This window comes from Bradyrhizobium rifense, assembly GCF_008123425.1.
GTDB lineage: Bacteria > Pseudomonadota > Alphaproteobacteria > Rhizobiales > Xanthobacteraceae > Bradyrhizobium > Bradyrhizobium rifense.
Window position 1 is genome coordinate 1 of record NZ_VSSS01000059.1, and the last position, 55,741, is coordinate 55,741.

Annotated in this window: 57 protein-coding genes (1 of these 57 cut by a window edge); 23 read left to right on the forward strand and 34 right to left on the reverse strand. The window is 64.1% G+C overall.

Annotated elements, in window-relative coordinates:
• Nucleotides 1–305: 305 nt before the first annotated feature.
• The 12 genes from FXB40_RS34680 to cysG all read right to left on the reverse strand — a co-directional run bounded on the left by FXB40_RS34680 (nt 306) and on the right by cysG (nt 11,523).
• Nucleotides 306–1,094, reverse strand: a complete 789-nt coding sequence (locus FXB40_RS34680; RefSeq protein WP_148776781.1) for a 3-hydroxybutyrate dehydrogenase — start codon at nt 1,092–1,094, stop codon at nt 306–308.
• A 1-nt stretch (nt 1,095) separates the two neighbouring features.
• Nucleotides 1,096–2,271, reverse strand: a complete 1,176-nt coding sequence (locus tag FXB40_RS34685; protein WP_148776782.1) for a DUF3734 domain-containing protein — start codon at nt 2,269–2,271, stop codon at nt 1,096–1,098.
• A 78-nt stretch (nt 2,272–2,349) separates the two neighbouring features.
• The gene (locus FXB40_RS34690; RefSeq protein ID WP_148776783.1) at nt 2,350–2,853 is read right to left on the reverse strand and encodes a CAP domain-containing protein; all 504 of its coding nucleotides are present in this window, start codon (nt 2,851–2,853) and stop codon (nt 2,350–2,352) included.
• An 88-nt stretch (nt 2,854–2,941) separates the two neighbouring features.
• Nucleotides 2,942–3,979 (reverse strand): sulfate/molybdate ABC transporter ATP-binding protein, encoded by a 1,038-nt coding sequence (locus FXB40_RS34695; RefSeq protein WP_148776784.1) that lies wholly within the window; start codon nt 3,977–3,979, stop codon nt 2,942–2,944.
• Nucleotides 3,969–4,880, reverse strand: a complete 912-nt coding sequence (cysW, locus tag FXB40_RS34700) for a sulfate ABC transporter permease subunit CysW (RefSeq protein WP_148776785.1) — start codon at nt 4,878–4,880, stop codon at nt 3,969–3,971. The genes FXB40_RS34695 and cysW overlap by 11 nt, the downstream gene beginning before the upstream one ends.
• Nucleotides 4,881–4,890: 10 nt before the next feature.
• The gene (cysT, locus tag FXB40_RS34705) at nt 4,891–5,727 is read right to left on the reverse strand and encodes a sulfate ABC transporter permease subunit CysT (protein WP_187437349.1); all 837 of its coding nucleotides are present in this window, start codon (nt 5,725–5,727) and stop codon (nt 4,891–4,893) included.
• A gap of 36 nt (nt 5,728–5,763) precedes the next feature.
• Nucleotides 5,764–6,765 carry a sulfate ABC transporter substrate-binding protein gene (locus FXB40_RS34710; protein WP_148776787.1) on the reverse strand — a complete coding sequence of 334 codons (1,002 nt, stop codon included), beginning with the start codon at nt 6,763–6,765 and terminating at the stop codon, nt 5,764–5,766.
• 112 nt (nt 6,766–6,877) lie between these two features.
• Nucleotides 6,878–7,609: a phosphoadenylyl-sulfate reductase gene (locus tag FXB40_RS34715; RefSeq protein WP_148776788.1), complete on the reverse strand. Its 732-nt coding sequence runs from the start codon at nt 7,607–7,609 to the stop codon at nt 6,878–6,880.
• The gene (locus FXB40_RS34720) at nt 7,606–8,121 is read right to left on the reverse strand and encodes a DUF934 domain-containing protein (RefSeq protein ID WP_148776789.1); all 516 of its coding nucleotides are present in this window, start codon (nt 8,119–8,121) and stop codon (nt 7,606–7,608) included. Before FXB40_RS34720 ends, FXB40_RS34715 begins: the two co-directional genes overlap by 4 nt.
• On the reverse strand, nt 8,108–9,763 hold the full coding sequence (locus tag FXB40_RS34725) for a nitrite/sulfite reductase (RefSeq protein WP_148776790.1): 1,656 nt from the start codon (nt 9,761–9,763) through the stop codon (nt 8,108–8,110). The genes FXB40_RS34720 and FXB40_RS34725 overlap by 14 nt, the downstream gene beginning before the upstream one ends.
• 30 nt (nt 9,764–9,793) lie before the next feature.
• The gene (locus FXB40_RS34730) at nt 9,794–10,102 is read right to left on the reverse strand and encodes a DUF2849 domain-containing protein (RefSeq protein WP_148776791.1); all 309 of its coding nucleotides are present in this window, start codon (nt 10,100–10,102) and stop codon (nt 9,794–9,796) included.
• Nucleotides 10,099–11,523: a siroheme synthase CysG gene (gene cysG / locus FXB40_RS34735; protein WP_148776792.1), complete on the reverse strand. Its 1,425-nt coding sequence runs from the start codon at nt 11,521–11,523 to the stop codon at nt 10,099–10,101. The genes FXB40_RS34730 and cysG overlap by 4 nt, the downstream gene beginning before the upstream one ends.
• Before the next feature lie 236 nt (nt 11,524–11,759).
• Here cysG and cysD point away from each other — a divergent pair, with 236 nt between their 5' ends.
• The 3 genes from cysD (at nt 11,760) to FXB40_RS34750 (ending at nt 16,948) form a co-directional block, all read left to right on the forward strand.
• Nucleotides 11,760–12,554, forward strand: a complete 795-nt coding sequence (gene cysD / locus FXB40_RS34740; RefSeq protein ID WP_148776848.1) for a sulfate adenylyltransferase subunit CysD — start codon at nt 11,760–11,762, stop codon at nt 12,552–12,554.
• A gap of 19 nt (nt 12,555–12,573) precedes the next feature.
• Complete coding sequence (gene cysC, locus FXB40_RS34745; RefSeq protein ID WP_148776793.1) at nt 12,574–14,490, forward strand: adenylyl-sulfate kinase; 1,917 nt, start codon at nt 12,574–12,576, stop codon at nt 14,488–14,490.
• Nucleotides 14,491–14,782: 292 nt separating this feature from the next.
• Complete coding sequence (locus FXB40_RS34750) at nt 14,783–16,948, forward strand: malate synthase G (RefSeq protein WP_148776794.1); 2,166 nt, start codon at nt 14,783–14,785, stop codon at nt 16,946–16,948.
• Nucleotides 16,949–17,035: 87 nt separating this feature from the next.
• Here the strand turns inward: FXB40_RS34750 and FXB40_RS34755 are convergent, their stop codons facing one another.
• The gene (locus FXB40_RS34755) at nt 17,036–17,191 is read right to left on the reverse strand and encodes a Thivi_2564 family membrane protein (protein ID WP_084292245.1); all 156 of its coding nucleotides are present in this window, start codon (nt 17,189–17,191) and stop codon (nt 17,036–17,038) included.
• 273 nt (nt 17,192–17,464) lie between these two features.
• Here FXB40_RS34755 and FXB40_RS34760 point away from each other — a divergent pair, with 273 nt between their 5' ends.
• On the forward strand, nt 17,465–19,558 hold the full coding sequence (locus tag FXB40_RS34760) for a methyl-accepting chemotaxis protein (RefSeq protein WP_148776795.1): 2,094 nt from the start codon (nt 17,465–17,467) through the stop codon (nt 19,556–19,558).
• A 169-nt stretch (nt 19,559–19,727) separates the two neighbouring features.
• Nucleotides 19,728–21,821, forward strand: coding sequence for a methyl-accepting chemotaxis protein (locus FXB40_RS34765; RefSeq protein WP_148776796.1), 2,094 nt, complete (start codon nt 19,728–19,730; stop codon nt 21,819–21,821).
• Nucleotides 21,822–21,834: 13 nt separating this feature from the next.
• Here the strand turns inward: FXB40_RS34765 and FXB40_RS34770 are convergent, their stop codons facing one another.
• Both FXB40_RS34770 and FXB40_RS34775 read right to left on the reverse strand, forming a co-directional pair.
• Nucleotides 21,835–22,488 carry a DUF2865 domain-containing protein gene (locus FXB40_RS34770; RefSeq protein WP_148776797.1) on the reverse strand — a complete coding sequence of 218 codons (654 nt, stop codon included), beginning with the start codon at nt 22,486–22,488 and terminating at the stop codon, nt 21,835–21,837.
• A gap of 18 nt (nt 22,489–22,506) precedes the next feature.
• Entirely contained in the window at nt 22,507–23,277 is a 771-nt protein-coding gene (locus tag FXB40_RS34775) for a L,D-transpeptidase (protein WP_148776798.1), read from the reverse strand.
• A gap of 209 nt (nt 23,278–23,486) precedes the next feature.
• On the opposite strand from FXB40_RS34775, the gene FXB40_RS34780 reads away from it, so the two are divergent.
• The 5 genes from FXB40_RS34780 (at nt 23,487) to FXB40_RS34800 (ending at nt 27,665) form a co-directional block, all read left to right on the forward strand.
• Nucleotides 23,487–24,599: an AI-2E family transporter gene (locus FXB40_RS34780; protein WP_148776799.1), complete on the forward strand. Its 1,113-nt coding sequence runs from the start codon at nt 23,487–23,489 to the stop codon at nt 24,597–24,599.
• Between the two features lie 76 nt (nt 24,600–24,675).
• Nucleotides 24,676–25,047: an ElaB/YgaM/YqjD family protein gene (locus FXB40_RS34785; RefSeq protein WP_187437351.1), complete on the forward strand. Its 372-nt coding sequence runs from the start codon at nt 24,676–24,678 to the stop codon at nt 25,045–25,047.
• A gap of 90 nt (nt 25,048–25,137) precedes the next feature.
• Nucleotides 25,138–25,590 (forward strand): hypothetical protein, encoded by a 453-nt coding sequence (locus tag FXB40_RS34790; protein WP_148776801.1) that lies wholly within the window; start codon nt 25,138–25,140, stop codon nt 25,588–25,590.
• 189 nt (nt 25,591–25,779) lie between these two features.
• A complete protein-coding gene (locus tag FXB40_RS34795; RefSeq protein WP_148776802.1) occupies nt 25,780–26,922 on the forward strand; it encodes an OpgC domain-containing protein in 1,143 nt (380 codons plus the stop codon).
• A 134-nt stretch (nt 26,923–27,056) separates the two neighbouring features.
• On the forward strand, nt 27,057–27,665 hold the full coding sequence (locus tag FXB40_RS34800; RefSeq protein ID WP_187437352.1) for a TetR/AcrR family transcriptional regulator: 609 nt from the start codon (nt 27,057–27,059) through the stop codon (nt 27,663–27,665).
• Here FXB40_RS34800 and FXB40_RS34805 read toward each other — a convergent pair.
• The 15 genes from FXB40_RS34805 to urtA form a co-directional block, all read right to left on the reverse strand.
• Nucleotides 27,662–29,320: a CHASE domain-containing protein gene (locus tag FXB40_RS34805; RefSeq protein WP_148776804.1), complete on the reverse strand. Its 1,659-nt coding sequence runs from the start codon at nt 29,318–29,320 to the stop codon at nt 27,662–27,664. The genes FXB40_RS34800 and FXB40_RS34805 overlap by 4 nt on opposite strands.
• Before the next feature lie 300 nt (nt 29,321–29,620).
• The gene (gene ureG / locus FXB40_RS34810) at nt 29,621–30,244 is read right to left on the reverse strand and encodes an urease accessory protein UreG (protein WP_148776805.1); all 624 of its coding nucleotides are present in this window, start codon (nt 30,242–30,244) and stop codon (nt 29,621–29,623) included.
• Between the two features lie 38 nt (nt 30,245–30,282).
• On the reverse strand, nt 30,283–31,011 hold the full coding sequence (locus FXB40_RS34815; protein ID WP_148776806.1) for an urease accessory protein UreF: 729 nt from the start codon (nt 31,009–31,011) through the stop codon (nt 30,283–30,285).
• Complete coding sequence (ureE, locus tag FXB40_RS34820) at nt 30,992–31,621, reverse strand: urease accessory protein UreE (RefSeq protein WP_148776807.1); 630 nt, start codon at nt 31,619–31,621, stop codon at nt 30,992–30,994. The genes FXB40_RS34815 and ureE overlap by 20 nt, the downstream gene beginning before the upstream one ends.
• Nucleotides 31,622–31,627: 6 nt before the next feature.
• Nucleotides 31,628–31,927 (reverse strand): putative quinol monooxygenase, encoded by a 300-nt coding sequence (locus tag FXB40_RS34825; RefSeq protein WP_148776808.1) that lies wholly within the window; start codon nt 31,925–31,927, stop codon nt 31,628–31,630.
• Between the two features lie 136 nt (nt 31,928–32,063).
• Complete coding sequence (gene ureC / locus FXB40_RS34830; protein WP_148776809.1) at nt 32,064–33,779, reverse strand: urease subunit alpha; 1,716 nt, start codon at nt 33,777–33,779, stop codon at nt 32,064–32,066.
• 37 nt (nt 33,780–33,816) lie between these two features.
• Complete coding sequence (locus FXB40_RS34835) at nt 33,817–34,356, reverse strand: HD domain-containing protein (RefSeq protein WP_148776810.1); 540 nt, start codon at nt 34,354–34,356, stop codon at nt 33,817–33,819.
• Nucleotides 34,357–34,359: 3 nt separating this feature from the next.
• Nucleotides 34,360–34,665, reverse strand: coding sequence for an urease subunit beta (locus FXB40_RS34840; protein WP_148776811.1), 306 nt, complete (start codon nt 34,663–34,665; stop codon nt 34,360–34,362).
• A 10-nt stretch (nt 34,666–34,675) separates the two neighbouring features.
• The gene (locus FXB40_RS34845) at nt 34,676–34,978 is read right to left on the reverse strand and encodes an urease subunit gamma (RefSeq protein WP_007605424.1); all 303 of its coding nucleotides are present in this window, start codon (nt 34,976–34,978) and stop codon (nt 34,676–34,678) included.
• Nucleotides 34,979–35,018: 40 nt separating this feature from the next.
• Nucleotides 35,019–35,861: an urease accessory protein UreD gene (locus FXB40_RS34850; protein ID WP_148776812.1), complete on the reverse strand. Its 843-nt coding sequence runs from the start codon at nt 35,859–35,861 to the stop codon at nt 35,019–35,021.
• A gap of 51 nt (nt 35,862–35,912) precedes the next feature.
• Nucleotides 35,913–36,608, reverse strand: a complete 696-nt coding sequence (gene urtE / locus FXB40_RS34855) for an urea ABC transporter ATP-binding subunit UrtE (RefSeq protein ID WP_148776813.1) — start codon at nt 36,606–36,608, stop codon at nt 35,913–35,915.
• Nucleotides 36,609–36,611: 3 nt separating this feature from the next.
• Nucleotides 36,612–37,373, reverse strand: coding sequence for an urea ABC transporter ATP-binding protein UrtD (gene urtD / locus FXB40_RS34860; RefSeq protein WP_148776814.1), 762 nt, complete (start codon nt 37,371–37,373; stop codon nt 36,612–36,614).
• A 5-nt stretch (nt 37,374–37,378) separates the two neighbouring features.
• The gene (gene urtC, locus FXB40_RS34865; protein WP_148776815.1) at nt 37,379–38,542 is read right to left on the reverse strand and encodes an urea ABC transporter permease subunit UrtC; all 1,164 of its coding nucleotides are present in this window, start codon (nt 38,540–38,542) and stop codon (nt 37,379–37,381) included.
• Nucleotides 38,539–40,149, reverse strand: a complete 1,611-nt coding sequence (urtB, locus tag FXB40_RS34870) for an urea ABC transporter permease subunit UrtB (protein WP_148776816.1) — start codon at nt 40,147–40,149, stop codon at nt 38,539–38,541. Before urtB ends, urtC begins: the two co-directional genes overlap by 4 nt.
• An 82-nt stretch (nt 40,150–40,231) precedes the next feature.
• Nucleotides 40,232–41,554, reverse strand: coding sequence for an urea ABC transporter substrate-binding protein (urtA, locus tag FXB40_RS34875; protein ID WP_148776817.1), 1,323 nt, complete (start codon nt 41,552–41,554; stop codon nt 40,232–40,234).
• Between the two features lie 504 nt (nt 41,555–42,058).
• Between urtA and FXB40_RS34880 the strand changes: the two genes are divergently transcribed.
• From FXB40_RS34880 to FXB40_RS34890, 3 genes are all read left to right on the forward strand, one after another.
• Nucleotides 42,059–43,615 carry a DEAD/DEAH box helicase gene (locus FXB40_RS34880; RefSeq protein ID WP_187437353.1) on the forward strand — a complete coding sequence of 519 codons (1,557 nt, stop codon included), beginning with the start codon at nt 42,059–42,061 and terminating at the stop codon, nt 43,613–43,615.
• 23 nt (nt 43,616–43,638) lie between these two features.
• Nucleotides 43,639–43,926, forward strand: coding sequence for a translation initiation factor IF-1 (gene infA / locus FXB40_RS34885; protein ID WP_008131890.1), 288 nt, complete (start codon nt 43,639–43,641; stop codon nt 43,924–43,926).
• Nucleotides 43,927–44,190: 264 nt separating this feature from the next.
• Nucleotides 44,191–44,403, forward strand: coding sequence for a cold-shock protein (locus FXB40_RS34890; protein WP_148776819.1), 213 nt, complete (start codon nt 44,191–44,193; stop codon nt 44,401–44,403).
• 122 nt (nt 44,404–44,525) lie between these two features.
• On the opposite strand, the gene FXB40_RS34895 is transcribed toward FXB40_RS34890, so the two are convergent.
• From FXB40_RS34895 to FXB40_RS34910, 4 genes are all read right to left on the reverse strand, one after another.
• Entirely contained in the window at nt 44,526–45,149 is a 624-nt protein-coding gene (locus FXB40_RS34895; RefSeq protein WP_148776849.1) for a TadE/TadG family type IV pilus assembly protein, read from the reverse strand.
• Between the two features lie 23 nt (nt 45,150–45,172).
• Complete coding sequence (locus tag FXB40_RS34900) at nt 45,173–45,751, reverse strand: TadE/TadG family type IV pilus assembly protein (RefSeq protein ID WP_148776820.1); 579 nt, start codon at nt 45,749–45,751, stop codon at nt 45,173–45,175.
• A 216-nt stretch (nt 45,752–45,967) separates the two neighbouring features.
• The gene (locus FXB40_RS34905) at nt 45,968–46,465 is read right to left on the reverse strand and encodes a pilus assembly protein N-terminal domain-containing protein (protein WP_148776821.1); all 498 of its coding nucleotides are present in this window, start codon (nt 46,463–46,465) and stop codon (nt 45,968–45,970) included.
• Nucleotides 46,466–46,623: 158 nt separating this feature from the next.
• Entirely contained in the window at nt 46,624–47,451 is an 828-nt protein-coding gene (locus FXB40_RS34910; protein WP_148776822.1) for a sterol desaturase family protein, read from the reverse strand.
• 257 nt (nt 47,452–47,708) lie between these two features.
• Here FXB40_RS34910 and FXB40_RS34915 point away from each other — a divergent pair, with 257 nt between their 5' ends.
• The 10 genes from FXB40_RS34915 to FXB40_RS34955 form a co-directional block, all read left to right on the forward strand.
• Nucleotides 47,709–47,873 carry a Flp family type IVb pilin gene (locus tag FXB40_RS34915; protein WP_148776823.1) on the forward strand — a complete coding sequence of 55 codons (165 nt, stop codon included), beginning with the start codon at nt 47,709–47,711 and terminating at the stop codon, nt 47,871–47,873.
• Nucleotides 47,874–47,950: 77 nt separating this feature from the next.
• Complete coding sequence (locus FXB40_RS48295) at nt 47,951–48,091, forward strand: hypothetical protein (protein ID WP_187437358.1); 141 nt, start codon at nt 47,951–47,953, stop codon at nt 48,089–48,091.
• Between the two features lie 122 nt (nt 48,092–48,213).
• Nucleotides 48,214–48,738 carry an A24 family peptidase gene (locus FXB40_RS34920; protein WP_148776824.1) on the forward strand — a complete coding sequence of 175 codons (525 nt, stop codon included), beginning with the start codon at nt 48,214–48,216 and terminating at the stop codon, nt 48,736–48,738.
• 127 nt (nt 48,739–48,865) lie between these two features.
• Nucleotides 48,866–49,663, forward strand: a complete 798-nt coding sequence (gene cpaB / locus FXB40_RS34925; RefSeq protein WP_187437354.1) for a Flp pilus assembly protein CpaB — start codon at nt 48,866–48,868, stop codon at nt 49,661–49,663.
• Between the two features lie 11 nt (nt 49,664–49,674).
• Nucleotides 49,675–51,150, forward strand: a complete 1,476-nt coding sequence (locus FXB40_RS34930; protein ID WP_187437355.1) for a type II and III secretion system protein family protein — start codon at nt 49,675–49,677, stop codon at nt 51,148–51,150.
• Nucleotides 51,151–51,170: 20 nt separating this feature from the next.
• On the forward strand, nt 51,171–51,905 hold the full coding sequence (locus tag FXB40_RS34935; protein ID WP_148776827.1) for a CpaD family pilus assembly protein: 735 nt from the start codon (nt 51,171–51,173) through the stop codon (nt 51,903–51,905).
• Nucleotides 51,902–53,167, forward strand: a complete 1,266-nt coding sequence (locus FXB40_RS34940) for a CpaE/TadZ family protein (protein ID WP_148776828.1) — start codon at nt 51,902–51,904, stop codon at nt 53,165–53,167. The genes FXB40_RS34935 and FXB40_RS34940 overlap by 4 nt, the downstream gene beginning before the upstream one ends.
• A 21-nt stretch (nt 53,168–53,188) precedes the next feature.
• On the forward strand, nt 53,189–54,652 hold the full coding sequence (locus FXB40_RS34945) for a TadA family conjugal transfer-associated ATPase (protein ID WP_148776829.1): 1,464 nt from the start codon (nt 53,189–53,191) through the stop codon (nt 54,650–54,652).
• Between the two features lie 16 nt (nt 54,653–54,668).
• Nucleotides 54,669–55,646 (forward strand): type II secretion system F family protein, encoded by a 978-nt coding sequence (locus FXB40_RS34950; RefSeq protein WP_148776830.1) that lies wholly within the window; start codon nt 54,669–54,671, stop codon nt 55,644–55,646.
• A gap of 9 nt (nt 55,647–55,655) precedes the next feature.
• Nucleotides 55,656–55,741 carry the beginning of a type II secretion system F family protein gene (locus tag FXB40_RS34955; RefSeq protein ID WP_148776831.1) on the forward strand. 889 nt of this gene lie beyond the right edge of the window, so 86 of the gene's 975 nt are visible here — the first part of the coding sequence; it begins with the start codon at nt 55,656–55,658; the stop codon falls past the right edge of the window.

Sequence of the window (55,741 nt, forward strand, 5' to 3'; positions counted from 1 at the left end):
TCGACCGCTCGCAATTCGACCTGATCGCGCACAGGCTCGCGCAGCCGGGGGGCGCCTCGCGGCACTGCTTCGGTCTGTGGCGCCGGCTGTTCCGGCAATTCGCCAAAAAGTCCGTCGTCAGACATCATTCTCTCCAGCAAATCAATCTGCTTAGAGAATCATATCCGCCTGACGCTCGATACGAAAAAGAGTCACAGTCTCGTAGGGTGGGCAAAGCGAAAGCGTGCCCACCACTTTTTTCGATCGGAGAAAGATGGTGGGCACGGCGCTGACGCGCCTTTGCCCACCCTACTGCATCGCCGCCGTTACTCCGCGGTCCAGCCGCCGTCGATCGACAGGTTCGTACCCGTGATCTGCGCGGCATCGTCACCGCACAGGAACAGCGCCAGTGCTGCGACCTGCTCGGAGGTCACGAACTCCTTGGTCGGCTGGGCGTCGAGCAACACGTCGTTGATGACCTGCTCGCGGGTGAGGTTGCGGGCCTTCATCGTATCCGGGATCTGCTTCTCGACCAGTGGCGTCCAGACATAGCCAGGGCTGATGCAGTTGCAGGTGATCTTGTTGGTCGCGACTTCCAGCGCCACGGTCTTGGTCAGGCCGGCGATGCCGTGCTTGGCCGAAACGTAAGCCGACTTGAAGGGCGAAGCGACCAGCGAGTGCGCCGACGCGGTGTTGATGATGCGGCCCCAGCCCTTCTTCTTCATGCCGGGGACGGCGGCGCGAATGGCATGGAAGGCCGAGGACAGGTTGATCGCGATGATCTGGTCCCACTTCTCGATCGGGAATTCCTCGATCGGCGAGACGAACTGGATGCCGGCATTGTTGACGAGGATGTCGACCGAGCCGAACGACTTCTCGCCGAGCGCAATCATCCCGGCGATCTCGGCCGGCTTGGTCATGTCGGCCGGCGAATAGACCGCCTTCACGCCGAAATCGGACTCGATCTTGGCGCGCTCCTTCTCGATGTCCTCCGGCGAGCCGAATCCGTTGATGACGACATTGGCGCCGGCAGCCGCAAAGGCGCGCGCATAGGCGAGCCCGATGCCGCTGGTCGAACCGGTCACGACGGCGTTCTTGCCTGACAGAGTACCCATATTATTCGCTCCTTTTTGGCGGGGGCGCGGTGAAGTCCCCCGTGAGATCGTAGGTCACCATGGTCTCGCCGGACTGCGGCTTCTCGAGCCAGTCCTTGTGGCGCATCGACAGATGCACGTCGCGCACGCCGCTTTCCCAATGCTCGACCATCGCGACATGCGAGAAGTCATAGTCCTTGGACGAGGATTCGTAGTTCTTGCTGCGATAGATCAGGTGCACCACGGTGACCGTGCTTTCGCGCGAGACTTTTGCGAGGAATTCGACGGACGGGTCGTTCTTCAGATAGTCCGGCAATTTGCCGATGAGGTCGCGCACCGCCCTGCGGGCGTTGTGGATCTGCTTGTTCTTGTCGGTGTTCATCCGCGTGCGGCTGGAGAAGCGGATGTCCTTTTCGCGCTCTGTCGCCTCGAGCAGCGAATTCGGCAAGTCACCGCGGGCGCTGAACAGGTCGACCTGGAAGATCAGCATGTCGCGATCGACCTCGGCATCGAGCACGAAGTCGAGCGGCGTGTTGGAGGCGATGCCGCCGTCCCAATAATGCTCGCCCTCGATCACGACCGAGGGAAAGCCCGGCGGCAGCGCGCCGGAGGCCATGACGTGCTCGGGGCCGATTTTCTTGCCGAGCTTCTTGAACTCGTAATTGTCGAAATATTTGAAGTTGCCGGAGGTGACGCCGACGGCGCCGACCGACAGGCGGGTCTTGAGGTCATTGATGCGGTCGAAATCGACCAGACGCTCCAGCGTCTTCTTCAGCGGCGCGGTGTCGTAATAGCTTTCGGCCTGCGGGCTGCCCGGCGGCCACAGCGGCGCGGGCGGGATGCGCGGTGTGAAGAAGCCGGGCACGCCGAACGTCGCGATCAACGCGGCGCTGGTGGAATTGAACAGCTCGCGGCTGTGGTCGCTCTTGCCGATCGGCTTCCACGGCACCGGCGCGGAAACCATCTCCCAGAATTCCTTGAGCCGCTTGACGCGCGTGTGGCCCTCATTGCCGGCGATGATGGCGGCATTGACCGCGCCGATCGAGATGCCGGCAACCCATTCCGGTTCGAAGTCGAAATGGCATAGCGCCTGATAGGCGCCGGCTTGATAGGAGCCAAGTGCACCGCCGCCCTGGAGAACCAGGACACGCTGCGCCTTCGCGGGGACTGTTGCGACTTCCGGGCTATGATCTGTCATTCAGGAACATTAGCAGAAGGCGAGCCACCGTGGCGACAGTCTGCCGCGGCGTCAATGCATCCCGGGATCAAGTCTGGCTTATCGGGGATCGGTCGACGCCAGGATCATGGTCCAGAACACCTTGTATTTGGTGCCTGGAGCATAGCTCGCCGCTATGCCCAATTTTGTGACACCGCCCTTGAGCATGTTGGCGCGGTGCGGAGGAGAGTCGCGCCAGCCGGAAAACGCTTCCGCCAGCGTATGATAGCCGGCCGAGATGTTCTCGACCGCCACGGTCGCGGGATAGCCGCCGGCGGCAAGACGCTTGGCGAGCGGCGCGCGGACATCATGGTCCATCTTGTTGGCGGTAGCCATGGCATTGGACTGGGATTCGGCGAGCCGCATCAGATCGGGGTCGACGATGACGGTGCCGAGGCCGTTGTTCTGGCGGTACTGCGAGATCATGATCGCGGCCGCCGGCGCATCGAGCTTGGCGCCCGGGACCGACATGTCGGCATACATCGTCGGCTGCTGGACCGGCGCTTCGTTGCCTGCACAGCCGGCGAGCAGCAAAAGAAAGAGAATTGCGGCCGCGGCGCGCATGAATCAGGCCCCCAATGAGGGGCCGTTGTTGCATACCAACCGTGGCTGAAAGGTGAATTTTGAGGAAAATTCGACCCGACGGGGCGGCTCAGGCGCCCGCAAATATGCGGTAGCGGCGGGGCTCGAGGCCGATCGTGTCGCCGGCGCGCAGTTCCCGGTCGCGCGGGGCGTCGATCTCGATGGTCTCGCCGCCGGACAATGCGACCTCGGCCCGCTGCACGGGACCGAAATTCCGGACGTGCTGCACGGCGCCCTCGAAGGCGCCCGAGCCGGGCGGGCCGACCAGCATGTCGTGTCGCCGTACAAACAGTTTTGACGCGCCAGGCGCAAGCCCGTCTGCCGCAAGCCGCAGCGGGCGATCGCCGAGCCTGATGACGCCGCCCTCGACCTGGACCGGCAGCTCGATGGATTCGCCGATGAAGCCGTGGACGAACGCGGTCGCGGGCGTCTCATAGACGTCGTCGGGCGAACCGATCTGCTCGATCCTGCCCTTGTCCATCACGACGACACGGTTGGCGACTTCCAGCGCCTCTTCCTGATCGTGGGTGACGAAGATCGAGGTGACGTTGATCTCGTGATGCAGCGAGCGCAGCCATTTGCGCAGCTCTTTGCGCACCTTCGCATCGAGCGCGCCGAAGGGCTCGTCGAGCAGCAGGATGCGCGGCTCGATCGCGAGCGCGCGGGCCAGCGCGATGCGCTGGCGCTGGCCGCCGGAGAGCTGGCTTGGATAGCGGTCGGCGAGCCAGTCGAGTTGCACGAGATCCAGCAGCTCCTTGACCCGGGCGCGGATCGTCGCCTCGTCTTTCCGGACCGCGCGCGGCTGCACGCGCAGGCCGAAGGCGACGTTCTCGAACACGCTCATGTGGCGGAACAGCGCGTAGTGCTGGAACACGAAGCCGACATGGCGTTCGCGCGCGCCCTGCGCCAGCGCGTCCTCGCCGTTGAAGGCGACCTCGCCGGAATCAGGCCAGTCCAGGCCGGCGATGATCCGCAGCAGCGTGGTCTTGCCGGAGCCGGAGGGGCCTAGCAGCGCGAGCAGCTCGCCGTCATTGACCTTGAGGTCGACGCCGTCGAGCGCTGCAAAGCTGCCGAACCTCTTGACGAGATTTTTGACTTCAATGGTCATTGACGTCGTGTCCTTCGTCGAGATGACGTTCGAGAATGGTCTTGGCGATCAGCGTGATCAGCGCCAGCATTGCGAGCAGCGAGGCGATCGCGAACGCGGCGACGAACTGGTACTCGTTGTAGAGAATCTCGACCAGCAGCGGCATCGTGTTGGTCTCACCGCGGATGTGGCCGGAGACGACGGAGACCGCACCGAACTCGCCCATCGCGCGCGCGTTACACAGCAGAACGCCATAGAGCACGCCCCATTTGATGTTGGGCAGCGTGACGCGGAAGAAGGTTTGCAGGCCGGAGGCGCCGAGTGAGATCGCGGCCTCCTCCTCCTGCGTGCCCTGCTCCTGCATCAAGGGGATCAGCGCCCGCGCCACGAAGGGGAAGGTCACGAAGGTGGTGGCGAGCGCGATGCCGGGCACCGCGAACAGGATCTGGATGTCGTGATCCCTGAGCCAGCCGCCGAAATAGCCTTGCGCGCCGAACAACAGCACGAAGACGAGGCCCGAGATCACCGGGCTGACCGAGAACGGCAGGTCGATCAGCGTGATCAGGAAAGTCTTGCCTGTGAATTCGAATTTGGCGATGGCCCAGGACGCGACCAGGCCGAACACGAGATTGAGGCTGACCGAAATCGCCGCGACCACAAGCGTCAGCTTGATTGCGGACAGTGCCTCCGGGTCAGTGAGCGCGGTGAGATAGGCCAAGATGCCTTTCGAGAAGGCCTGCGCGAACACCACCACCAGCGGCAGCACGACGAAGACGGACAGAAACAATATCGCGAGAGTGATGATGGCGATCCGTACCGCCCGCGGCTCGGTGCGAAGGGTATCCCGCGCGGCGGCCGCATGCACGCGCGACTTTGCGTCGGACGCCGGGAACTGGACGGAATCTGCGATCTGCATCGTCATCGTCGCAACCTCACCGCGCCGGAATCCGGCTCTGCGCCCAGCGCTGGAGCCGGTTGACAGCAAAGATGATGACGAACGACACGACGAGCATGACAACCGCGATCGCCGTCGCATCGGCGTAACGGTATTCTGACAGCCGGATCACGATCAGCAGCGGCGCGATCTCGGAGACGTTGGGCAGATTGCCGGCGATGAAGATCACCGAGCCGTATTCGCCGACCGCGCGCGCAAAGGCGAGCGCGAGACCGGTGAGCAGCGCCGGCGCAAGCGAGGGCAGGATCACGCGGATGATGGTCTGCCAGCGGCTGGCGCCGAGGCTGCCGGCGGCCTCCTCGATCTCGACATCGAGATCCTGCAGCACCGGCTGCACGGTGCGGACCACAAAGGGGATGCCGATGAAGATCATGGCGACGAAGATGCCGAGCGGCGTGAACGCGACCTTGATGCCGAGCGCGGCAAGCGGCGCCCCCAGCCAGCCCTTCTCGGCAAACAACGAGGTCAGCGCGACGCCGGCAACGGCCGTCGGCAATGCGAAGGGAATATCAACGATGGCGTCGAACAGCCGCCGGCCCGGGAAACGGTAGCGCACCAGCGCCCAGACGATGACGCTGCCCATCACCAGGTTGACGCAGGCCGCCGCGAAGGCAAGTCCGAAGGAAACACGGAGCGCGTTCAGGGTACGGCGGCTGGAGAGGATGTTCCAGAATTGCTCGGGGCTTAGCTCGAGCGACTTCAGGAACAGCCCGGCGAGCGGAATCAGGATGATGACGGACAGCCAGGTCAGCGTCAGTCCCATCGTGAGACCGAAGCCCGGCAACGTCCGGCGTCGTGCTGCGATTACGCTCACCAGGCCCCCTGTTAAAACCCCTCCGACAGCGCCCGATCAGTTCTTGTAGATCTGATCGAAGACGCCGCCGTCGGCAAAATGTTCCTTCTGCGCCTTGGTCCAGCCGCCGAACAGTTCGTCGATCGTGAACAGCTCGACCTTCGCGAAGGAGTTTTCATACTTTTTTGCGATCTCGGCATCGCGTGGACGGTAGAAATTGCGCGCAGCGATCTCCTGCCCTTCCTTGGTGTACCAGTACTGGAGATAAGCATCCGCGACATTGCGCGTGCCTTTTTTATCGGCAACCTTGTCGACGATCGCGACTGGCGGCTCGGCGAGGATCGACAGCGGCGGCGCCACGATCTCGAATTTCTCCGGACCGAATTCCTTCAGCGCAAGGTAGGCCTCGTTCTCCCAGGCAAGCAGCACGTCGCCGACGCCGCGCTCGACGAAAGTCACGGTCGCACCGCGCGCGCCGGTGTCGAGCACCGGAACCTGCTGATAGAGCTTGCCGACGAACTCCTTGGCCTTGTCAGCCGAGCCGTACTTCTTCTGCGCAAAGCCCCAGGCCGCCAGGTAATTCCAGCGCGCACCGCCCGAGGTCTTCGGGTTCGGCGTGATCACGGCGACGCCCGGCTTGAGCAGATCGTCCCAGTCCTTGATGCCCTTCGGATTGCCCTTGCGCACCAGGAACACGATGGTCGACGTGTAGGGTGATGAATTCTGCGGCAGGCGCTTCTGCCAATCGGCTGCCGTGAGGCCCTTGCCGGCGATGGCGTCGATGTCGTAGGCGAGCGCGAGCGTCACCACGTCGGCCTGTAATCCGTCGATCACGCTGCGCGCCTGCGAGCCGCTGCCGCCATGCGACTGCTTGATCTCGACGCTCTTGCCGGTTTCCTTCTGATAGGCGTTCGCGAACGCCTTGTTGAAATCGACATAGAGCTCGCGCGTCGGATCGTACGACACGTTCAGCAGATTGATATCAGCGGCGAGAGCCGAGCTAGCCCAGAGGAGGCCTGCCGCGAGCGGAACGATACGGCGGATCATGTCCATCTCCATTTACCTCGACGACTTCAGCGTCATCGATGGCATGCGGGCATAACTCAGGGCGAAACGGGCTTAAGTCAACGGAACCGGATTTTCTTGTTCGCAGCCGGGCAGCTTGCCTGTGCTACGAAATCTTCATCGTGTGGATGCCGCATTCTGTCTTGGCGCGGCCGCGCCAACGACCCGCGCGCTCGTCCTCGCCCTCGGTCGTTCTGCTCGTGCAAGGCATACACCCAACCGACATGAAACCCGACGCTTGAAGCGGATGCTGCGGCAATTTGGCACGCGCGTAGATGTCCTTGATCTCCTCGCGCGAGACATTGGCGAAAGGATTGAACTTCAGCCGCGCGCCATCCACCTCGACGACCGGAATGTCGGCGCGCACGCCGCCCTGAAAGCGTTTGCGGCCATTGACCCACGCCGAAAACGGCCTCAGCGCCCGCGCCAGCGGCTCGACCTTGCGGATGCGGCAACAGGCATCGGGATTGGAGAACCAGAGCTCCTGATCGGGATCGTCCCGCTTCAGATCCTCCTCCAGCGGCTTGATCGAACGAACATCTCTCAAGCCAAGCTTGGCGATCAGCGTGTCGCGATAGGCTAGTGTCTCTTCGAACAGCCAGCCGGTATCGAGGAAGATCACCGGAATCGCCGGATCGACATCTGCCATCACCTTCAACAGCGCGGCCGACTCCGTCCCGAACGATGACACCACGGCAAGGTGATCGCGGCCGACGGTCTTCAGCGCCGCGGCAATGATTTCGGCCGGAGTGGCGTCGCGCAAAGCACGGTCGAGCTCGTCCGCGATCGGCAACACCGACGTGGATTGGGATGCAAATTGAGTAGCCATCGCGTTCACGTGCCGACACCCTCGGAGTGACGTAGCTGCATGCGCCGATGCAGCGCCGTGATCCGGCCGTCGCCGGTCGGCTGGTAGAACACCGAATAGCGCTTCGCGGTCTGCATGAAGGCTTCCGCATCAGCCTGCTTCTTGACCTCGAAGGAATCGAAGCCGGCGCGCAGCATGAACACGAATTGATCACGCAGCACCTGGCCGGTGGCGCGCAGATCGCCGCGATAGCCGTAGCGCTCGCGCAGCAGTCGCGCCTGACTATAGGCGCGTCCGTCACGGAAGCTCGGGAACACCAGCGCAACGGTGGCGAGCTTGCCGAGATACGGCACGAGGTCGGCAATGTCGCGGTTGTTCGGCCAGATCACGCCGATCTTGCCCGCACGCTTGAGCAGCGCGTCGGCTTCGCCCAGGAAGCGCTCGGCCGGCACCAGGATGTCGCCGCTCTCGGGCAGCGGCGTGTCGACGGCCAGCTTGACAAAACTGTCGTCGGCGATTTTTCCGCCGTTAACGAGTGGCATAGACGCGCTCCTTGAAGGGTTCGACGCCGAGGCGCTTCACCGTGTCGACGAACAGCTCCTCCGGCCGCTCGCGCAGCGCCAGATAGGCCTCCACGATGTCTTCGACGACGTCAGCGACCTCGTCGAACTTGACGCCGGGGCCGATCAGATTGCCGAGCGCGGCGCTCTCGTCGGCGCGGCCGCCGATGGTGATCTGGTAGACCTCCTCGCCGTTCTTCTCGACGCCGAGAATGCCGATATGGCCGACATGGTGATGACCGCAGGCATTGATGCAGCCGGAGATGTTGATGTGCAGCCGCCCGATCAGATTGGCGAGCTCGTGGTTGGCGAAGCGCCGCGTCAGCTCCTGCGCGATCGGGATCGAGCGCGCATTCGCCAGCGAGCAATAGTCGAGGCCCGGACAGGCGATGATGTCGGTGATCAGATTGACGTTCGGCGTGGCAAGGCCAAGCTTGTCGAGCGCCTTCCACAACGCCGGCAGGTCGCGTTTGGCGACGTGCGGCAGCGCCAGGTTCTGCTCGTGACCGACGCGGATCTCGCCGAACGAATATTTATCGGCGAGATCGGCCAGCGCATCCATCTGCTCGGCCGTGGCATCGCCCGGAGGCGCGCCGATCGGCTTCAGCGAGATCGTGACGATGGAATAGCCCGGGTTCTTGTGCGCGGCGACCGAGTTCTTGCGCCACGCCTCGAAATCGGGGTCGGCCGCGGCCTGGCGCAGCTCGTCCGGCATGTGCGGCAGCTTCTCATAAGCCGGATAGATGAAGCGCGAGCGGATATCCTCGATCACCTCGTTGTCGATCTGGAGCGAGGAATAGCGGATGTGCTGCCATTCCTCCTCGACCTCGCGGGAGAATTTCTCGATGCCGAGCTCGTGCACCAGGATCTTGATGCGCGCCTTGTAGATGTTGTCGCGGCGGCCGTACTGGTTGTAGACGCGCAGGATCGCCTCGATGTAGCTCAGGAGATCGCGGCCATGGACGAAGTGCTTGATGGTCTTGCCGATGAACGGCGTGCGGCCGAGACCGCCGCCGACCAGCACCTCGAAGCCGGTCTCGCCCTTCTCGTTCTTGATCAGGCGCAGGCCGATGTCGTGCACCTTGATCGCAGCGCGGTCGTGGTCCGACGCGGTGATCGCGATCTTGAACTTGCGCGGCAGGAACGAGAATTCCGGATGCAGCGTGGTGTGCTGGCGGATCAGCTCCGACCAGATGCGGGGATCCTCGATCTCGCCGGGCGCGACGCCGGCCCACTGGTCCGAGGTGACGTTGCGCATGTTGTTGCCGGAGGTCTGCATCGCATGGATGCCGACCTCGGCGAGATCGGCGAGCGCATCCGGCAGGTCCGACAGCTTGATCCAGTTGAACTGGATGTTCTGGCGCGTGGTGAAATGACCGTAGCCGCGGTCGTATTTGCGCGCGACATGGGCCAGCTGCCGCAGCTGGTTCGACGCCAGCGTTCCGTAGGGAATCGCGACGCGGAACATGTAGGCGTGCAGTTGCAGATAGACGCCGTTCTGCAAGCGCAGCATCTTGAATTCGTCTTCGGTGAGCTCGCCCGAGAGACGGCGCTGCACCTGGTCGCGGAATTCCGAGACGCGCTCGTTGACCAGCGTGCGATCGATTTCGTCGTAAGCATACATGATTGAAGTGCCTTACAGCTCGACCCGCGGTTAAACCGGCAAGTCGATCGTCACGCCATCGCGGCGGATCTGCTCGCGCAGATTGCCCGGCAGGATTTTGCCGGCTTCGTCGACTTGCACCGGCGCGATATAGGGGCCGATCGCGCCGACGTCATCGGCCACGGCCTCGGCGAGCAACGCTTTCGCCTCATCCGAGTTTCGCACGATCGCGGCATCGGTCAGTTCCACCGACCACCCCTTGGCGGCGGTGCGATAGACGACGACGCCGTCCCAGGTGCGGTTGGCGGTCACGACGGAAGAACCGTTGATTTTGAGTTTCTGTTGGAGAGGAGAGGTCATTCGGCAGCATCCAGGAGGTCAGAGATGATTTGTTTGGGTGTTTGGCGGCGAAGCGAGCCGGCATGCCGGACCACGTCGCCGATGATGAGGATGGCGGGACCGCCATTGGTCCGCCGCACCAGCTCGGGCAGGTCGCGCAGCGTGCCGATCGCGCCCTGCGCATCAGGCCGCGTGACGCGGGCAAATACGCCGACCGGCGTCTCCGGCGAGCGGCCGGCGGCAAACAGGCCGGCGCGAATGGCGGGCGCAGCGGTCATGCCCATGTAGACCACGACGGTCATTTTGGTATCGGTCAGCGTCGACCAATCCACCGTCTCCGCGTCGCGCGCCTTGTGCGCGGTGAGGAAGGTGATGCGGGTCGCTTCGTGACGGTAGGTGAGCGGCACCTCGAAATCGGCGGCGCCGCCGAGACCCGCCGTGATGCCGGGAATGATGGAATAGGCGACACCCGCCGCGCGCAACGCTTCGACTTCTTCGCCGCCGCGGCCGAACACGAAGGGATCGCCGCCCTTCAGCCGCACGACACGCTGGCCGGATTGAGCAGCCTCGATCATGCGCTTGTTGATGGCATCCTGGCCGATGCCGGGCTTGCCGACCCGACGGCCAACACCAACGCGCGTGGTGTCGCGGCGGATACGATCGAGAATTTCCGGCGAGACCAGCTCGTCATGAAAGACGATGTCGGCATCCTGCAACGCGCGCAGCGCCTTGATGGTGAGGAGATCGGGATCGCCGGGGCCGGCGCCGACCAGCGCGACCGAGCCTTCCGGCTTGTCGGCGCGCGCGAACGCGGACGGATCGGAAATCTGCTTGAGCGCTGTGTCAGCCTCGCCCTTGCGGCCGGCCAAGACGGCGGCGCCGATCGGGCCGTCGATGACGCGCTCCCAGAAGCGGCGGCGCAGCGGGAACTCGGCAATGCGCTCGTTGATGGACTTGCGAAAGCCGCCGATGAACTCGGCGAGCTCGCCGATACGCGCGGGCAGCAGCGCCTCGATCTTCTCGCGCACGCGCCGCGCCACCACCGGCGAGGTCCCGCCGGTACCGACTGCGACCACGACATCGCCGCGATCGACGATGGCCGGGAAGATGAAGCTGGAATGTTCGAGGTCGTCCATGACGTTGACCGGCAGACCAAGCGACTTCGCCCGCGCCGACATCGCCACGCCGACATCGCCGGCACCTGCGCAGACGATGGCGATTGCACCTGCAAGATCGGCCGTGAGCGGATCGCTCGTCACGATCTCGATACGCGCCGCGTCATCGGAGCTCGGACCCAGATCCTGATTGCCGTCGATCGCATGCACGCGGATGCGCGCACGGGCAGCAGTGAGCACGCGCAGTTTTGCGCGCAAAAGCTCACCCGCGCCGATGAGGACCACCGGACCGGCCTTGAGATCGAGGAACACCGGCAAGAACCGCATGCGATACTCGCTTCCCCCACATCTGGGGTTGACTGGAATTATTTTCTATATATGTGTCGTTTCTGACGCGCAAAGAGAAAATTTTTTCTTCTCTTCTGCAGCGCAACTATAGAATTTTCGCCTCCAAACGCAAAGTGGCAGAGATGCATCTTCTCAAGGACAATTCCGGTGCAGATGGACGGGACTCCCAGGCTCCCGTTTCCCAGCAAATTCCGGTCGAGCTGACCGCCCCCAGCATGGACCATCTCGACCAGCTGGAAGCGCAGAGCATCTACATCTTCCGCGAGGCCTTTGCCCGTTTGAAGAAGATCGCCCTGCTGTGGTCGCTCGGCAAGGACTCCAACGTCATGATCTGGCTGGCGCGCAAGGCGTTCTTCGGCCGCCTGCCGTTCCCGGCCCTCCATGTCGACACCGGCAAGAAGTTTCCGGAGATGTATCGCTTCCGCGATCATTACGGCAAGGAGTGGGAGCTCGATTTGCGCGTCGAGCCGTGCCCGCCCATCGATGCCGTCGACCCAACGTTGCCGCCGGCCGCCCGTTCCGCCGCGCGCAAGACCGAAGGCCTGAAGATGGCACTCGGCAAATACGGCTTTGACGGCCTGATCGCCGGCATTCGCCGCGACGAGGAAGCCACCCGCGCCAAGGAGCGCGTGTTCTCGCCGCGCGGCCTCGAAGGCAATTGGGACGTGCGCGACCAGCCGCCGGAGTTCTGGGATCATTTCAACGCGTCGCCGCCGCAAGGCGCGCATTTGCGCATCCACCCGATCCTGCATTGGACCGAAGCCGACATCTGGGCCTACACCAAGCGCGAGAACATCCCGATCATCCCGCTGTATCTCGCCAAGGACGGCAAGCGCTATCGCTCGCTGGGCGATCAGGACATCACCAATCCGGTCGCATCGACCGCGAAGAACATCGACGAGATCCTGGCCGAGCTCGAGCAGACCAAGGTGCCGGAACGCGCCGGCCGCGCGCTCGACCACGAGACCGAGGACGCTTTCGAGCGCCTGCGCGTCGCCGGCTATCTCTGATCAAGGACGCGAGCGTCGTATGAACATGATCGTCACCCCCGCTTCGCCTGCGACCCCGAATGGCACCACGCGTCCGCAAGTGCGCATCGTCATCGTCGGCCATGTCGACCACGGCAAGTCGACGCTGGTTGGCCGCCTGCTGCACGAGACCGGCAGCCTGCCCGACGGCAAGCTCGAGATGCTCAAGGCCGTCAGCGCGCGGCGCGGCATGCCGTTCGAATGGTCGTTCCTGCTCGATGCGCTGCAGACCGAGCGCGACCAGGGCATCACCATCGACACCACCCAGATCCGCTTCCGCACCAATTCGCGCGATATCGTGCTGATCGACGCGCCCGGCCATGCCGAATTCCTGCGCAACATGATCACCGGCGCCTCGCAGGCCGACGGCGCGGTGCTGATCATCGACGCGCTCGAAGGCGTGCGCGACCAGACCCGCCGTCACGGCTATCTGCTGCATCTGCTCGGCGTGAAGCAGGTCGCGGTCGTCGTCAACAAGATGGACCGCGTCGATTTCTCGGACCTGCGCTTCAAGGAAATCAGCGACGAAATCTCCGCGCATCTGCAAGGCCTCGGCGTGACGCCCACGGCGGTGATCCCGATCTCCGCCCGCGATGGCGACGGCGTCGCCGAGCGCACCGACCGGATCGGCTGGTACAAGGGTCCGACCGTGGTCGAGGCGCTTGATCGGCTCGAGCCGGCGCGGCCGCTGGAAGCGCTGGCGCTGCGCCTGCCGGTGCAGGCGATCTACAAGTTCGACGATCGCCGCATCGTCGCCGGCCGCATCGAATCCGGCAGCCTGATTGCCGGCGACGAGATCGTCGTCATGCCGGCCGGCAAGATCGCCAAGATCAAGACGGTCGAGAGCTGGCCGGTGACGCCGGTCGCGGGACGTCAGGGCGCCGGCCGCTCGGTCGGCATCACGCTCGACCGCGAATTGTTCATCGAGCGCGGCGACATCATCGCCCATGCCGACGCCGCCCCGCGCGAGACGCGTCGGCTGCGCGCGCGCATTTTCTGGCTGCACGACAAGCCGCTCGCCAAGGGCGACCAGCTGCTGGTCCGCTGCGGGCCGAAAGAGAGCCGCGCCACCGTCGTCGCCATCGAGAAGGCGGTCGATCCGGGCGAGCTCGAGAGCCGCGAGAACAAGGCGATCGGCCGCAACCATGTCGGCGAGATCGACATCTCTCTGTCCAACCCGATTGCTGCCGATCCCTACACCGAGAATCCGCGCACCGGCCGCCTCGTGATCGAGGTCTCCGGCCGCATCGCCGGCGGCGGCCTGGTGCTGTCGGTCGATGCCGGCCAGCGCGCCGTGCCGGTCGATATCGTGCCGGTGGAATCGGCGCTGCGGCCCGACGAGCGCTCCGCGCGCTATCAGCACAATGGCGCGGTGGTCTGGCTTACCGGCCTGCCGGCTTCCGGCAAGTCGACGCTGGCAAAGGCGCTGGAGCGGCGTCTCTTCACCAATGGCGGCTCGCCGATTCTGCTCGACGGCGACACGGTGCGCGCGGGCCTGAACAGCGATCTCGGCTTCTCCGCCGCCGATCGCAGCGAGAACATCCGCAGGCTTGCCGAAGTCGCAACCCATCTCGCCCGCAATGGTCACATCGCCATCGTCGCGGCTGTCTCACCGGCCCGCGAGGACCGCGCCACCGCACGTCGCATCGCGGATACCGCGTTCCGCGAGATCCATGTCGCAACGCCTGCGGACATCTGCGAGGAGCGCGATCCGAAGGGCCATTACAAGAAGGCCCGCGCCGGCGCCCTTGCCTCCTTTACAGGCATCGGCAACGACTACGAGCGGCCCGAGGCCGCCGAGCTCGTGATCGACACCTCGACGCGGACGGTTGCCGAGGCCGCGGATGAGATCGAGCAGATGCTGAAGACGACCGGCGTGCTGTTCGACGAGGTCGTGGATCTCGCGGCGAATATTTGAGGCCGTCCTATTCCCAGCTGTCGTCGCCCGGCGTGACCGGGCGACCCACTATTCCAGAGACAGCGTTGGGATGCGGAGAAGCCGCAGCGTACTGGATTCCCCGCTTTCGCGGGGAATGACAGCGGAGCGCTGGGCCGCCCCCTCTCCTTGACATTTTGACAGGCGCCGGGGGTCTTCTCACCGCCCCGATTTTGGGGCTAATAAGTCCCGAAAGCCGCCCCGCGTGGGCGCATTTTGCTGCTGTCGGGTCAAAAGCAGCCAAAAACAGCCATTTCCAACAAGAAAGACCATCATGAAACGCGTCGACGCCCACGGATTGAAGATCGCCCCCGTCCTTTTCGATTTCATCGCCAAGGAAGCCGCCCCGAAAACCGGGATCGCGCCGGATGCGTTCTGGGCGGGCGTAGCCGCCATCATCAAGGAGCTGGGGCCGAAAAACCGGTCGCTGCTCGCCTTCCGTGACTCGCTGCAGGCCAAGATCGACGACTGGCACCGCGCGGGCAAGGGCAAGGCGTTCGACCTCGACGCCTACACCGCCTTCCTGAAGGAGATCGGCTATCTCGTCGCCGAGCCCGCGACGCAGAAGGTCGAGACTGCCAATGTGGACGAAGAGATCGGCAAGATCTGCGGCCCCCAGCTGGTCGTGCCCCTCACCAACGCGCGCTACGCGTTGAACGCAGCGAATGCGCGCTGGGGCTCGCTCTACGACGCCTTCTACGGCACCGACGCGATCCCTCATGACCCTTCAGAGAGCGGCAAGGGTTACAACAAGGCGCGCGGCGACAAGGTGATCGCCAAGGCCAAGGCGTTCCTCGATGCCGCCGTGCCGCTCGCGACCGGCAGCCACACCGACGTCACCGCCTACAGCGTCGTCGCGGGCCAGCTCGCGGTGAAGCTGAAGAGCGGCAACGCCACTGCGCTGAAGAACGCCGCGCAGTTCGCGGGCTTCCAGGGCGATGCGGCCGCACCGTCCGCTGTGCTGCTCGCCAATAACGGCCTGCATATCGAGGTCAAGATCGACCGCAGCAGCGTGATCGGCAAGGACGATCCGGCCGGCGTTGCCGACATGGTGATGGAGTCCGCGGTATCGACCATCCTCGACATGGAAGACTCGGTCGCCGCCGTCGACGCCGAGGACAAGGTGCTGGTCTATCGCAACACGCTCGGCCTGATGAACGGCACGCTGTCGGCGGACTTCGAAAAAGGCGGCAAGACGTTGACGCGTTCGCTCAACGCCGACCGCAGCTACAAGACGCCGGACGGAAAGGGCGAAGTGAAGCTGCATGGCCGCAGCCTGCTCTTGATGCGCAATTGCGGTCACCACATGTTCACCGACGCGGTGCTGGACGAGGCCGGCGAGGAAGTGCCCGAAGGCCTGCTCGATGCCGTGGTCTCGGGGCTGCTCGCCATTCACGACCTCAAGGGCAACTCGAAGGTCAAGAACAGCCGCACCGGATCGGCCTATATCGTCAAGCCGAAGATGCACGGCCCGGACGAGGTCTCGTTCACCTGCGAGATCTTCGACCGCGTCGAGAAGATGCTGGGCCTGCCTGAGAACACGCTCAAGGTCGGCATCATGGACGAGGAGCGGCGCACGACCGTCAACCTCAAGGCCTGCATCCAGCGCGCTTCCAAGCGCATCATGTTCATCAACACCGGCTTCCTCGACCGCACCGGCGACGAGATCCACACCTCGATGGAAGCGGGTCCGATGATCCGCAAGAACGAGATGAAGGCGCAGGCCTGGATCAAGGCCTATGAAGACTGGAACGTCGACATGGGCCTGATCGACGGCCTGCCCGGCCATGCCCAGATCGGCAAGGGCATGTGGGCTGCGCCGGACAAGATGGCGGACATGCTGCAGCAGAAGCTCGCGCATCCGCAGGCCGGCGCTACCACGGCGTGGGTGCCCTCGCCGACCGCCGCGACCCTGCACGCGCTGCACTATCACCAGGTCAACGTGACCGCGCGCCAGCAGGAGCTGACCAAGGGCGGGCCGCGCGCAAAGCTCTCCGACATCCTCACCATTCCGGTGTCGAAGTCGAACTGGGCGCCCGATGACGTCAAGCAGGAGATCGACAACAACTGCCAGGGCATTCTGGGCTACGTCGTGCGCTGGATCGACCAGGGCGTCGGCTGCTCCAAGGTGCCCGACATCCACGATGTCGGCCTGATGGAAGACCGCGCCACCTTGCGCATCTCCAGCCAGCATCTCGCCAACTGGCTGCACCAGGGCGTCATCACCGAGGCACAGGTGATGGAGTCGCTCAAGCGCATGGCTGTGGTCGTGGACAAGCAGAACGCCGGCGATGCGATCTACAAGCCGATGGCGCCCGCCTTCGACGGCGTCGCCTTCAAGGCCGCCAGCGACCTGATTTTCAAGGGCCGCGAGCAGCCGAACGGCTACACCGAATACATCCTCATCGCGCGCCGCCGCGAGGCGAAGGCACTCGGCTAAAAAGGCGGCGGACTGATAAGGCCGCTTGCTCGAACATCAAAAGCCCCGGCGCAAGCCGGGGCTTTTTTGTTGCGGCGATCACACCCGCTAAAACACCGCGAGATATTTCAGCAGCGACACGATGCCGATGATGATGACCACGACGCGCGCGATCTGCTTGGCGCGGCCGTCCATCGGCAGCATGTTGATGAGATAAAGCACAAGAATGATGACGAGAAAGGTGACGAGTACGCCGACCAACATCGCAAGGCCCCCTTCAGGCAAATTGCTAACGAGATCCTAACGCCTGCCTCTCGCGCCGGTTCCATCCGCGCAACCCATTACAACTTCTAGTAAATGCGTAATTCTACCGGCAGGCTGCCTGCCTAAAACTTTACCCTTTTCGTTTCAGATGCGGAAACCGTACGGCCTGCGTGCCGCGAACGGTATGCGATTGCCGATGCGACCGCCCCCCGTTTCTCGATTTTGCCGGGGCGCCCTTGCCGAACTTTAAAATGGGAATTTGGGGGGACTTCGATGCTCAATCGCCTGACCGTATCCGCACTGTTGAAGGCAGTGATCGCGATCACGTCGATCTGCGTGGTGATCGCGCTCTCGCTCACAGCCTACGAGTCCTGGGATCGCCTCAAGACCGCCAACCGCATCTCAGCGATCGCCGACGCCTCCGCCGATCTGTTCAAGGCGATGCACAATCTGCGCACCGATCGCTCCACCACCTCGCGGCTGCTGGCCGCGACCGATCCGATGGATTCCGAGATCGACAAATATCTTCGCGCCCTGCGCGACGCCCAGATGCCGGCGATGGCACGCGCGCTCGAGCTGTTGCCGAGCATGGACTTCCCGCGATCCGGCACGCTGGTCCCGGAGCTCGCACGCCTCAACAAACTGCTGATCGAGGAGCAGAAGGAGTTCTGGGAGAACGTCGTCAAGCCGAAGGACCAGCGCCGCGCGGGCCTGACCAAGGAATACATGGAGACGACGCAGGGCCTGCTCGACGTTCTCGATAATCTCGGGAACACGCTGGCCGCCACCGTCAACCATCAGGACGCCGAGATCGACCAGCTGCTGTCGATCAAGCAGAACGCCTGGCTGCTGCGCAACACCGCAGGCGAAGGTTCGCTGATCGTCTCGATGGGGCTTGCCGCCGGCAAGATCACGCCGGAAGCCCGCTACAACTATACGCAATATGTCGGCGGCACGAGCGCGATGTGGAAGGCGCTGGAATTGTCGACCTCGGGCATGCAGCTGCCGCCGGCGCTCGCCTCCGCCATGGCCGGAGCCAAGACCGCCTATTTCGATCCGCAATATCTGGCCTTGCGTGACCGCCTCGCGGACACGCTGGTCAAGGGCGAGAAGGCCGAGATGACGGCCAACCAGTGGAGCCCGATCACGGTCGGCCGTATGGCGAGCGCGGTTGCGGTCGCCGAAGCCGCCCTCGACGCCGCCAGGGCGCACACCCTCGATCAACGCGGTGCTGCGCAGCGCGCGCTGATCGTGCAGCTCGTGCTGCTGGCGCTTGCGATCGGCCTTGCCGTCGGCGCGATCATGCTGGTCAGCCGCCGCGTCATCAACCCGCTCAACACCATCCGCGATGCCATGCTCAAGGTCGCCGGCGGTGATCTCGCCGTCGACAGCGGCTATCTCGATCGCCAGGACGAGATCGGCGCCCTTGCCGGCGCGCTGGAGACCTTCAAGCAGCAGGCCACCGAAAAGCTCAAGATCGAGGAGCACGAGCGCGAACGCAACGTTGGAGCTGCCGCGCGCCAGCGCGCAGTGGAAGCCTATGTCGGTGAGTTCGAGGGCGCGGTGCGCAAGACACTCGGCGAGCTGAACGATGCGTCGGGCCAGATGCGCAAGACCTCAGGCGATCTCTCCGCCGTCTCGCGCCAGACCAACGACCGCGTCCAGGTCGCCGGCAAGGCCTCGAATGACGCCTCCATGAGCGTCGACAGCGTCGCCGCCGCCGCCGAAGAGCTCTCAGCCTCGATCAACGACATCAGCCAGCAGGCCGCGCATGCCGCGGGGATCGCCGGTCGCGCCGTCACCCAGGCGCGCGAGACCGACGGCACCGTGCAGGGCCTGCAGAAGTCCGCAGGCCGCATCGGCGAGGTCGTCGGCCTCATCAACACCATCGCGCAGCAGACCAATCTGCTCGCCCTCAACGCCACCATCGAGGCCGCGCGCGCGGGTGAGGCCGGCCGCGGCTTTGCCGTCGTCGCCTCCGAGGTGAAGTCGCTGGCGAGCCAGACGGCGAAGGCGACGGAGGAGATCTCCGAGCAGATCGCCGACATCCAGAAGGTCGCGGGCGATGCGATCAACGCGATCCAGACCATTGGCGGCATCATCGGCGAGGTCAACGAGGTCGCAACTGCGATTGCGGCTGCTGTGCAGGAGCAGGGCGCGGCGACGCAGGAGATCACCCGCAGCACCCAATATGCGGCGCAGGGCACCAAGAACGTCTCGGACAACATCACCGGCGTGAAAGCCGACGCGGATGCAGCAGCCGCGGCCGCAGACAATGTGAAGAGCGCCTCCGAGATGCTGGAGACCCAGAGCAACCAGCTCGGCCACGAGGTCAGCGACTTCCTCGGCAAGATCCGCGCGGCGTAATACGTAATTTTACGGCAGGCACACTGTCTAAGTCTTTACCCTTTTCAGGCCAAATGCGCCGGAGCGCCTGCTGTATGCAGGCGCGTTGATTGCGCGCATCCCTTGGTTTCGAAGTTCGTGGGGCTGCCGTTCCGGGGCACGAACTTCGAAACGCGTACCGGGGTGTCCGATGCTCAACCGCTTGACCGTATCCACGCTGCTGAAAGCGGTGATTCTTTCCACCGCGCTCGTCGTCGTCATCGGCTTCTCGATCAGCGCATGGAGCTCATGGGGCCAGCTGCAGCAGGCCAACCGAATCGTCGGGGTTTCGGCGGCGTCGGCCGAAGTGTTCAAGGCGATGGCCAACATCCGGGCCGACCGCTCGACCAGCAACCGCCAGCTCACCTCCGACGTCCCGATGGACAAGGACATCGAAAAATACATCCGCGATATCCGCGAAGCGCTGATGCCCGCGCTGGCCCGCACGCTCGAGATCCTGCCTTCGATCGAGATGCCCCAGCGCGAGGCGATGGCGACCGACCTCGACCGCTTCAACAAGGCGCTGCTCGCGGCGCAGACCGAATTCTGGACCGAAGCCGCCAAGCCGAAAGCGTCGCGCCGCGCGGCGCTGGCAAAGGAATACACCGACAGCGAGGACGGATTGATGTCGGTGCTCGAGAAGCTGTCGCCGCTTCTTGCCGCGAGCGTCAACCACCAGGACGCCACGATCGACCAGTTGCTGATGATCAAGCAGATGGCCTGGCTGCTGCGCCTGAACGCCGGCGAATCCTCGCTGATCGTCGGCAATGCGCTCGGCAGCGGCAAGATCGCGCCGGAAGTCCAGCTCGCCTACACGAAATGGGTCGGCGGCACCGAGACCGCCTGGAACGCGATCGAGCTCGCCGCGACCGGCATGCAATTGCCGCCAGCGTTGAGCTCGGCGATGTCCGAAGCCAAGTCGACTTATTTCGATCCGCAATATGCCACCACGCGTGACGGAATTATCGCAGCCATCGCCAAGGGCGAGAAAGCGTCGATGACCGCCAACCAGTGGAGCCCCTATTCGGTGCCCCGCATGATGACCGCGGTGAAGCTTGCCGATGCGGCGCTGCAGGCCGCCAAGGATCATTCCGCGACAGAGCGCTCAACCGCCGTCCAGTGGTTGATCGTCAATACCGCCCTGCTCATCGCCGCCATCGTTCTGACCGGGGCCGCAATGCTGGCCGTCAGCCGCCGCGTGATCACGCCGCTGCATCGAATCCGCGATGCCATGCTCAAGGTCGCCGGCGGCGATCTCGGCGTCGACAGCGGCTATCTCGACCGTCACGACGAGATCGGCTCGCTCGCCGGTGCGCTCGAGACCTTCAAGCAGCAGGCGATCGACAAGCTCAAGATCGAGGAGCAGGAGCGCGAGCGCAACGCCGGCGCCGCCGCGCGCCAGCGCGCAGTGGAAGCCTATGTCGGCGAGTTCGAAGGCGTGGTACGCAAGTCGCTCGGCGAATTGAGCGATGCCTCGGCCGAGATGCGCAAGACCTCGGGCGATCTCTCCGCCGTGTCGCGCCAGACCAACGAGCGCGTCGAGGTCGCCGGCAAGGCCTCCAACGACGCCTCCACCAGCGTCGAGAGCGTTGCGGCCGCCGCCGAGGAACTGAGCGCCTCGATCAACGACATCAGCCAGCAGGCCGCCCATGCCGCCGGCATCGCCAGCCGCGCCGTCAACCAGGCGCGCGAGACTGACGGCACCGTGCAGGGGCTGGCGCAATCGGCCGGCCGCATCGGCGAGGTCGTCGGGCTGATCAACACCATCGCGGCGCAGACCAACCTGCTCGCGCTCAACGCCACGATCGAGGCCGCCCGTGCCGGCGAAGCCGGCCGCGGTTTTGCGGTTGTCGCCTCGGAGGTGAAATCGCTGGCGAGCCAGACCGCGAAGGCGACCGAGGAGATTTCGGAGCAGATCTCCGACATCCAGAGGGTCGCGGGCGATGCCATCAACGCGATCCAGGCGATCGGCGGCATCATCGGCGAGGTCAACGAGGTCGCCACCGCAATTGCCGCCGCCGTGCAGGAGCAGGGCGCAGCGACGCAGGAGATCACGCGCAGCACGCAATATGCCGCGCAGGGCACCAAGAATGTCTCCGACAACATCACCGGCGTGAAGGCGGATGCCGACACCGCAGCCGGCGCCGCCGACAACGTCAAGCAGGCCTCGCAGATGCTGGAGACCCAGAGCCGCCAGCTCGGCAATCAGGTCAGCGATTTCCTGGGCAAGATCCGCGCGGCGTAAGGGATTCCGGCCCCTACTCCTTCGCCACCACCGGCACCTGGCGGAATCTGGCCCGCACCGACTCCGGCAATGGGGAGAAGTTCATCGCGATACCGCGGCGATCGTTGGCGTTGCGGTTGGCGACGACAAGGCCGTCGCTACCTGCCACGATATCGCCTTTGCGCAAGGTCGGATCGTCCTCGGCCTTGAGCGAAGCGAGGCCGGCCGGATCCTTGCCGTTGCAGGTACACCCGGACACGATCTCGTTGCGATAGCGGAAGGCGTTCGGCAGGTCGGAATAGGATTTGCCGCTGTCGGTCGTGGCCTCGTCGATGTTGCTGCCATAGACCAGCGAGGTCTCCGACGCCGGGCAGAAGCTCTTGCAGGATTGCGCCTTGCTCTCGGCGTCGTTGCCTTGCGCCGGGAAATAACGCCCGTCACAGCCGCGCACGCAATAGGCCGTGCCGCCACCATAGGACGCGCGCTGGCGTGGCGCGTCGTAGCGCGGCATGTCGTCGCTCGGGAACGGCATCCGGATCTCAGGCGCCAGCCGGGCGCGGAAGCCGCCGAACAGCGCCGAGAAGAAGTCCTCCGCATGCGCCGAAGGCGCCAGCGCAAGGCCGAGGGAAGCGATCGTGACGAACGCGGCCGTTCCGCCAGCGAGCCTGCTGATCGAACGTCTCATCATGTGACCTCACTTAAACTCTTAATCCACCGACGACGCTGAGATGTTCAGCGCCTGGCGCCCCGAGGGCAGCGTCGTCACCGCCGGCCGCTTGCGGAGGGGATCGCCGCCGCGCGCCATCAGCGGCGCATTCTTCGGCAGGACCACGACCTTGGCACCGACATTGACGCGGCTGAAGAGGTCGCTGACGTCCTCATTGGTGAGGCGGATGCAGCCGGACGAGACGAACTTGCCGATCGTGGTCGGATCGTTGGTGCCATGGATGCGGTATTGGCTGGAGCCGAGATACATCGCGCGCGCCCCCAGCGGATTGCCGGGGCCGCCGGCGACGAAGCGCGGCAGATAAGGCTGACGCGCGATCATCTCTGCCGGCGGATGCCAATCCGGCCATTCCGCCTTGCGGGTGATGCTCTGGACGCCCGACCAGGTGAAGCCTTCGCGACCGACGCCGACGCCGTAGCGCATGGCGCGGCCGTTGCCGAGCACATAATAGAGATAGGTGTTGGCGGTATCGATGACGATGGTGCCGGCCGGTTCGTTGCGGTCGAAGCTCACGATCTGCCGGCGCAGCCGATCCGGCAGCGCCGCATCCTCATCCGCGGCCTGCGGCGCCTCGCTCGTGTAGCCCTGCGAATAAGTCTGGTCCTTCGGATAGGCCTGCGGCTGTATCGGCGCGAAACCGAGCGTTTGGGCCTGTGCTGCGAAGGGTACCGTCAGCAACGCTGTCGCAAAGGCAAAAGCGGTGACGACGCGCGGCGAGAAGCTGCGACCGACGACTGAGAATTTTGTCATGTGCTGCCCCGTGTGATGTCTGCATCTTGAGTGATGCGGCTTCACAACAAACGCAGCAGAACCGGTTCAAGTTCCGCCGGCGTCTGCAGCAACAACGTCACAGTCAAGCGAGCGTAACTTCACGAAGCCGCGATGGAACCGTGGCGGCCGTCGGGCGTTTCCCCGATGACCTATGGGCGCCCGGACCCCTCCGTGCGGGGAGAGAAATTGTGCGCGTCCTTCCCGGTGAACGTCTGATTTCCAGCAACGACGAAGGTACCCCGCTTCCCGACAGCCATGCCGAGTTGCCGCCGGTGATCCGGCGTACCGAGTTCGTCGCCTATGCACTCGCGGGCCTGCTCCTGATCGCCATTATCGCGGTGCTCTATTTTGCCAAGGCTTTCTTCCTCCCGGTCGTAATGGCCGTCGTCGCCGGCACTATGTTGTCGCCCGCTGCAAGCTTTCTCGAGCGGCGGCACGTTCCGCGCGCCCTCGGCGCCGTGCTGATCGTAATCGCAGTGACGACGGTGGTCGCCTTCGTTGTTGCACTGATCGCCGTGCCCGCCATGGAGTGGAGCTCACGCCTCCCGGAACTGGGGGCGCAGCTGAAAGAGAAGGCGCACGTGTTCGACCGGCCACTCGCGCTGTGGAAGGAACTGCAAACGATGGTCGGCGGCTCCGATGGCCTGCCGAGTGTCCCCCTGCCGAAAATGGAATGGGTGCAGCCGACGCTGGAATTCGTGTCACCGACCTTCGCTGAATTCCTGCTGTTTTTCGCTACCCTGATCCTGTTCATCGCGAGCTGGCGCGATCTGCGGCGCGCCATGATCATGAATTTCACCGACCGCGACGCGCGGCTGCGCACGCTCCGAATCCTTAACGAGATCGAGGTTCATCTCGGCAATTATCTGCTGACGGTCACGGTCATCAATCTCGGCGTCGGCATCGCCACCGGCATCGTCTGCGCGGCCACCGGCATGCCCAATCCGGCCGGGCTCGGCGCGCTTGCGGCTGCGCTTAACTTCATTCCGATCATCGGACCGGTCGCGATGTTCGTCGTGCTGGCCGTGGTCGGGCTGGTCGCATTCCCGACCATCGGCGGCGGCCTGATGGCGGCCCTCGCCTTCGGCGGTGTCACCTTCCTGGAGGGGCACTTCGTCACGCCGACCATCATCGGCCGCAGGCTGTCGTTGAACGCGCTCGCCGTCTTTATCGCGCTGGCGTTCTGGACCTGGCTATGGGGGCCGATGGGCGCCTTCCTGTCGTCTCCGCTCCTCATCGTGGGGCTGATTCTGAAGGAGCATCTGCTGCCGGAGAAATCGCCGCAATTGCCGCAGGGATGACAGGCTCCGCAAACGGAACTTCCACCACAACCAAACGTTTTCCGCCCATCTCACCGCCAACAGTTCGGAGCTTGTGATGTCAATAACCGATGGCGAAGCCAGGATGAGAGACTGGACCGACAAAGCCACCGCAGAACGCCTCGAGAAGGATGTAGCAGCCGTGAAAAACGATATCGCCGCCCTCACCGACCAGATCACCGACGCGCTCAACACTTTTGCCAACGCCACCGGCAAGCAGGCCCGGCGTGGCTACAAGCAGGCGCGCGACAACGTGGATTCGACGCTCGACGACTTCTCGGAACGCGGCAGCGCGATGATGGGCGCGGCGCAGGACGCCTATGGCTCGATCGAGGAGACACTGGAAGACGCGATCACGCAGCGGCCGCTCGCGACCGTCGGTGTCGCGCTCGGCATCGGCTTCCTGATCGGCTTCGCCTGGCGCCGCTAGGGCGCGCGATGACTTTTGAGGTCACGACGGCCTCCGCCGCCGTGAACGGCACGTGACGAATTGGCTTGTGGGGACCTGAGGAGCAAGACCGTGTTTCAGCGCATCATCGACGGCATCAGCGCATCGACGGGCACGACCATGCGACTGACCTCGCTGGCGGCGGGTGCGGCGTTCGCACTGTTCATCACCACATGCTTCCTCTGCGCGGCGGCCTTCATCTCGGTGCTGGAGAAATACGGTCCCGTGCCGGCCTGCCTTGCGGGCGCCGGCATCTTCTTCCTGCTGACGCTTGCCGCCGCTGGAAGCTATTGGGGCTACAAGCGGGAGATGCGGACGCGTGCCCGCATCGCCGCTGAGCGCGCCGCCAAGGCGGCCCCGAGCATGCTCGCCGATCCCATGCTGATCGCAACGGGCTTGCAGATCGTCCGCGCCATCGGCGTCAAGCGGCTTCTGCCGATCCTGGCCATCGGCGGCGTCGCGCTCGGAATCATGGCAAGCCGCGCCGGCGCTGCCGAAGAGGCATCAGCCGAGCTGGCGGAGTGACGACGGGACCGCGTTAAGAAAGTTGCGCTGCCAACCGGACGAACAAGCCGGAAGGAATTCCACAGCCCATCTCTGCGCAATTTTTCATCAGGCGCGGTAAATCCCCCCTCCTTCACGTAAACGCTACTCGGATAGGCAGGCGGTTGCCGCTAAAAGCATCGCCCGTGATTCCAAAAGTCATTTTCCGCAATGAAGCCGTCCGTCAAGGCTAACCTCGCCGCATTCGACCACGACGCAAGGCTGTATCTGACGCTCGGCGTTGCGACCTGGTCGGTCTTCGTCGATCACATCCCGAACAATGTCGTCAACCTGCTGACGCTGCGCAACTTCGGCTTCAGCGGCGCTGCCGACCTGTTCGTGTTCGTGGTGGGTTATGGCGTCGCCATCATCTACGGCAGGATGGCGCTGGAGCGCGGCTATGTCGTCGCCGCGACGCGCATCTTCGGCCGCGTCTGGCGGCTCTATGCCGCCTATGTCGTGCTGTTCGTGATTTACATCGACACCATCGCCTATGTCGCCTCGCAATCGATGGCGCCGGAGATCATCAGCGACTACAACATCTCAGGCATTCTCGAGCATCCGCTGCGCATCCTGGTCCGCGGTCTCGTGCTTCAGGAAGAGCCGCTCAACCTCGACCTGCTGCAATTGATGATCCCGCTGATGGCCTTCTTTCCGTTTGCCTTGTGGGGGCTGTTGCGGCGGCCGAACGTGACGCTGGCGCTCTCTGTCGCGTTCTATTTCGCGGCGCGCTGGTTCGAGTGGGGTTTCCGGACCTATCCGGACCAGGAATGGACGTTCAATCCGTTCTGCTGGCAGATGCTGATGGTGCTGGGCGGCTGGTTCGCCGTCACCGGCGCGTCAGGCCGCACCTTCCGCAACCTGCCCTGGCTTCGCGTGCTAGCGGGCGCCTATCTCGTGTCGGCGATGGCCATCACCCTGATGCGCCATTCGCCGGCGCTGTCCGTCTACCTACCGGATGTCGTGCTCAACGGCATCTCGCCGGCGGACAAGGAAAACCTCGCGCCTTATCGCGTGCTCCATTTCCTCGCGCTCGCTTTCATCGCGACTCACCTCATCCCGGCCGACCATCCGGGGCTGCAATGGAAACCGCTCCAGATGGTGATCAAATGCGGCGAGGAATGGCTCGCCGTGTTCTGCGTCGGCGTATTCCTATCCTTCGCCGGCCATCTCATCCTGATCACCGGCGCCAATCTGGTCGTGATGCAGATCGGGGTGAGCCTTGCCGGTTTCGCAGCGATGACGGCGGTGGCCTATTATATCTCCTGGTCGAAGCGTCAGGACGGGCCTGCGGCTGTACGGCAGCGGGCCTAGGCCCAAGGCTCTCCCAAGGCTCTCCCAAGGCTCTCGCGCGATTTCGCTAGGCCGGAGACTTCGGCTACGCTATGCGGACGAGGTGGCAGCCTGAAGGAATGGCGGCCTCTGCGCGAGGAGAGTCCAGCTTGGTCATGGCGAAAGGCACGAGCGATACGGCCGAGGGCGCGCCCCGACGCGGCCGGCCGCGCTCGATCGAGACCACCAACGCCATCCTCGAAAGCGCCTATACGCTGATGGCGACCACCGGCCTCGCCGCGACCACGATCGATGCCGTCGCGCGCCATTCCAACGTCTCCAAGATGACGATCTACAAATGGTGGCCGTCGCGGGAAGCGCTGCTGATCGACGCCTTTCTCCATCACGCCGCGCAAATGCTGCCGCTGCCCCCGGTGAGTGCGGGTACGCCCGCGGCGCGCGCGCGCCGCCATGCTGTCGCCTATGCCGAGGCCTTGCAGGGCGAGTTCGGCAAGGTGCAGCTTGCGGTCATCTCCGAATGCATCTCCAAGACCGGCTCGGCGGAGCTGTTCTATGCCCGCTACCTCCAGTTCCGCCGCGACGCACTGGTGGAGATGATCGCGACCGGCCAGCGTGACGGCAGCATTTTGGCCGAGGCTCCGGCGGAGGATCTCTACGACGCCATCTATGGCAGCCTGTTCTATCGTTACGTCTTCGGCATCGCGCCGATCACGTCCGCCTATGCACGCAACCTGGTCGATCTGGTGCTGCGCCCGAAGGGCTAGCGTACCGGCTTCACCGGTTGCGATAGTTTTTCCGTGCGGTCGCGCTCGGTCATATCCACGACCGTCTCCATCGGCGCGGTCAATTCATAGACATAGGAGACATCCGTGAAGTAGCGCTTGGCGGTGCCGCCGAGCGCTTCGGGCGCAACGCGATCGAGCAGGATCAGACCGAAATCCGAATCCGGCCGGCGCGTCGCCTCGCTGGTGTTGAACTCCTCCCAGCGGAAATGAAACACCGTCTCGGGCTCCTCGCCCGTCACCGTCCAGTTTGCGGTGATGTGCGGATGCTTGCCGACCAGCGACAGGCCTTCGTCCGAGTGCGAGGCAAGCTCGAAGAACAGCAGCGACAGGCTCTGGGCGGCGCGCGCGCTGACGGCGATATCCGGGCCACTGACGGCGATGCGATCGGCATGCGGAATGGCGCGCGCTTCGAACAGGCCCTTCAGCTTGACGCCCTGCCACTGGCTCTCGCTGAGCAGCGAGACCACGTTCGACATGGCGTGGATGCGGCCGATCAAGAGCTCGCGCGCGACATCGATGTCCGAGCCGTGGCGCAGCGTGCGCGTCACGATCGACTGGATCACCGCGAGGATGTTCTTGACCCGGTGGTTGAGCTCGTCGATGACCGCCGTCAGCCGCCGCTCGAAGCCGATCCGTACCTGGATCTCGCGGCTGAGCCTTAAGTTATTGTAGGCGACGTAACCGAACAGGCCGCAGACCATCGCGGTGATGGCGAAGCCGATCGCCGCGACGATGATGGCGGTCTGCTCGGCGCGCCGAGCCGAGTTGGTCTTGGCGTAATAGCCGAGCTGCCAGTCGCGGCCGCCGAAGCTGATGGTGCGCGTCGCCGACGGGGCCGGCCCATCCGGCGTCGTCATGCGGGTGGAGACGACGCCCTGGTCGTTGGCAACGAGCTCGCTGCCTTCCTTGCGCGGGTCCTTCAGCGCCACCGAGAACAACGACAGATCGTCATTGGTCAGCATCAGCGAAGCCAGCTCGTAGGAAAAGGTGACGAAGCCGGCCGGCTCGGTGGCGCCCTCGGGTATGACGGGGGCGGCCACGATGACGCCGATCGGCCCGTTGTCGCGCAAGAGCGGTATGGGGTCGGAGGCAACCGACCGCTTCTCGACCCTGGCACGCGTCAGCATGGCGTTGCGAACCGGCTCGTCATCGTAGCTGCGGCCCGGCAGCGCCTTGGTCTCGTCGCTGCGCGGCTCGAGGTCCATCAGCACGTCGATCGGCTGGGTCAGCCTTGCCGGGTTGATCGGCTTGTCGCTGTAGTCACGAATCTGCGGTTTCGGGAAGCCGGCGGCAGCAATCGCGGTCTGCGCCGCAGCGAGCTCGCTCGGCTGCAGTCGGGCGACCCAGCCAGCCACCACGAAATCGGTCTTGAAGGCGTAGATCGCCGAGCGCAGCGGCTCCAGCATGTTGGGCTTCAGCACCGACGGCGCGCGGAACAGGCCTGAGGCGACGCGCGCCAGCAGCTCGCGCTCGGTCGACCTGTCCTGGACGAGGCTCGCATGAACGTCGATCGCGCGGGCCAGCGCAATCCGGTCCAGCGCCAGCTCCTGGTCGTGGACGCGATAGGCCGCAAGCCCGGAGAGCAAGGCCCCGAGCAGAGCGATGAAGCCGATGATGAAACCCAGCCGGACCACGCGACTACTCAGGCGAAGGCAGGAGGTCGGCAATAAACACGGAGCATATCAACGCCGCTCGAACGGCCATGTGCCGAAACAGGGTGGACCCCAGTGGCAGAGATAATGACGGAGGAGGCATCTGTACGCAACTTCGGTCGCCGAAAAAGCTTAATCCGCCCGGCCGATCGTCTGGCCAACAGCGGCTCTGCTCCGGGCACCGGAGGTAGATAATCGCCGTGTCCGAAATTTGTTCCGCTGATGCGGCTTTGCCTCAGACGTTAACGGCGGGAAATGCCTGCGCCATGTCGCCGCGGCCCGTCAGCCCGCCCGCTTCAATCCACCCTTGGTCTCGATGAAGCCGACGATGCGGTCGAGGCCCTCGCTCTTCTTCAGATTGGTCATGACGAAGGGGCGCTCGCCGCGCATGCGCCTGGCATCCGTGTCCATCTTCTCAAGGGAAGCACCGACATGGGGCGCGAGGTCGATCTTGTTGATGACGAGAAGGTCGGAACGGGTGATGCCGGGGCCGCCCTTGGACGGGATCTTGTCGCCGGCGGCAACGTCGATGACGTAGATGGTGAGGTCGGCGAGCTCCGGGGAAAAAGTGGCAGCGAGATTGTCACCGCCGGATTCGATCAGCACGAGATCGAGCCCGGGGAATTTCGCGCGCATGTCGGCGACCGCAGCGAGATTCATCGAGGCGTCCTCGCGGATCGCGGTGTGCGGGCAGCCGCCGGTCTCGACGCCCGCAATGCGGTCCGGCGTCAGCGAGCCCGACCGCACCAGGAATTCCGCATCCCATTTGGTGTAGATGTCGTTGGTGATCGCGGCGATGTCGTAGCGCTCGCGCATGGTCTTGCAGAGCAGATCCATCAGCGCGGTCTTGCCCGATCCAACGGGGCCGCCGACGCCGACACGCAGGGGGCCGTGAGAAGTTGCCATGTAGTTGCTCTCTCTTGATCAGTTGAAGGCCGTATCGCTCACGAGCGAAACAACCGCGTATATTGTGTCTCGTGCCGCAGGCTGGCGAGATCGGCGCGGAAGGTTGCGCTGCCGAGGTCGTCCAATGTCGCGTTCAGTGCCCGATTGGCGGTTGCGGCGACAGCCGCTTCCAATTTCACCAGCACGCGCTGGCTGTCGGTCTGGCCGAGCGGAATGAGCCGGCTGGCTGCCGAGATCCAGTTCGAGACCAGCGCATGCAGGAAGGCGTGCAGCGTCGGCGCCAGCGGCACGCCGTGCAGCGCCGCGACGACGCCGACGGCCACGGGATAGACCAGCGGTGTGCGGCAGGCCGCGACCATGGCATCCAGGCCCTCGGCATCCCACGCCGCGCGGGAGATGTCGATGAACGCTCGCCCCTGCGAGGTCGTCTCGAGCTGCCGTTCGCGCGACGGCACGAAGGCAGCAGCAAGCTCGGCGACATCATTCAAGGCGGCGTCTTCACCGGCCTCGGCGGCGCGATAGGCGTGGACCAGAAACGTCGCATCGCAAACGCCGGAGCCGTCGCCGAGCATGGCATCCAGCCAATCGGCCAGCGTCGCGACGTCGGTGACGTCCCCCGCTTCGACCGCCCACTCGATGCCGCTGGAATAGGAGAACCCGCCGACGGGAAACGCCGGCGACAGCCACGTCATCAGCCGGTACAGCGCCGCCGCCTCGCGCTCGGCGAGGTCGCCGTTACTGACCGGCTCATTTGTGGTCATGAGCATGCTTGTGGCCGTGGCGATGGTCGGGATGATCGCAATGCTCGTCGTGGTGATGGTGATCGTGCCCATGGTCATGTGCGGCATGATCATGGGCATGGTGGTCGTGACCGTGATGATCATGATCGTGGTGACCATGGCCATGATCGTGGTGTCCGTGGTCGTCATGCCCGTGCGCATGGGCGGCCTCGGCATAGGCCCCGCCTTCGGGATCGAACGGCGCCTCGATCTCGACCACCCGCGCGCCAAGCCCCTTCACCATGGCTTCGATGACGTGGTCGCGGCGAATGCGCAAGGCCTTGGCCATGAGCTGCGTCGGCAGATGGCGATTGCCGAGGTGCCAGGCGACACGGATGAGATGGTGCGGATCGTGGCCGCGGATCTCGAGCAGCGGCTCGGGTGCCGCGACCACTTCGACCAGTCTTCCGTCTTCCAGCACCAGCGCATCGCCGCCGCGCAGTGCAACGGCATTCTCCAGGTCGAGCAGGAATTCGAGGCCCCGCGTTCCCGTCATCGCCATGCGGCGGCGGTGCCGATCGTCGAAATCGAGCACGACCGTATCCGCCGGCGTTTCCGTGAAGCGGTGCTGTCCCTGAACCTGCGTTGCCCGGATCATGCGCTATTACCTCGTCTCGACCTTCTCGGGCGTGATGACTTCGATCTTCGGCGGCGCCGCGAAGCATTTCACCGCAACACGGCCGAACGTCTTCATGTGCTCCTGGCCACGATGCGGCACCAGCGCCTCGGCGTTCTCCCACTGCTCGACGAACACCATCTTGGAGGGATCGGTGACGCTCTCGTGCAGATCGTAGGCGATATTGCCGGGTTCCTTCCGCGTCTCCTTGATGCAGGCGGTGGCGGCCGCAATGAATTCGGCGCGCGTTTCGGGCTTGATGGTCAGGGTGGCAACGACGTAGATCACGAGAAATCCTCCCGGCTTTTCTTCTAAGGGTTAGATACCGGGCGGGACATTAGACCAGCCGGGATCGAACGCAAAACCGGAAAAGCCGCCCCCGGACATGCAGTGATGCGTCCGGGACATGCGTTGAGGCGCTATTTCAGTACATGAAATATCGCTGCGCCATTGGCAGCACCTCGGCGGGCGGACAGGTCAGAAGCTCGCCGTCGGCACGCACCTCATAGGTCTCCGGATCGACCTCGATATTGGGCGTGGCGTCGTTATGGATCATGCTCTTCTTCGAGATCTTGCTGCGGGTGTTCTGGACCGCATAGAGCTTCTTTTCGATACCGAGTTTTCGCGCCAGCCCACCGGTAATGGCTGCCTTTGAAGTAAACACCACCGAGGACGCCGTGCGCGCCTTGCCGAAGGCGCCGAACATCGGCTGATAATGCACCGGCTGCGGCGTCGGAATCGAGGCGTTCGGGTCGCCCATGGGAGCTGCGACGATCATGCCGCCCTTGACGATGCAATCCGGCTTGACACCGAAGAAAGCCGGCGACCACAGCACGAGATCGGCAAGCTTGCCCTTCTCTACCGAACCGATCAGCTTCGACACGCCATGCGCGATCGCCGGATTGATCGTGTACTTGGCGATGTAGCGCTTGACGCGAAAATTGTCGTTGTCCTTGCCTTTGTCCTGCGGCAGTGACCCGCGCTGCTTCTTCATCTTGTCGGCGGTCTGCCAGGTCCGGATGATGACCTCGCCGAGGCGGCCCATGGCCTGCGAGTCCGAGGACATCATCGAGAGCGCGCCGAGATCGTGCAGGATGTCCTCGGCGGCGATGGTTTCCTTGCGGATGCGGCTTTCCGCGAAGGCCAGATCTTCCGCAATCGAGGGATCGAGGTGGTGGCACACCATCAGCATGTCCAGATGCTCGTCGATGGTGTTGCGCGTGAACGGCCGCGTCGGATTGGTCGAGGACGGCAGCACGTTCTTCAAGCCGGCGACCTTGATGATGTCAGGGGCGTGACCACCGCCGGCACCTTCGGTGTGGAAGGCGTGGATGGTGCGGCCCTTGAACGCCTTGATGGTGTCCTCGACAAAGCCGGATTCGTTCAGCGTATCGGAATGCAGCATGACCTGAATGTCGTAATCGTCGGCCACCGACAGGCAATTATCGATTGCGGCCGGCGTGGTGCCCCAATCCTCGTGCAGCTTCAGCGCGCAGGCGCCGCCCTTGATCATCTCGACCAACGCGGCTGGACGCGACGCATTGCCCTTGCCAGAGATGCCGAGATTAACCGGGAAGGCATCGAACGACTGGATCATCCGCCCCATGTGCCAGGGGCCGGGCGTGCAGGTCGTGGCGAAGGTGCCGTGCGAGGGACCAGTGCCGCCGCCGAGCATCGAGGTGACGCCGCTCATCAGCGCGTGCTCGATCTGCTGCGGGCAGATGAAATGGATGTGGCTGTCGAAGCCGCCGGCCGTGAGGATTTTTCCCTCGCCCGCGATCACGTCGGTGCCGGGGCCGATGATGATGGTGACGCCCGGCTGGATATCGGGATTGCCGGCCTTGCCGATCGCCGAAATCATGCCCTCCTTGATGGCGACGTCGGCCTTGACGATACCCCAATGGTCGACGATCAGCGCATTGGTGATGACGGTGTCGGCCGCGCCCTGCTTGTTGGTGACCTGCGACTGGCCCATGCCGTCACGAATCACCTTGCCGCCGCCGAACTTCACCTCCTCGCCATAGATGGTGAAGTCCTTCTCGACCTCGATGATGAGATCGGTGTCGGCCAGCCGCACCTTGTCGCCGGTGGTCGGACCGAACATGTCGGCATAGACGGAACGCTTCATCTTGACGGACATCACAAGCCCCGTTTGCGTTTGAATTCCAATTCAGTGCTCACAGCGAGGCCCTCGCTGTTCGCACCATGTTGTCGAATGTCGTGTCGAGCCAGGCATTGCCGCCGCGGCAGCCGGCGACGACCTGCTCGGCCCAGCCGGTGTAGTCGGCGAGGTCGTCGCGCTCTTCCGCGGTCGGATCGGAGTGAATGCGCGCGCCAATATTGCTGACCTTGTCGGCGATCTTGATCAGTTTTGCGCTTGCCGATTTCTTCGGCGCATCGACGACCTGCAGACGTCGCCGCTCGGCCTTCGGCAAGCTCATATTGTCGGTGCATTCGACGACGAGAGAGGCGACACGGTCGGAGAATCTCTGCGCGAGCTCCTCGCGTGCGGTCTCGGTGTCCTCGATCACATCGTGCAGCCAGCCGGCCGCGACGAGCTCGGCATCAGCGCCATCGGTCGCGGCCGCCAGCAGGTTCGCGACCTCCGCGAGATGGTTGATATAAGGCTCATCTCCCCGCCCCTTGCGCGCCATGCCATTGTGCCGGCGCGCGGCCAGCTCAGCAGCTTCCGAGATGAGGCGCACGGCGGAGAGCATGAATCACAGCTTCCCCATCACGTCGCCACGAAAGCCGTAGATCGTCCTCTTGCCGGCAAGTGCGACCAGCTGGATGTCGCGGGTCTGGCCGGGTTCGAAGCGGACGGCGGTGCCGGCGGCGATGTCGAGGCGCATGCCGCGGGACTTCCTGCGGTCGAACTTCAGCGCCGGGTTGGTCTCGAAGAAATGGTAGTGCGAGCCGACCTGGATCGGGCGGTCGCCGGTGTTGGCGACCGTCAGCGTCACGGTCTTGCGGCCGGCATTGAGCTCGATCTCGCCGTCCTGGATGAAGAGTTCGCCGGGGATCATGATCTCGCTCCTATCGGATCGGTTCGTGCACGGTGACGAGCTTGGTGCCGTCAGGGAACGTCGCCTCGACCTGGATGTCGTGGATCATCTCGGGGATGCCTGGCATCACCTGGTCGCGGGTCAGCACCTGCGCGCCGGATTGCATCAGCTCGGCGACCGTGCGGCCGTCGCGCGCGCCCTCGAGGATGAAATCGGAGATGATCGCGATTGCCTCGGGATGATTGAGCTTGACGCCACGGTCGAGCCTGCGGCGGGCCACGATCGCCGCCATCGAGATCAGAAGCTTGTCCTTTTCGCGGGGAGACAGGTTCATGCGAAATCTCTTCCGTTCAACACTTCAATTCAGCCAGCCATCAATTCAGCCAGAGTCGCGGCAGCGCCGCACCGGTGCGCGCCAGCACGGCCATCATGTCGGCGCGCAAACGCGCCGCATCTTGGGCACAGAACCGCGCCATTGCAAAGCCATTCCAGGCCGAGATTCCGACCTCGCCGGCGAAACTATCCGATGCCTCACGAATGCGCTCGACCAGTGCCTCGTCGCCGGGCACGATCAGGGCCGTGCCGATCGCAGCACCCGCCTTGGCAACCGCCGATCGCGCGAGCTTTGCGCCGATATTGCCGTCGAGCCGGATGGTCTCGGCAAAGACCAGCCTGCCGCCACGGCGCAACCGCCAGCGGTCGACGAATTCGCCCTGCTCCATACGCTCGCCCATCGCGGTGCGGCCGAATACGACAATTTCACAAAGCAGGAGCGAGGCAGCATCATCGAGTTCGATGTCGAAGCGGCGATGAACCCGGGCGCGATCGAACAGGATCGTCTCCTGGGGCAACCAGCCGAGATGCGCGCCGGCCGCAACCTTCAAGGAAATATTGAGCTGCGCTGCCGCGCCCGGCGCGCGATAGACCTTTTCCGCGGCCGCCGTGGTCAGCGTCAAACGCGCAGCGTCGGCGGCCGAGATCTCGATGTCGAAGCGATCGCCGCCGGCGACGCCGCCGGCCGTGTTGACGAACACACCGGACAGGCCGTCATCCTCCGGCGAGGGGAAGCGCACGCGGAGCGAGCCGGATTCATGCAAGACGCCGCGCCGCGTCACGCCGTCGCGCGCGTGCACGTCGAAGCGCACCGCACCGCGGGCACGGTTGGCTTCGAACACCGAAGATGTCGCCAAAGATGTGACCAAGGCGTCGCTGCGCATCCGTCTCCCCCAGCCGGCCGCGGCAGGATCTTTAGCCTACGATTACCCGGCTTACAGCGCCATCTGGCGGCTGATCTCGCTGGCGTCGAGATTGGAGCGGTCGCAGGTGAACTTCACCGCGCCGCGATCCATCACCGCGAAACTGTCGCCGAGCTCGCAGGCAAAGTCGAGATATTGTTCGACCAGCACGATGGCGATGTTGCCGAGGTTGCGCAAGTAAGAGATGGCCCGGCCGATGTCCTTGATGATCGAGGGCTGGATGCCCTCGGTCGGCTCGTCGAGCAATAGCAGCTTTGGCCGCATCACCAGCGCACGCCCGATCGCCAGCTGTTGCTGCTGGCCGCCGGAGAGATCGCCACCGCGCCGACCGAGCATGGACTCCAGCACCGGAAACAACGAGAACACGTCGTCCGGGATGTGCTTGTCCTCGCGCTTGAGCGGGCCGAAGCCGGTTTTGAGGTTCTCCTCGACCGTCAGAAGCGGAAAGATCTCGCGGCCCTGCGGCACGAAGCCGATGCCCTTGCGCGCCCGCTCATAGGGCTTGAGGCCCGTGATGTCGCTGCCGTCGAACACGATCGCGCCCGAGGAGATCGGATATTGCCCGACCATGGCGCGCAGCAGCGAGGTCTTGCCGACGCCGTTACGCCCGAGCACGCACGTCACCTTGCCCGGCTCGGCCGCGATCGAGACACCGCGCAGCGCCTGAGCCGCACCGTAGAACAGGTTGATGTCCTTGACCTCAAGCATTGCTCAGCGCCCCAGATACACTTCGATGACCCGCTCGTTGGACGAGACCTGGTCGATGGTTCCTTCGGCGAGCACCGTGCCTTCATGCAGGCAGGTCACCTTGACCCCGAGCTCGCGCACGAACGTCATGTCGTGCTCGACCACCATGACCGTATGGGTCTTGTTGATCTCCTTGAGCAGCTCGGCAGTGAGATGCGTCTCGACGTCGGTCATCCCTGCGACGGGCTCGTCGACGAGGAGCAGTTTTGGGTCCTGCGCCAGCAGCATGCCGATCTCGAGCCATTGCTTCTGGCCGTGGCTGAGGCTGCCGGCGAGGCGGTTGCGGGCGTCGGTGAGGCGGATCGTCTCCAGCACCTTGTCGATACGCTCCGACTCCGCCCTGCTGCCGCGCCAGAACAGCGTGCCCTTGACGCTGTGATCGACATTGAGCGCGAGCAGGAGGTTGTCGTGCACGGTCTGGCTTTCGAACACCGTCGGCTTCTGGAATTTGCGGCCGATGCCGAGCTCGGCGATGCGGGTCTCGTCCAGCCGCGTCAGGTCGGTGACGCCGTCGAACAGCACCGTACCCTCGTCCGGCTTGGTCTTGCCCGTGATGATGTCCATCATGGTGGTCTTGCCGGCGCCGTTCGGGCCGATGATGGCGCGCATCTCGCCCGGCGCGAGCGTCAGCGACAGATTGTTGATGGCGTGGAAGCCGTCGAACGAGACGTGCACGCCGTCGAGATAGAGCATCGCGGAGGTCGCGCGGGTATCCATGACGTTCATGACCGCTACTCCGCCATCTTGGGTTCGGTGACGCCGTCTTCGGCCGCCGCGCTCGCCGCTACTGGGCGTTTCTCTCTCGACGCTTCCCGCCATGCATTGAAGGTGCCGACGATGCCCTTGGGCAGCAGCAGCGTCACCAGGATGAACAGCGCACCCAGCATGAACAGCCAGTACGGCGCCAGCACGCCGGAGGTGAAGAAGGTCTTGGCATAGTTGACGACGATGGCGCCGAGCGCCGCGCCGACCAGCGTGCCGCGGCCGCCGACCGCGACCCAGATCACCGCCTCGATCGAATTGCCAGGTGCGAATTCGCTCGGATTGATGATGCCGACCTGCGGCACATAGAGCGCACCGGCGACGCCGGCCATGCAGGCCGACAGCGTGAATACGAACAGCTTGTAGGATTCGACGCGGTAGCCGAGGAAGCGGCTGCGCGATTCCGCATCCCGGATCGCGATCAGCACCTTGCCAAGCTTGGAGGACACGACCGCGCGGCAGATCAGGAAGCTGACGATCAGGCCGAGGCAGCTCAGCATGAACAGGGCGCCGCGGGTACCTTCGGCCTGCACGTTGAAGCCGAGGATATCCTTGAAGTCAGTCATGCCGTTGTTGCCGCCGAAGCCGAAATCGTTGCGGAAGAAGGCGAGCAGCAGCGCATAGGTCATCGCCTGCGTGATGATCGACAGATACACGCCGGTGACGCGGGAGCGAAAGGCGAGCCAGCCGAAGCAGAAGGCGAGCAGGCCGGGCGCGAACAGCACCATCAACGCGGCGAACCAGAACATGTCGAAGCCGTGCCAGTACCACGGCAATTTCGAGTAGTTCAGGAACACCATGAAGTCGGGCAAAATTGGATTGCCGTAGACGCCGCGGGTGCCGATCTGCCGCATCAGGTACATGCCCATGGCGTAGCCGCCGAGCGCGAAGAAAGCACCGTGGCCAAGCGAGAGGATGCCGCAATAGCCCCAGATCAGGTCGATCGACAGCGCGAGGATGGCGTAGCAGACATACTTGCCCCAGAGCGCGACGAGGTAGGTCGGCACCTGGAAGAAAGAGCCGGCGGGCAGCAACAGATTGGACAGCGGGATCAGCACGCCCAGCGCGGCAACAGCCAACAGGAATATCGTTGCGCCGCGGTCCAGCGATCGCGTCAGCATGTGAGGGGTCATGCTTCCACCGCACGGCCCTTGAGCGCGAACAGGCCGCGCGGCCGCTTTTGAATGAACAGGATGATCAGAACCAGGATCGCGATCTTGCCGAGCACGGCGCCGGCGACCGGTTCCAGGAATTTGTTGGCGATACCGAGCGTGAAGGCGCCGACCAGGGTGCCCCAGAGATTGCCGACCCCGCCGAACACCACGACCATGAAACTGTCGATGATGTAGCTCTGGCCGAGATTGGGGCTGACATTGTCGATCTGCGACAGCGCCACGCCGGCGATGCCGGCGATGCCCGAGCCGAGCCCGAAGGTCAGCGCGTCGACACGCGAGGTGGCGATGCCCATCGAGGCCGCCATGCGACGGTTCTGCGTCACCGCGCGCATCTCGAGCCCAAGCGCAGTGTAGCGCAGCATCGCGAGCAGGATCATGAACACCGCGAGTGTGAAAACGAGGATCCAGAGCCGGTTATAGGTGATGGTGATCTGGCCGAGATCGAACGCGCCGCTCATCCAGGAGGGGTTACCGACCTCGCGGTTGGTCGGGCCGAACATGGTGCGCACCGCCTGCTGCAGAACCAGCGACAGGCCCCAGGTCGCAAGCAGCGTCTCCAGCGGCCGGCCATAGAGGAAGCGGATGATGCTGCGCTCGATCAGCACGCCGATGGCGCCGGCGACGAGGAAGGCGAGCGGCACGGCGATCAGCAGCGAATAGTCGAACAGAGCGGGATAGCGGGTGCGGATCACCTCCTGCACCACGAAGGTGGTGTAGGCTCCGATCATCACCATCTCGCCATGGGCCATGTTGATGACGCCCATCACGCCGAAGGTGATAGCGAGCCCAATCGCGGCGAGCAGCAGCACCGAACCGAGCGACAGCCCGTACCAGGCATTCTGCACCGAGGACCAGACCGCCAGCGAGCTCTGAATCGAGCTGATGGCGCTCGCGGCAGCCTTTGCGACAGAGGGCGGTTGGTCGGTGCCGATGTCGGACAGCAACGCCAGCGCTTCCTGATCGCCGCGCGCCTTGATGGTGGCAACGGCCTCGAGCTTCTGCACTTCGGTGGCGTCGGACTTGAACAGCAGGATGGCGGCGCGCGCGTCACCGAGCGCGGTCTTGACCGATTTGTTGGTTTCCTTGGCGAGCGCACCTTCAACCGGCTCGAGCGCGGTCTCCTCATGCGACTTGAAGACGGACTGCGCGGCCTGGAGCCGCGCGCCGAGATCGGGCGACTGCAGCGTCAGGCTGCCGAGCGCAGCATCGACGCTGCGGCGCAGGCGGTTGTTGAGGCGGACGGCGCTGGCGCTATCGGGCACGCTGGCCACGGGCTCGCCGGTCGCGGCGTCAATTGACTTGCCGTCGGTGCCGGTGACGTAAACCTTCTTGCTGTCCGGATCGGCCATCAGGCGGCCGTCCTGGAGCGCGCTGATGATGGGGAAAGCCAGCTTGTTGCCGCTGCTGGCGACCACGCCGATCGCTTCGTCCGTATCGGAGTAATCGTCGTTGGCAAATTTGGCGACCGCATCCTCGAACGGACCGGCAAAGGCCGGCAGTGCGAACGCGATCAGGAATAGCGAGAGGACAAAGGTGCAGAGACGAGCGGACAAATTGGTTGGCACTGTGGATCACCCCGGCAGAAGTGGGGAGAAGACGGCGGAATAGCCGTCTTCTCCCATTGTGCAGTCGAAAGTCAGATCCGGATCAGGAGCCGGAGCCGAGGCACTTGTTGGTCTTGGTGTTGAAGTTGCCGCACTTCTTGCCGACCCAATCGCCGATCAGGTCCTTGGAGCCGTCGAGCTCCTTCGACCAGGCGTCGCCCGCGACGAGACCCGGGGTCTTCCAGACCACGTCGAACTGGCCGTTGCCCTTGATCTCGCCGATGAACACCGGCTTGGTGATGTGGTGGTTCGGCAGCATCTTCGAGGTGCCACCGGTCAGGTTCGCAGCCTCGATGCCGGGAAGCGCGTCGATCACCTTGTCCGGATCGGTCGACTTCACCTTCTCGACGGCCTTGATCCACATGTTGAAGCCGATCACGTGAGCTTCCATCGGATCGTTGGTCGTGCGCCTCGGGTTCTTGGTGTAGGCCTGCCAGTCCTTGATGAACTTCTCGTTCGCGGGGGTCTTGATCGACTCGAAGTAGTTCCAGGCGGCGAGATGGCCGACCAGCGGCTTGGTGTCGATGCCGGCGAGTTCTTCCTCACCCACCGAGAACGCGACCACCGGGATGTCCTTCGCCTTGATGCCCTGGTTGCCGAGCTCCTTGTAGAAGGGGACGTTGGCGTCGCCGTTGATGGTCGAGACCACCGCCGTCTTCTTGCCGGCCGAGCCGAACTTCTTGATGTCGGCCACGATCGTCTGCCAGTCGGAGTGACCGAACGGCGTGTAGTTGATCATGATGTCTTCCTGGGCGACACCCTTGGACTTCAGGTAGGCTTCCAGGATCTTGTTGGTGGTGCGCGGATAGACGTAGTCGGTGCCCGCGAGCACCCAGCGCTTCACCTTCTCGTCCTTCATCAGATAGTCGACGGCCGGGATCGCTTGCTGGTTCGGCGCCGCACCGGTGTAGAACACGTTACGCTCGGACTCTTCGCCCTCGTACTGCACGGGGTAGAACAGGATGTTGTTGAGCTCCTTGAACACCGGCAGCACCGACTTGCGCGACACCGAGGTCCAGCAGCCGAACACGACCGAGACCTTGTCCTTGGTGATCAGTTCGCGCGCCTTCTCGGCGAACAGCGGCCAGTTCGAGGCGGGGTCGACGACGACGGCCTCGAGCTTCTTGCCGAGTACGCCGCCCTTCTTGTTCTGCTCGTCGATCAGGAAAAGGATGGTGTCCTTCAGCGTGGTTTCGCTGATGGCCATGGTGCCGGAGAGGGAGTGCAGGACGCCGACCTTGATGGTGTCGTCCGCGGCTTTGGCACCGGAAATGGACGCCAGACCGAGCATCAGTCCGGTGGTCGCGGCGAGAACGCCGCGGCGGCTAAATGACGCCGCTATATCGTGAATGGATTTGGTAGGCATGGATGTATCATCTCCCTGACGCAGACGTGAAAAACGCTGCGAAACGGCCCCACGGCCGCCTGCGATTAACGGAATCGCAAGAACCATGCCATGGGCTGGGCACCTGCCAAGTGATTGGTCAGTCTAGACAATTTCGCCGCAATCAAACTTTAGCCGCAGTCTGATTGCTCAAAACTTGGGCGAAGAAAATGTATGCTTCTGCGGCATCCAGTTTATTTTTTGAGCAAAACGCCGCTACTGGCTAAAATTCCGGCATAACTATTTTTGCACTGCAATCGACGCCAGGTGAACGCCTGCCTTGAAACCGCCGCGTCAATGTTCCATATGATGCAGGAGATCGCTTGCGAATCGAGCGGTCGTTGCGAGCCGCGTGTTCTTAAGCCCTCTACGGGCGTCTGGCTTGCCCCATATCTCCCAAGCCATCCGACACCCCAAACACGCAGGTGTCTTCTCGACACCCCTTTGCGCGTGCCCCGCTGATTGCGCCGGGCGCCCGCTTTTGACATGAAAAGAGCCCCTCTTTTGACTTCCTTTCAGGACTTCGGCCTCGCTGAACCCATCGCACGTGCGCTCGCCGAAGAGAATTACGTCACCCCCACCCCCATCCAGGCCCAGACGATTCCCACGGCGCTGACCGGCCGCGACGTCGTCGGCATCGCCCAGACCGGCACCGGCAAGACCGCGTCCTTTGCGCTGCCGATCCTGCATCGCCTGCTGGAGAACCGCATCAAGCTGCAGCCCAAGACCTGTCGTGTGCTGGTGCTGTCACCCACTCGCGAGCTTTCGGGGCAGATCCTCGACAGCTTCAACGCCTATGGCCGCCACATCCGCCTGTCCTCGACGCTCGCCATCGGCGGCGTGCCGATGGGCCGTCAGGTCCGCTCATTGATGCAGGGCGTCGAGGTGCTGGTCGCCACCCCCGGTCGCCTGCTCGACCTCGTGCAGAGCAACGGGCTGAAGCTTGGCAGCGTCGAATTCCTCGTGCTCGACGAAGCCGACCGCATGCTCGACATGGGCTTTATCAACGACATCCGCAAAATCGTCGCCAAGTTGCCGATCAAGCGGCAGACGCTGTTCTTCTCGGCCACCATGCCGAAGGACATCGCAGAGCTCGCCGACTCCATGCTGCGTGATCCCGCCCGCGTCGCGGTGACCCCGGTCTCTTCGACCGTGGAGCGCATCCAGCAGCGCATCATCCAAGTCGACTTCTCGGCCAAGCCGGCGTTTCTCGCCAAGCTACTGAAGCAGGAGCAGGTCAACCGCGCGTTGGTCTTTACCCGCACCAAGCACGGCGCCGACAAGGTCGTAAAGACGCTTGAGAAGGCCGGTATCGCCGCCAGCGCCATCCATGGCAACAAGTCGCAGAACCATCGCGAACGGACGTTAGCCCAGTTCCGCACAGGCGAGATCCGCACGCTGGTCGCCACCGACATCGCCGCCCGCGGTATCGATGTCGACGGTATCACCCACGTCATCAATTTCGACCTGCCGAACGTGCCCGAGACCTATGTGCACCGCATCGGCCGCACCGCGCGGGCCGGCGCCGAAGGCACCGCGATTTCGCTGGTCGCCGGCGGCGAGGAGCTCAGCTATCTCCGCGACATCGAGCGGCTGATCAAGGTGGCACTGCCGCGCGAGGATCTGCGCACTGATGCCGGCCGCCGCGATGCGGGCGCTCCCCCGCAGCAGCAGCAACGGCAGGGTCGCCCCGGCCGCCCAGGCCAGCGCCCGCAAGGCGCAAGGCATGGTGAGGGACGCCACGGCGACGGCCGACGTGGTGACGAAAGGCGCAGCGACGGACGGCATAGCGCCGGCAAGCAGGGCGACGGAAGGCCCGGCGAAGGTCGGCATGTTGACGGACGGCCTGGCAATAGCCAGAAGGTCTCCAAGGGATCTCGCCCCCAAAGGTCTGGTGGCAAGTCGCACTCTTCGTCAAACGACCGACCGGAGCAGCGTTCCGCGCATAGCGCGGGCAAGCCTGATGGGATACAAGGCGTTGCCTTTTTGCGCCGCGAGAGTCGGCCGATGGGCCAACCGACCCGCAAACCCTATTCGCACTAGCCGTCCACGACCTGGAGAAATTCATGGCTAAGGAAGAGCTGATCCAGTTCGAAGGACTGGTCACCGAAATCCTCCCCGACGCGCGCTACCGCGTGCAGCTCGACGCCGGGCACGAGATCGTCGCCTACACCGCCGGCAAGATGAAGAAGAACCGCATCAAGACGCTGGCGGGAGACCGTGTGACGGTGGAGATGTCGCCCTACGACCTCGAAAAGGGCCGGCTGATTTTCCGCCACAAGGACGAACGCCCCAGTGGCGTGGGTGGACCTCCCCGTCCCGGACAGCGCGGCGGTCAGTTCCGTCGCCGCTAATCAGTTTCGCGCAAGCGCGGAACTAAAATGCTGGCCTGTATGCTGATCCGCCGCGCAAATCGCGGCGGATCAAAAAATCGTGCGCGTCAGGATTGTTTTGGTGCCTTATTTCCAATAAAATCCGCTAATCGATTTTCGGCCGGACGACATTAGCATCCACCGGTACAGCCGGTTCAGACACGCTGACGACCCTTCCAGAAATTCGATCTAACCTGCCTGCGCAAGCGGGCTCTTACATTGTGTATCTGAGAAGGAACTACCCCCGTGAGCATGGGAACCGTGAAGTGGTTTAACGCAACCAAGGGCTTTGGCTTCATCCAGCCCGACGATGGCGGCAAGGACGTGTTCGTTCACATCAGCGCCGTCGAGCGCGCCGGCCTCGGCTCGCTGCGCGAAGGCCAGAAGATCTCCTACGAGATCGTCGCCGATCGCCGGTCCGGCAAGTCGGCTGCCGACAACCTCCGCGACGCAGGCTGATCTCCAGCGCGCGCGCTGTCGGGCCCCGCCCGGATCAGCGCGAGCGCACCGAACAACGAAAAGGCCGTGCGGGATGCACGGCCTTTTCTATGCGGTATCGACGAGCTCGCCCGGCATCCAGCTCAGCAGGACGCCGGAACGCCGCCATAGACAACGCAAGTGACTTGTCGCGGCCGCGTATAAGAGACATCGCTCAGCGTGACGCCCGTCTTCAGGACGTATTTGACGGGAGCTGTGTAAATGTAGCTCACCTGGCTGAAGATGAGATAGGTCGACGGAATCAGGAGCGTCGACGGAATCATCGACGTGACCGTGGTGTTGGCCGTCAGTGTCGGCGGCGGAGCCGTCAGACTGGCCTGCGTCGCTCCGCTCGCAATGACAGCGGACTTGCTCCATTGAATCTTGGCGATGCTGTTTGCATCGATATAGATCTGGGCGATCGTGCCGTTCACGAGCGTATTGTCGTACGGCGTGATGATCGACATGCTCGCCGTGAACGTGTTCTGGAGGTTGGTGTTGGTCAATGTCCCCGAGGACTGCGACGTCAAATCGGACAGAGTTCGCGCAATCAACGTCACCTTGCGGTCGACCGCCACCGCGGATGAGAGCTCGACGGTGCCGAAGAACATCACGAGCATCACCGGCACGATCACCGCGAACTCGGTCGCCGCGAGGGCCTCGTTGTCTGCGCGGAATTTGCCTGCAGAGATTCGGCCAGCTTGCAAGATTTTCACGATCGCCTGCATGGTTCTGCTCAAATCCGATGGTCCTAGTAGGGCTCGTTCTGGAATGCGGCCGTCGCAACGAGAAGCCGTGTATTGTTGGTGGTGCTACAGGCCAAATTGAAGCCAAGCCCGGTCACGAACAGCGGCCACTTGTAATAGAGCCGCACCACGACGACTTGCCCGGAGCTGCCGGGATTGTACCCCGTCGTGGTGGGATCGAAGTTGCAGGCGGTGTAGTTGCCGAGCGTGACCGACGAGAAGTCCGAATAGCTCTGGACGTCGACGCTGAGACTGTTGCAGTCGAACAGCGCCGGAATCTGCGCACAGACGTAGGTCTTGAACGTCGCCTGGGTGCACGGCGTGGCCACGGAGTTCACCGCACAGCTCGTCACTGAACCGGACTGCGCCTGCCCGGTCAGGACGACGCGGGCGGAGCTCTGCGTGATGGACTCGAGCACCTGGCTCGCGAAGAACATCAGCGCGACCTCGATGATCGCGAACAACAGCCCGAAGAAGATCGGCGCAACCAGCGCGAACTCGACCGCTGCGGATCCGCGGCGATTGCCGCGAAACCGGCGCAGCGCTGTCCGGAGCGTGAACCTCGAAGGTGCGGGCGATGGCATCGCGTGAAATTCCCCAGCGGCAGCGATCTCTGCCCCGATCAGTACCGGAAACTGATTGTTTAAGTGTTTCAGACAATCCGCACCGGCCGGACCGAGTCGTTAAGATCGGGTTAACCACGCCGGCCCGCGGACGCGCGGAGAACAGAAAAACCCGGCGACACGACAGCGTCGCGCGGGACCGGATGGTCCCGCCCGTCGACCTCTCGGCTGATCTCGCTAGTTCGTCTTGGCAGCCGCAGCACCGCTGCCGCTGGCGTTGCCGCTCAGCGTCCCGGCCTGACTCATCGTGGCGCTGAAGTAACCGTCGCTGTCGCCGAGCGTGACGCGGCGCTGGCAGATCGGCAGGCAGCTATAGGACTCCCGCTCGACCCCGCGATAGACGGTGACGAGACGGTCGCTCGGGCCTTCGACCTGGATCTGCCGATCGACCAGGATCTCGCCGCCGCGGTCGAGCGCGATGAAGTTGGTGGCGCCGTAACCCTTGCCGGTCACGACGATCATTCCGCCGGGCTGCAGCGTCACGTCGGCGATCAGGGGATTCCCGACCACGATCGTTGCCACCTTGCCGGGCAGCCGCACGAGCTTGGCCTGGTCGACATTGACCGCGATGGTATCGGCGGTTGGCTCGGCAAGGCCTATGGCCGGCGAAGCCAGCACGGCAGCCGCAGCCAGAAGACAGATGCGCGCATGACGGCGCAGGAACTCTTTACGCATACTCTTACCCCGGGACGTCACAAACCGGCAGAATTGATCAGGAAGCGGAGCCGGCGCCCGACCCGGTTAACCTGCCTGTAATTCGTGAACGTTCCGCAAACTCGGCAAGTATTGTTTGAACGGACTGGCGTTTTGTCGCCCCGGCGCCGGACGCAGTCCTATTGGCGGAACGGATAAGCAAGCTGGCCGCCGATCTCCTTCGGCATCGTCGCTTCATCCTTGCCGTAGTCCTGCGGCAGCTCGCCCTTCGGCATGCGGAAGGTCCCGAACAGCACGTCCCAGATCGGGAAGGTGCCGGCAAAATTGGTGTCGCCGCCCTCCTCGAGCGAGGTGTGGTGCCAGCGGTGGAACACCGGCGTCGCCAGCACATATCTGAATGGCCCGAAGGTCCAGTTCAAATTGGCGTGCACGAAAGCCGAATGGAAGGTCGTGAACGGGCCGACCCAGATCATCACGTTCGGCGAAATGCCGGCCATCAGCAGCACGACGTCGACGCCGATGGTGCCGAGCATCAGATTGACCGGATGGAAGCGGGCCGCCGAGATCCAGCTGATCTCCTCCGAGGAGTGATGGATCGCATGATATTTCCAGAACCCGCCGCCGTGAAACAGCCGGTGCAGCCAGTACAGCATGAAGTCGGCCAGGACCAGGAACAGCACGCCCTGCACCCAGAGCGGCAACTGCGACAGCGGGCCGTGGCCATTGTCGTAGAAGGCGATCAGCTCGTCGGCGTCGTGGATGTTGAAGACGACGCCAGCGGTGACGATCAGGAGTCCGATCCGCATGGTGCGGGCGAACACCGGAACGAAGAACCAGTAGCAGATGTCGGTCGCGATCTCGCGCTTGCGCCACCACGCCAGACCGGCATTGCAGGCCCAGAAGTGTTCGAGCACGGTGAAAACCACCGCGAGCATGAGAGTGACGGGGATCACCTTCTCGATGGTCTCGCCGAGCATCAGGGCGACTTGCATGGGTAGGCTCGACATCATCGCTTCTGTTCCAGTCTGCTGATCTCTCTTACGCCTACTCCGCGAAATTTAAGGGACGATGAAGTTGACGGCGCGTTCGGAACTGAAACGAATCGAGACGACCGCCTTAAGGCGAAATTCACTCTGGCCAAAAGCATCGCGCGAGGCGCGGGTTTGACCGATCGAATTAACTCTACCGAAAGAGCTCGGATCACATGGTCGTCGTGTCAAGACAGCGCCGATCGAGGCGACCTCACCCAGATGGAGTTTAGTTCATGATGAACCTGATTGCGCGTTTCGCGAAGGATGAATCCGGCGCCACCGCCATCGAATACGGTCTGATCGCCGCCGGCATCGCGCTGGCCATCATCACCGTCGTCAACAGCCTCGGCACCACGCTGAACGCCAAGTTCGGCTCGATCAGCTCCTCGCTGAAGTAAGCCGACCGGCAGACGATGGCAAAAGCCCCGGACCTCCGGGGCCTTTGTTTTTTTGGACAGTGCGAGTTCCAGTGGCGTTGCGTAAGCACAGAACCGATGCCGCGGTTGCGGCGAACGAGGCGGACACGGCGCGCAGCGAGGCGTCGGCCTATTGGGTCTGCCTTGCTCTGCTGCTCGCCGTGGTCACGCTCGCGATGCGCATCGCCAGCATGTGGTGAGCCTTCTGGCGCCGGATGGCCGACTCCGAGACTGCTGCTGTTGTCGGTTTGTTTAGCACTGCCCCCTAGCATGCGCCGACGCCCCGACCCGGGCGACAGACCCAGGCCTCAAGACGCAGCCCATGATCCTCGACCTCGCGCGCCTTCTGCTCTTCCCGGCCTTGATGGCGTTCGCAGCCGCCAGCGATCTATTCACCATGACGATCTCGAACCGCGTCTCGCTGGCGCTGGTGGCAGGTTTCTTCGTGCTCGCCTTTGCCGGTGGCATGGCACCTTACGAGATGCTGAGCCATGTCGGCGCCGGCGCGCTGCTCCTCGTCGTGGCTTTCACGTGCTTTGCGATGGGCTGGATGGGCGGCGGCGACGCCAAGGTCGCAGCTTCCGTGGCGCTCTGGTTCGGCTTCGGTCCATTGATGGACTTCCTGCTCTACGCTTCGCTGTTCGGCGGCGCGCTGACGCTGCTCCTGCTCCAGTTCCGGCAATGGCCGTTGCCTTACGGGCTTGCCGGCCAGGCCTGGCTCGCGCGGCTCCACGACAAGCAGACCGGTATTCCCTACGGCATCGCGCTCGCCCTTGGCGCGTTGATGGTCTACCCCGAGACCGAATGGGTGAAAGCGATCGACCTCGCGCACCTCGCACTGCGCTGAACGCTCCGGATAAACCCGGCGTTAAGCCGATTTAGATACGCCTCATTAACCATGCTTTGACGAATAGCTGGTCAACTGCCGATTACGGCGGCGGAAGCGTCGCGGCGTTCTGTGGAAAGTGAAGCGTATGAATAGGGCACGCATAGTCGTCCTGACGGTCGCCATCTGCGCCGGCGGCATCGCCGCGTATCTGGCGAGCGGCTCGGACTCTGCGCCGCCTCCAGCGGCTCCGGTCGCGCAGCTTCCCACCACCGACGTGCTGGTCGCCAAGAACGACATCGGCCTCGGGCAGACCGTAAAGCCGGAAGACGTGCAGTGGCAGACCTGGCCGACCGCGACCGCCAGCGCCGCCTTCATCCGCCGCAGCGAGCGCCCCGACGGCGCGACCCAGGTCACCGGCTCGATTGCGCGCGCCCCCTTCATTCAGGGTGAGCCGATCCGCGACCAGAAGCTGGTCAAAGCTGACGGGTCCGGCTTCATGGCTGCGATCCTGCCGAGCGGCATGCGCGCCATCTCCACCGAAATCTCGCCGGAGACCGGCGCGGGCGGCTTCATCCTGCCGAACGATCGCGTCGATGTGCTGCTGACGCGCCGCCTCAAGAACCCGGACCAGACCGCCGGCGCCCAGGATATCGTCACGTCCGAGGTCATTCTGGTCAATGTCCGCGTGCTCGCCATCGACCAGGCGCCGAAGGAGAAGGACGGCCAGAACGCGGTGGTCGGCAAGACCGTGACGCTGGAACTCAATTCCGCACAAACCCAGCTGCTTTCCTCGTCCCGCCAGGCTGGAACGCTGTCGCTCGCGCTGCGCAGCATTGCCGACGTCAAGATGAGCGAGATCACGCTCGATGAATCCGCGCAGAAGCGCGATGGCGTTTCGATCATCCGCTACGGCATTCCGACCCAGGCGGCGAAGGCACGATGAGGACAGTCGATATGAAATGCAGGGCAGATCTGGCGACGATGCGGACCTCGATGGTTCGCGCCCTGTCGTTCTCGGCCGCTCTCGCGCTGACGCTCAATCCCACGCTGACGCCGGTGATCGCAGCAGATTACCGTCCTGCGGCGACGGTTGCAGCCGACGGCCAGATGAATGCGCGCTTCCTCTCGCTAGGCGTCGGCAAGTCGATCGTGATCGACCTGCCGCGCGACATCAAGGATGTGTTGGTTGCCGACCCCAAGATCGCCAACGCGGTGGTCCGCTCGTCGCAGCGCGCCTACATCATCGGCGCCACGGTCGGCCAGACCAACATCGTGTTCTTCGATTCCGCCGGCCAGCAGATCGCCGCCTATGACATCGCGGTCAAGCGCGACCTCAACGGCGCGCGTGCGGCGCTGAAGCAGATCCTGCCCAATGCCGACATCCAGATCGACGGTCTCGGCGACGGCGTCGTCCTGACCGGGACTGCGGCCAACCCGCTCGAAGCGCAGCAGGCCAACGACCTCGCCGCACGCCTCGCCGGCGGCCCCGAAAAGGTGGTGAACTCGATCGTGGTTCGCGGCCGCGACCAGGTGATGCTGAAGGTAACGGTCGCCGAAGTCGCGCGCACCGTCATCAAGCAGCTCGGCATCGACCTCACCGCGAACCTGAACTACGGCACCTCGGTGGTGAGCTTTTCCAACTCCAACCCGTTCACGGCGCTTGGTAAAAATCTCGTAGACAACAACGCTCTGACCACCAAGTTCGGCGCAACGCCGTCGGTACAGGCCACCCTGCGCGCGATGGAAACCGCAGGTGTGATCCGGACGCTGGCCGAACCGAACCTGACCGCGATCTCCGGCGAGTCCGCGACCTTCATCGCCGGCGGCGAATTCCCGGTGCCGGCAGGCTATGCCTGCGATCCCACCACGCATGTCTGTACCACCCAGATCAGCTTCAAGAAGTTCGGCATCTCGCTCAACTTCACCCCCGTGGTGCTGACCGAGGGCAAGATCAGCCTGCATGTGATGACCGAGGTCTCGGAACTGTCGAACGAAAATGCGATCACGCTGTCGCAGGCCGTGACCTCGACCTCGGTCAACTCGCTGACGGTGCCGTCGATCAAGACCCGCCGCGCCGAGACCTCGCTGGAAATTCCCTCCGGCGGCGCGATGGCGATGGCCGGCCTGATCCAGCAGCAGACCAAGCAGGCGATCAGCGGAATGCCGGGGCTCATGCAGCTCCCGATCCTCGGCACGCTGTTCCGCAGCCGCGACTTCGTCAACAACACGACCGAGCTGGTCGTGATCGTGACGCCCTATGTCGTTCGCGCAGCGGCACCCAAGGACCTGTCGCGGCCGGATGACGGCTTCGCGGCGCCAGCGGATCCGCAGGCCGAACTGATCGGCAACATCAATCGCATCTATGGCGTGCCGGGCCGGACCGAGCCGGCAAAGAACTACCGCGGCACCTACGGCTTCATCACGGACTGATGGCGGAACGGGGACATAGTATGATCACAGCACGACCCCAGACCCGCTACCGCGCCGCCGGCCTCGGTGGTGCGCTCGTCGGTATCGCGCTCGCGCTCGGCGGCTGCCAGCACGACGAGGTGGCCATCGCTTCCATTCCCGACGATTACAAGCAGCGGCATCCGATCGCGATCGAGGAACAGAACCGTTCGATCGTCGTGTTCGTCGGTCACGCCCGCGGCGGCCTGACCGCAGCCCAGCGCGCCGACGTGATGGGCGTGGCCTCGGCCTGGATGCACGAGGGCACCGGCGCCATCCACATCGACGTGCCGTCAGGAACGCCGAATGCGCGTCCGGTGGCGGAATCGATGCACGAGATTCAGGCTATGCTGGCGGCGGCGGGCGTTCCCCCGCGCGGCATCATCTCCCGTCCCTACCAGCCGGAAGACAAACGCTTCCTGCCGCCGATCCGGCTGACCTATTCCAAGATCGCCGCGGTCGCGGGCCCCTGCGGCCTGTGGCCGGAGGATCTCGGCCCCTCGATGAAGAACAAGAGCTGGTTCGAGAACAAGGACTACTACAATTTCGGCTGCGCCTATCAGCGCAATATGGCGGCCATGGTCGACAATCCGTCGGACCTCGAGCAGCCGCGGTCTGAAACTCCGGCCTACACGGCGCGCCGCACGGCCGCCTTCGAGAAGTATCGCAAGGGAACTCCGACGGCAGTTGCCTATCCCGAGGCCGACAAGGCCAAACTCAGCGACACCGGCAAATGATCAACTACGCGCGCCAGACTCAAGACGAGCAGCCGGAAGCCCCTGCGCCGGTCGACGAGCATATTGCGCCCGCGCCGCGCGTCTCGGTTCAGGCCTTCTGCGAGACCGTGGAGACTGCGGCCGCCGTGCAATCGGCCGGCGAGGATCGCCGTCTCGGCAAGGCCCATCTGAAGATCCAGATGGGCGGCATGGCGGCTGCGATCGAAGCTTATCGGTCTGCTCCCACTCCCAATGTGATCGTGCTCGAGAGCGACGCCCGCAACGATTTGCTGGCCGGGCTCGACCAGCTTGCCACGGTCTGCGACGCCGGCACCCGGGTGGTCGTAATCGGCCGCATCAACGACGTCATGCTCTATCGCGAGCTGGTGCGCCGCGGCGTCAGCGACTACGTGCTCGCGCCGGTTGGTGCGATCGACGTCGTGCGCTCGATCTGCAACCTGTTCTCGGCACCGGAAGCCAAGGCGGTCGGCCGCATCATTGCCGTGGTCGGCGCCAAAGGCGGCGTCGGCGCCTCTACCATCTCCCACAACGTCGCCTGGGCGATCGCGCGGGACCTCGCGATGGACGCCGTGGTCGCCGATCTCGACCTCGCCTTCGGTACCGCGGGGCTCGACTACAACCAGGACCCGCCACAGGGCATCGCGGATGCCGTGTTCTCGCCCGATCGCGTCGATACCGCCTTCATCGACCGCCTGCTGTCGAAATGCACCGACCACCTCAGCCTGCTGGCGGCGCCGGCCACGCTCGACCGGGTCTATGATTTCGGCATCGACGCCTTCGACTCGGTGTTCGACACGCTGCGCGCGACCATGCCCTGCATCGTGCTCGACATCCCGCATCAATGGTCGGGCTGGACCAAGCGCGCCTTGATCGGCGCCGACGACATCCTGATCGTGGCGGCGCCGGACCTGGCCAACCTGCGCAACACCAAGAACCTGTTCGATCTCCTGAAGGCAGCGCGTCCCAACGACCGCCCGCCGCTGTACTGCCTGAACCAGGTCGGCGTTCCCAAGCGGCCGGAGATCGCGGCGGCCGAATTCGCCAAGGCGATCGAGAGCCAGCCGGTCGTCGCGATCCCGTTCGAGCCTCAGATCTTCGGGGCGGCCGCCAACAACGGCCAGATGATCGCGGAGATCTCCGCCAACCACAAGTCGATCGAGATGTTCCTCCAGATCGCCCAGCGCCTGACCGGCCGCAGCGAGACGAAGAAACAAAAGTCGTCCTTGCTTTCACCGCTGATTGATAAGTTGCGGGGAAAATAGGCCGCCCCATGGAGTTGTTAAGTGTTCGGTAAGCGTAGCGGAACAGACACCGACCTTCGGGCTCCCAAGCCCGGCGCCGTGTCGCCAGAGCCCGCCCAGGCTCCGGCGCCGACGGTGTCGCGCGCGCCGCCCCCGCCGGCCGTCGCCTCGCCGCCGCTCGCCCCTGCCCGGCCCGCGCCGGCCATGGAAAGCCGCCGCTCGGACAATTATTACGAGGTCAAGGCGACCATCTTCGGCGCGCTGATCGAGGCCATCGACCTCGCCCAGCTCGCCAAGCTCGATTCCGAGTCCGCGCGCGAGGAAATCCGCGACATCGTCAACGAGATCATCGCGATCAAGAACATCGTGATGTCGATCGCCGAGCAGGAAGAGCTGCTCGACGACATCTGTAACGACGTGCTCGGCTATGGTCCGCTCGAGCCGCTGCTGGCTCGCGACGATATCGCCGACATCATGGTGAACGGCGCCGGCACCGTCTTCATCGAAGTCAGCGGCAAGATCCAGAAAACCGGCATCCGCTTTCGCGACAACCAGCAGCTCCTCAATATCTGCCAACGCATCGTCAGCCAGGTCGGCCGGCGCGTCGACGAATCCTCGCCGATCTGCGACGCGCGCCTTGCCGACGGCTCCCGCGTCAACGCCATCGTGCCGCCGCTGGCGATCGACGGCCCCGCGCTCACCATTCGTAAGTTCAAAAAGGACAAGCTGACGCTGGATCAGCTGGTCAAGTTCGGCGCGATCTCGCCGGAAGGCGCGGAAATCCTCCAGATCATCGGACGTGTCCGCTGCAACGTGCTGATCTCCGGCGGTACCGGCTCGGGCAAGACCACGCTGCTCAACTGTCTGACCAACTACATCGAGCACGACGAGCGCGTCATCACCTGCGAAGACGCCGCCGAACTCCAGCTCCAGCAGCCCCACGTGGTGCGGCTCGAAACCCGGCCGCCCAACATCGAGGGCGAAGGCCAGGTCACCATGCGCGAGCTGGTGCGCAACTGTCTGCGTATGCGTCCTGAACGAATCATCGTCGGCGAAGTCCGCGGTCCGGAGGCCTTCGACCTCCTCCAGGCCATGAACACCGGCCATGACGGCTCGATGGGAACGCTGCACGCCAACAATCCGCGCGAAGCGCTGTCACGCTGCGAATCCATGATCACGATGGGCGGCTTTTCCCTTCCTTCGCGAACAATTCGCGAAATGATCTGCGCTTCGATCGACGTCATCGTCCAGGCCGCGCGCCTGCGCGACGGTTCGCGCCGCATCACCCACATCACCGAGGTGATGGGCATGGAAGGCGATACCATCATCACTCAGGACATCTTCCTCTACGACCTGGTCGGCGAGGACGCCAACGGCAAGATCATCGGCAAGCACCGCTCGACCGGTATCGGCCGCCCGAAATTCTGGGAGCGCGCCCGCTACTACGGCGAAGAGAAACGCCTTGGCGCCGCGCTCGACGCCGCGGAAGTGGCACCGAACACGTGAGCAGGTCGGTACAGCCATGAACATGCAGGTCCTCGCCCTCGCCTTCCTCGCCACCGCCGCCGTCGGCGGCATCGCCTGGGTCTTCCTCTATCCGCTGCTGTCAGGCGAACGGAAGGCCGAGAGCCGCCGGGCTTCGATCGGGCGCTCCGATGCGCCCGCGGCCAAGCAGGCTGAAAAGAGCCAGCGCTCGCGCCGCGAGCAGGTCGAGACCTCGCTCAAAGATCTTGAGGCGAGGCGGGCGCGGGAAAAGAGCGTTCCGCTCCATGTCCGCATTTCACAAGCGGGGCTCGACTGGACGCCGCAGAAATTCTGGATCGCATCCGCCGTCGTGGCAGGCGTATTTTTCTTCGGCGCGCTGTTCGGTGGCGGCGGCCTGATCGGCGCGGTCGGTCTTGCCTTTGCCGGCGGCTTCGGCCTGCCGCGCTGGACACTGGGCTTCCTGAAGAAGCGCCGCGAAAATAAGTTCCTGGCGGCGCTGCCCGACGCCGTCGACGTCATCGTCCGCGGCATCAAGGCCGGCCTGCCGCTGTTCGAATCCATCAAGGTCGTCGCGGCCGACGCGCCGGAGCCGCTGCGCAGCGAGTTCCTTGCGATCATCGAGACGCAGGCGATCGGCATGCCGCTCGGCGAGGCCTGTACCCGTCTCTACGATCGTATGCCGCTGCCGGAGGCCAATTTCTTCGGCATCGTGGTGTCGATCCAGCAGAAGTCGGGCGGTAACCTCTCCGAAGCGCTGGGCAACCTCTCCAAGGTGCTGCGCGACCGCAAGAAGATGAAGGAAAAGATCCAGGCGATGTCGATGGAGGCCAAGGCCTCGGCCGGCATCATCGGCTCGCTACCGCCGATCGTGATGTTCCTCGTCTATCTCACGACGCCCGGCTACATCTCGCTGCTGTGGACCCATCCCACCGGCCAGCTCATGCTGGTCGGCTGCCTCGTCTGGATGTCGGTCGGCATCATGGTGATGAAGAAGATGATCAACTTCGATTTCTGATGGTGCCGTATGGTCGACTTCCTCGTTACGAAACTGCATGATCCGCACTTCATGACCATGCTGCTGGCGGCCATCGCCGCCAGCGCCACGGTCTA

What these genes read in the sequence shown, in the direction of transcription:
- FXB40_RS34680 (WP_148776781.1), bottom strand. Translation starts at nt 1,094, where the DNA reads ATGGGTACTCTGTCAGGCAAGAACGCCGTCGTGACCGGTTCGACCAGC.
- FXB40_RS34685 (WP_148776782.1), bottom strand. Translation starts at nt 2,271, where the DNA reads ATGACAGATCATAGCCCGGAAGTCGCAACAGTCCCCGCGAAGGCGCAG.
- FXB40_RS34690 (WP_148776783.1), bottom strand. Translation starts at nt 2,853, where the DNA reads ATGCGCGCCGCGGCCGCAATTCTCTTTCTTTTGCTGCTCGCCGGCTGT.
- FXB40_RS34695 (WP_148776784.1), bottom strand. Translation starts at nt 3,979, where the DNA reads ATGACCATTGAAGTCAAAAATCTCGTCAAGAGGTTCGGCAGCTTTGCA.
- cysW (WP_148776785.1), bottom strand. Translation starts at nt 4,880, where the DNA reads ATGACGATGCAGATCGCAGATTCCGTCCAGTTCCCGGCGTCCGACGCA.
- FXB40_RS34710 (WP_148776787.1), bottom strand. Translation starts at nt 6,765, where the DNA reads ATGGAGATGGACATGATCCGCCGTATCGTTCCGCTCGCGGCAGGCCTC.
- FXB40_RS34720 (WP_148776789.1), bottom strand. Translation starts at nt 8,121, where the DNA reads ATGCCACTCGTTAACGGCGGAAAAATCGCCGACGACAGTTTTGTCAAG.
- FXB40_RS34725 (WP_148776790.1), bottom strand. Translation starts at nt 9,763, where the DNA reads ATGTATGCTTACGACGAAATCGATCGCACGCTGGTCAACGAGCGCGTC.
- FXB40_RS34730 (WP_148776791.1), bottom strand. Translation starts at nt 10,102, where the DNA reads ATGACCTCTCCTCTCCAACAGAAACTCAAAATCAACGGTTCTTCCGTC.
- cysG (WP_148776792.1), bottom strand. Translation starts at nt 11,523, where the DNA reads ATGCGGTTCTTGCCGGTGTTCCTCGATCTCAAGGCCGGTCCGGTGGTC.
- cysD (WP_148776848.1), top strand. Translation starts at nt 11,760, where the DNA reads ATGGACCATCTCGACCAGCTGGAAGCGCAGAGCATCTACATCTTCCGC.
- cysC (WP_148776793.1), top strand. Translation starts at nt 12,574, where the DNA reads ATGAACATGATCGTCACCCCCGCTTCGCCTGCGACCCCGAATGGCACC.
- FXB40_RS34750 (WP_148776794.1), top strand. Translation starts at nt 14,783, where the DNA reads ATGAAACGCGTCGACGCCCACGGATTGAAGATCGCCCCCGTCCTTTTC.
- FXB40_RS34755 (WP_084292245.1), bottom strand. Translation starts at nt 17,191, where the DNA reads ATGTTGGTCGGCGTACTCGTCACCTTTCTCGTCATCATTCTTGTGCTT.
- FXB40_RS34760 (WP_148776795.1), top strand. Translation starts at nt 17,465, where the DNA reads ATGCTCAATCGCCTGACCGTATCCGCACTGTTGAAGGCAGTGATCGCG.
- FXB40_RS34765 (WP_148776796.1), top strand. Translation starts at nt 19,728, where the DNA reads ATGCTCAACCGCTTGACCGTATCCACGCTGCTGAAAGCGGTGATTCTT.
- FXB40_RS34770 (WP_148776797.1), bottom strand. Translation starts at nt 22,488, where the DNA reads ATGATGAGACGTTCGATCAGCAGGCTCGCTGGCGGAACGGCCGCGTTC.
- FXB40_RS34775 (WP_148776798.1), bottom strand. Translation starts at nt 23,277, where the DNA reads ATGACAAAATTCTCAGTCGTCGGTCGCAGCTTCTCGCCGCGCGTCGTC.
- FXB40_RS34785 (WP_187437351.1), top strand. Translation starts at nt 24,676, where the DNA reads ATGTCAATAACCGATGGCGAAGCCAGGATGAGAGACTGGACCGACAAA.
- FXB40_RS34795 (WP_148776802.1), top strand. Translation starts at nt 25,780, where the DNA reads ATGAAGCCGTCCGTCAAGGCTAACCTCGCCGCATTCGACCACGACGCA.
- FXB40_RS34800 (WP_187437352.1), top strand. Translation starts at nt 27,057, where the DNA reads ATGGCGAAAGGCACGAGCGATACGGCCGAGGGCGCGCCCCGACGCGGC.
- ureG (WP_148776805.1), bottom strand. Translation starts at nt 30,244, where the DNA reads ATGGCAACTTCTCACGGCCCCCTGCGTGTCGGCGTCGGCGGCCCCGTT.
- FXB40_RS34815 (WP_148776806.1), bottom strand. Translation starts at nt 31,011, where the DNA reads ATGCTCATGACCACAAATGAGCCGGTCAGTAACGGCGACCTCGCCGAG.
- ureE (WP_148776807.1), bottom strand. Translation starts at nt 31,621, where the DNA reads ATGATCCGGGCAACGCAGGTTCAGGGACAGCACCGCTTCACGGAAACG.
- ureC (WP_148776809.1), bottom strand. Translation starts at nt 33,779, where the DNA reads ATGTCCGTCAAGATGAAGCGTTCCGTCTATGCCGACATGTTCGGTCCG.
- FXB40_RS34835 (WP_148776810.1), bottom strand. Translation starts at nt 34,356, where the DNA reads ATGCTCTCCGCCGTGCGCCTCATCTCGGAAGCTGCTGAGCTGGCCGCG.
- FXB40_RS34840 (WP_148776811.1), bottom strand. Translation starts at nt 34,665, where the DNA reads ATGATCCCCGGCGAACTCTTCATCCAGGACGGCGAGATCGAGCTCAAT.
- FXB40_RS34845 (WP_007605424.1), bottom strand. Translation starts at nt 34,978, where the DNA reads ATGAACCTGTCTCCCCGCGAAAAGGACAAGCTTCTGATCTCGATGGCG.
- FXB40_RS34850 (WP_148776812.1), bottom strand. Translation starts at nt 35,861, where the DNA reads ATGCGCAGCGACGCCTTGGTCACATCTTTGGCGACATCTTCGGTGTTC.
- urtE (WP_148776813.1), bottom strand. Translation starts at nt 36,608, where the DNA reads ATGCTTGAGGTCAAGGACATCAACCTGTTCTACGGTGCGGCTCAGGCG.
- urtD (WP_148776814.1), bottom strand. Translation starts at nt 37,373, where the DNA reads ATGAACGTCATGGATACCCGCGCGACCTCCGCGATGCTCTATCTCGAC.
- urtC (WP_148776815.1), bottom strand. Translation starts at nt 38,542, where the DNA reads ATGACCCCTCACATGCTGACGCGATCGCTGGACCGCGGCGCAACGATA.
- urtA (WP_148776817.1), bottom strand. Translation starts at nt 41,554, where the DNA reads ATGCCTACCAAATCCATTCACGATATAGCGGCGTCATTTAGCCGCCGC.
- FXB40_RS34880 (WP_187437353.1), top strand. Translation starts at nt 42,059, where the DNA reads ATGAAAAGAGCCCCTCTTTTGACTTCCTTTCAGGACTTCGGCCTCGCT.
- infA (WP_008131890.1), top strand. Translation starts at nt 43,639, where the DNA reads ATGGCTAAGGAAGAGCTGATCCAGTTCGAAGGACTGGTCACCGAAATC.
- FXB40_RS34895 (WP_148776849.1), bottom strand. Translation starts at nt 45,149, where the DNA reads ATGCAGGCGATCGTGAAAATCTTGCAAGCTGGCCGAATCTCTGCAGGC.
- FXB40_RS34900 (WP_148776820.1), bottom strand. Translation starts at nt 45,751, where the DNA reads ATGCCATCGCCCGCACCTTCGAGGTTCACGCTCCGGACAGCGCTGCGC.
- FXB40_RS34905 (WP_148776821.1), bottom strand. Translation starts at nt 46,465, where the DNA reads ATGCGTAAAGAGTTCCTGCGCCGTCATGCGCGCATCTGTCTTCTGGCT.
- FXB40_RS34910 (WP_148776822.1), bottom strand. Translation starts at nt 47,451, where the DNA reads ATGTCGAGCCTACCCATGCAAGTCGCCCTGATGCTCGGCGAGACCATC.
- FXB40_RS34915 (WP_148776823.1), top strand. Translation starts at nt 47,709, where the DNA reads ATGATGAACCTGATTGCGCGTTTCGCGAAGGATGAATCCGGCGCCACC.
- FXB40_RS34920 (WP_148776824.1), top strand. Translation starts at nt 48,214, where the DNA reads ATGATCCTCGACCTCGCGCGCCTTCTGCTCTTCCCGGCCTTGATGGCG.
- cpaB (WP_187437354.1), top strand. Translation starts at nt 48,866, where the DNA reads ATGAATAGGGCACGCATAGTCGTCCTGACGGTCGCCATCTGCGCCGGC.
- FXB40_RS34930 (WP_187437355.1), top strand. Translation starts at nt 49,675, where the DNA reads ATGAAATGCAGGGCAGATCTGGCGACGATGCGGACCTCGATGGTTCGC.
- FXB40_RS34935 (WP_148776827.1), top strand. Translation starts at nt 51,171, where the DNA reads ATGATCACAGCACGACCCCAGACCCGCTACCGCGCCGCCGGCCTCGGT.
- FXB40_RS34940 (WP_148776828.1), top strand. Translation starts at nt 51,902, where the DNA reads ATGATCAACTACGCGCGCCAGACTCAAGACGAGCAGCCGGAAGCCCCT.
- FXB40_RS34950 (WP_148776830.1), top strand. Translation starts at nt 54,669, where the DNA reads ATGAACATGCAGGTCCTCGCCCTCGCCTTCCTCGCCACCGCCGCCGTC.